Raw genomic sequence first — 57,671 nt, forward strand, 5'->3', positions numbered from 1 at the left:
ACCCTAATCACATATATCTATATAAAAGGTTAAAATAGTGTAGTTTTATTAATATTCAAAGTTATCGATAATAGCAATGATTATAGGCTGTTTGTTCGCTAACACCAAATTGGCGGTCTATATGGCAATATTAGTAAGGCAAGTAGGCTGACAGCCTGCTTGCCAATCCTTGAAAATTAAGTTTGTGTTTGTTTGTTAGTTTAGGTATATATCATCTAGGTGTCTTATGGAACATAAGTGGTGGCATGGCAAGATTGCTTATCAAATCTATCCAAAGAGCTTTTGTGATAGCAATGGTGATGGCTTTGGTGATCTTCAAGGTATTATCAGTAAGCTTGATTACTTACATGATTTAGGTGTAGAGCTTTTATGGATCAGCCCTGTATATCCTTCACCTTTTGTTGATCAGGGATATGATATTTCTGACTACTGCAATATTGATCCTGTATTCGGTGACTTGGCTACCTTTGACAGACTGCTATCAGAAGCTAAAAAGCGCAACATCGAAATTATCATGGACTTAGTTCTAAACCACTGCTCTAGTGAACACCCTTGGTTTAAGAAGGCTTGCGCTGATCTCAATAGTGAAGAGGCTGGTTATTTCTATTTTGTTAAAGGCAAAGATGGCAAAAAGCCTAACAACCTTCGTTCCTACTTTGGTGGCTCTGTTTGGGATAAAATCCCTGGTCATGAGCAAGAAGATATCTACTATAGCCACTACTTTGCCAAGGCTCAGCCTGACTTAAATTGGAACAATCCTAAGCTTAGAGAGGAAATTTTCAAGCTGGTTAACTTCTGGATTGATCGTGGTGTTCGTGGCTTTAGAATTGATGCTATCTTATCCATTGTAAAAGATCTCTCTTTCCCAGACTTACCAGCCGATAGCGCTAATGATGGAATGAGCCATGCTGCTAATATGAATGCCAAATTATTAGACCGCATTGGCCCTTACTTAAATGAGTTAAAAGAGCGCACCTTCAACCGTGCTGATTGTTTTACTGTAGGTGAAGTATTAACAGTTACTAAGGAAAGCGTCAAAGAGTTTGCAGGTGATCACGGCTATTTCTCAACTCTCTTTGATTTATCCCCACGTGAGGTAATTGAGTCTCATCCGCACTATGTAGAATTTCCTACTATGATGCCTGATGACTACGCTCGTTGTGTATTTAATACCCAAGAGCTCTATCAAAATACCGATGCTTTTGTGGCTCCTATTATGGAGAACCATGATGAGCCTCGTGGTGTTAGCTATTATCTGCCAGACTATTTACGCAATGCTACAGGTGCTAAGTGCTTAGGCACTTTCTTAATGATGCTACGTGGCATTCCATTTATTTATCAGGGCCAAGAAATTGGCATGACTAATACTGAATTTACCAGCCCTGATGATTTTGATGACCTTTATGCTAAAGAAGAAATTCGCTACTGCTTAGAGTGCGGTATGAGCATTGAAGAGAGCTTAAAAATTGTTGGTCGCCATACCCGTGATAATGCTCGCACCCCTGTACTCTGGGACGACAGCGCTAATGCAGGTTTTACTACAGGCAAGCCATGGCTAAAGGTTCACCAGGACTATCAGCATTTAAATGTTAAGTCTCAATTAAATGATCCTGATTCCGTCCTTAACCATTACAAGAAGCTCATTGCTTTACGTAAGGACGAAGCATTATCTGAGACCTTTACTTATGGTAAATTTGAGCGCTTAACATTACAAAGTGGTGTTCTTGCTTACTACCGTGTCGACGACCATCATAAGGTATTAATTATTGCCAACACCAACACTACTCCTTACAGCTATGATCTGAGCCAAGATAAATACTTTAAGGACAGTGAACACACTCAACTTAAGTTAAGTGCCAACGAGGCCAGCCTTAACCTAGAACAAAATAACCTAGTGTTAGGTGTAGGTGGTGCCGCTATCATTCAACTTAGCTAAGCGCCAGCGCAAGCCCCAAGCGCCAGCGTTTGGGCTAGCTCTTGGAGCTAGCGCTCAGCCGCCCTCGAGAGCAAGCCTTGCTCTTGTGGGCGTGCCCTGCGGCGATAAGGCCCCTTCTTGTGTTCATCTCAACGAAAAAGCTACCTAAAGTATCAAAACCTTAGGTAGCTCTTAATGAAAAAAGTTTAGCTTAAAAAGCAAACACGTAAGCGTCGCTATATTAAGCGACGCTTTTCAAATGTCCGCAAGCAATTAATAGCAGTCCATTACGGAACGAACCTCACCAAACTTTTGCTCTTTAAGGTCACTGACATCCATAATATGGTAGATAGCGCCAGCATCGCCTATGCATAATGGATAGTCTTTAATCTTCTCATCAAAGAAAGAACTTAAAGTAAACAATAAGCATTCATTGCTAGAGCCCACCAAATCTGACTGAATATATTGACCCCAACCTAAAAGCTGACTAGGCACCTCATCATATTCCTCAAAGCCATCTTGCTCTCTAAGCTGAGTATAGTAAGCCTCATAGTTGTCATGAATGTCTTTCATTTGATCTTTAGTAAGACCAAAAGGACTAAGCTCCCCTGTAAAATCTGACTCATAAAGCACATTATCGTAATCGTCAGGTACTGTCCAAGCTGCCTTGGCGCATACTCTATGGAAGGCTAAGGTTGAGCTTTCTTGTTCATGTTCCTCTTCATAAGGAGGCTCTGGTGGTCGAGCAGTCACAGCTAAAGACTCAATGTCCTCAAAGTAATAGACTCGTGAGCTATCTTCATAATCTTGGAAATTCCACATTTGACCAATAGTGAAAAACACTAATAGGCCTTTGTGAGGCAGTAAATTATCTACATCAAAAGGAGCAAGTTCGCTTAAATCAAATTGAGCACTAAAAACTAGTGGGCGATCTACCAACTCTGTTTCACCATGCTTAGCACAAGGCCACACAAAATCCTTTGGCAAATGAGGATTGCCACCAAAATGGCTTAAAGGAGACAAAAGCTTATAGCCATTTTCGCCCAGCTGTGCAGTGCGCTCTTCTAGGTAATTTTCGTTTACAAACTCGAGCATAATTGCAGCTTTTGCAAGCTTTGCTAAAGGATTGCCACAAACTAATGGTTTCAAAGCTACATCAGACATATATACACCTAACTAAATCAACCAAACGACCATCCCTACTGCCGATGCGCAAAGCTAAAGGCTAAAGGCTCAAAGACCAAAGCTCAAAGCCCAAAGCCCAAATCAAAACGCACGCTCTAACTTGGCAGCAGCGCCCTGCTCAAAAGTGCCCTCAGCTAAACTTAACTAAACTTTTTCCTTAGCTTTCGCATCTCTTGGCTGTTTTTATAATATCAGTATATTTATTGAAAGTATATATTTATTATTTTGATTGTGCTCACAATATAAATACTTTGGCCTTAAAGCCATGCTTTCATCAGCGCTTATCCTTAACCCGCTTTACTGCTCTTTAGTATTAAGCTTGCTTGCCAAGAGCCAATGACTGCTATTATTAGGCACAGTGCTATAGAGCATAGCATTCTTTGATAAGTTAGAAGTGGCCACCCTTTAATTTTTTTGCATAATTTAAGCTAATGCTAAGGGTCTGCCTTAAAAAGCTGAGGCTATATGTTTGTCTGTTTAACTAACAGTATGGCAATATAGTCGTCTGGACTTGAAAAGGGAAGGGATTAAACAAAATGGAACGTGACGGGACGGGCTGGATAGATTGTTGATATGAGCAAAATAAAGGACAGCTCAAGGAGAGCGCTATGGTGCGCCCAGCTTTGCTGTCCTTAGAAAATTTTTAAAACCAATGCCAACTATGAGGGCTTTTGTCCCTACCTTGCATTGCATTGCCTTACCTTACACGACCCTGCCATACCCTAACGTACCATAAGGGTATATTTGGGCTGGTATGAGAGCTTAGATGGCCTTGAGATAAGTGGTAGAGGCATCATGGAAAACAGCCTTAAGGCCATTGATTTCCATAGCTTTAACTACTTCCTCTACGGTACGATCATCGTTGACGTGCCATTGCTCAAGGTGCTGACCCTTATTGGCATAACCGCCTGGTTCAGTGGAGCTTTGAGCAGAAATAGCAGTAATACCGTATGGAGTGATCATGTCTCTAAATTGCTGGCTCTCACGAGTAGAAATGGTTAAATCTAACTCATTATCAAAAATACGCCAAGCAGCAATCAATTGAACTAATTGAGAGTCTGATACAGGCATATGAGGCTCATAACCACCAGCAGCTGGACGTAAACGAGGGAAGGAAACGCTCAGACGAGTCTTCCAATAGTGCTCACGCATATAAAGAATATGCAGCGCTAAAGCACAGCAATCAACACGCCAGTCATAAAGACCCAGTAAGGCACCCATACCTACTTTATCAATACCTGCCTCACCTAAGCGCTCAGGAGTTTCCATGCGATAACGCATATCCATCTTCTTACCAGCTAAATGCACAGCTTTATAAGTTGGCTGATGATAGGTTTCTTGATATACAGAAACAGAATCAAGGCCTAAAGTACGTAACTCAGCATAATCTTGAGTGTCTAAAGGTTGAACTTCCATCTGTAAATAGGCAGCATAAGGCTTTACTACAGGTAAAACCTGTCTAAAGTACTCCATGCCACCACGACGAGAGTTTTCTCCAGTAACCAGCAAAATGTTTTGGAAGCCAAGTTTAGCAATAGCCTGACACTCTTGCTCGATTTCATCTAAAGTAAGCACAGTTCGTGCAAACTTATTACCAGCAGAGAAACCACAATAGGCACATTTATTGGTACATAAGTTGGTTAAATACAGAGGAATATACATATTAATGGTACGACCAAAGCGCTTGCGGGTAAGCTGCATTGAGGCCATGACCATATCTTTTAAATAATGCTTACGAGCACTTTCACTAATTAAAGCGGCAAAATCATCTAAATTTAGGGCACTACCTTTAGCAAGAGCACGCTCTACATCTTTATCAGTACGACTTTCAACCAACTGAGCAAACTTGTCGACATCAAGTTTACTTATCTCATCAAAAAAACTCATTTTTCATCTCTTGCCCCTCATAATGTAAGGGGCCATGCCTTAAAAAGCTAATTAACGCCAACTATCCCAGAGCCAAGGCCAAAGCCAAGGCTAAGGCCTTGGCCTGTAGCCTTTGCCCTTGCTAGAGCCAGGGGTAGAGCCCTGGCCCAGTGCTCTGGCCATAGCCAGGGGCAGGACAGTAGCAGCCCCCCAAGCCAAAGACTGGGGCTTGGCTAGAGCTAGGCTTTAAAACTGTTACACGCTAAACAAAAAAACATACTTTTAAGCACTAAAACGGCTATTACCTAGCGATTTAGTCTTGTAAGTTCTTTAAGAATTGCTCCATTGGAGAGGTTGCCTTGGCAGTCTCAAATTGAGCAGCTAGGCCTGCTTCATAACCTAAACGACCTGCTATACATGCAGCCTTAAAGGCCTCTGACATAGCAATAGGATCACCAGCAGCAGCAATAGCAGTATTAACCATTACCGCAGCAGCACCTAACTCTAAGGACTTAGCAGCCTCTGATGGTGCGCCAATACCTGCATCAACAATTACAGGACAACGGCACTCTTTAATAATAAGCTTTAAGAAAGGTTCAGTTTGTAGACCCTTAGCAGAACCAATTGGGCTACCTAGCGGCATAACAGCAGCAACACCTAACTCTTCTAAGCCTTTGCATAGGCATAAGTCAGCTTGGCAATAAGCAAAGACCTTAAAGCCCTGGGCTACGAGCTCTTTACAAGCGTTATAAGTTTCAATGGTATCTGGTAGTAAGTACTTTTGGTCTGGGTGAACTTCTACCTTAATCCAATCAGTACCTAAAGCTTCACGAGCTAAGTTAGCAGCAAACACAGCTTCTTTAGCATTACGAGCACCAGAAGTGTTTGGCATTAAGGTTACACCTAAGTCACGTAATGGCTTAACAATGTCATCAGTGGCATGGGCAGTATCAACACGCTTAATAGCCATAGTAGCAATCTGAGAACCAGAGGCCTTAATGGACTTAGCCAGCTCCTCACCTGAGGAGTATTTACCAGTACCAACAATTAAACGTGAATCAAACTCTTGACCAGCTAAAATTAACTTATCCATATTAACCTCCTGCAACCAAGCTAAATACTTCAACTTTCATGTGATCTTTTAGCTCAAAACTACCAAAAGTGCTCTTTGGCACAATGGCATCATCAACAGCCACAGCGGTACCGTCAAGTGCAAAATTAAGCTGCTCTAAAAGGGCACTTAAAGTGGTGCCTGGCGCAATCTGTGTGACCTTTGTGTTAACTTCAATGGTAATCATTCTAATCCTCGACCATCTACCAAAATTTCTAGTATTTAAGCTCTTATCTCATCCGTACGCACAGCTTTTAAACTTGCCTACAGCGCTACATAAAGCACAGCTTTTAAGCGCCTGTACAGCTCGGCTCAGCTCTCAGCGCTGATAGCAGCGCTACGTACCAAGCTGGGCTAAACTTAACAAAAGCCAAGGAGCGGCCATATTTTTTCGTTGGGCAAATGCTTAGCTAAGTACTAGCTTTGGTACTAGAAATATTGGGGTAAATTTAGAAAAACCTTATTAAAAGCCTAGAGACGATAGTTACTACAATCAGGACATTGAGGATCGGCGCATAAAGTGAGCTTACTAATGGCAATGTTTTTTAAGTCCATTTTAATAAGCTTACCTACATGATCCTTATTACCTAATAAGTACTCTAAAGCTACATGAGCTGTCATAGCTGCGGCATTTTGTGCAATGGGGCCTGTAATACCAACTTTGGTATTAATAGGAAAACCATTAGTTAAACAGCGATAACAACCGTGTTTTTTAACAAAGTTAGGGTCGTGATAGGAAAAGATGGCAATAAGAGCAGTATAGGCTGAAACTGCGCCGCTTATGAGATCTAAGCTATGGTCAAGCGCAAGTTTAGAAATAGTAAGTCTACTGCTGGCATTATCGCTAACATCTACGAGCAAGTCTAAACCTTGAGTAAAACGCTCAAAATTACTTGCATCGATTTTTTCTTCAAAGGCAACCACCTTACAATCGCTATTACGCTCTTGAAGGCGCTCTTGAGCTGCCCATACCTTTGGCTGCCCAATATTGCTTTGAGTAAATAAAATCTGGCGGTGAAGATTATGCACTTCTAATTTGTCGTAATCAGCAATGCGTATCTCACCTACACCTGCTAGAGTTAAGAGTAATGAGCTTAAACCACCAGCTCCTCCCACTCCAATAAAACCAACCTTTTTGGACGCTAAAAAGTCTTGTTTGTCTTTATATAAGTCCAACATTTGTTGGCGCATGTATCTGTCTTGATTATCCAATATGTAATCCTCAACCTAGCAAAACTAGATTAGGCCCTAAATAAAGTACCTCATTTGGATCATCAAGTCATAGCTCTTGCCCTGGGGCTTGCAATCGCCCATGCTTGAGCTTGGGCAGAAGCTTGCGCCCTGCGCTGCCCTGCGCAGGGCTCTGCGCTTGCGTTTGGGCTATGGCTTGGCTGGCCTAACTAAAATTGCTTGTAATTAGGCCCGTCAGGTTAAAGCCTAGCGCTTTAATGATTAGTTAAAATAAGGTACTGGATTTAAGTCTAAGTGTTCAAAAGGAACTGGGCCGCGCTTTTCTTGCTCATCTTGGCGCTTATGCCAGTGATGAGGAGTCTTTCCAAAGAGCTCAGATGGGCCAGTACGGCAAACCTCAATCCACTTTTGAGTTTCTAAAGCGTGATTCTTAGCCTCAGTAATAGCTGTTACTACAGCAATACAATCAGCGCCTGCATCTAAGATCTCTTGAGCCTTATCAAGCTTAATACCACCGATAGCTACGGTTGGGATCTTGTCCTTGAGCATCATGGCTTGTAAGCCCATCTTAGCAATGCCTTGTGGTAAAGAAGTCATCTCCTTAGTCTTAGTAGGGAAGATATGGCCAATAGCAATGTAAGAAGGTTGTAAGGTTAAGACCTTGCATACTTCGTAAATACCGTGGGTAGATACACCTAAGCGCAATCCAGACTCTTTAATAAAATCTAAATCAGCAGTTTGTAAATCTTCCATACCTAAATGAACACCATAAGCGCCAAACTTAGCAGCTAACTTGTAGTGATCATCAATAAAGACACGAGCACGGAAGGTGCGACCTAAGAAACAAGCACGGCGAATTTGCTCTACTAATTGCTCATTGCTCTCATCATCATGAACATCGGTCTTAATGCGTAATTGAATGGTCTTAACACCTAAGGATAATAGACGCTCTACCCACTCAGCACTATCAACTACAGGATAAATACCCATATTGAAAGGACACTTAGGGAATGGGCCAGCATACTCAGGGAAGTTAGCCTCACAAATAGTTGGCATATAGTCTAAATCATAAACACAGCCAGTGTGAGCTAAAGGTGGGCGCTTGTGATCAACAGCCACGTCGGTCATGAAAATACCACGGGTAACATATACCTTGGCTAACACAGCAGCATCTTGTAGTGCATAACCACAAGCTACTAAACCTGCTAAAGCAGAGGATAGCGCACAACCGCCACCATGAGCACCTAAACCTTCTTTCTTAGAGTGCTTTAAGACAAAGCTATGATCTTTGGACTTAAAGATATCAACTGCATCTAAATTAGAAACATTATGACCGCCCTTTAATAAGACAGCATTGGCACCCATCTGTAAGAAGAAGTCACATAAGGCATAGACACCGCCACGAGCTTCAAACTCTTCTTCCTTCCAAGAGGCAAACTCTAAAGCCTCAGGCAAATTAGGAGTAAAAACAGTAACAGCTTTTAAAATACGCTGTAAATTGCCTTTTAGGTCAGCACTTTCAAGCTCACCTGCAGTAGCAGTCAACACAGGATCCCAAATTACTGGAACACCCTTTAAAGGGCCTTCTAAGAGCTCAAGAACACTTTCTAAGATTTTGGCATTAGTGATAAGACCAATCTTAACGGCGCTAATCTGCTCATTCCAATCCTCAATAGCAAGCTTAATGCTTTCCTTGAAGACATTAATATCAGTAGGCTCAATTAAAGTAACACGCTCTAAGCTTTGGCAAGTAAGAGCAGTAACTATAGGTAAACCCCATGCCCCTTGGTCATGAACAGTCATGATATCAGCAGTAACGCCAGCGCCACCACCAGAATCTAAACCTGCTATTACTAGCACAAGAGGACGAGTTTGCTTATCGTGCATGATCTTTGTTTCCATTATCACTACCTACCCAAAATCCTAATTTTTTCCCTAAGCCATATCCTAAAATAATAGCAACGATTTCATATCACTTTTTAGCCACACCAAAGTACATACTTAGCAAGCTAAGCACGGGAATATGATGAGCACAAAGATTATGTTTGCCGTTAAGGTATGTTCTTTTAGATTCAAGTTTATCACTTTAATCTAAGAGTTTGTAACTTAGTAAAACCCATTTAATTATACCGCATTTACACGTAACCTTGGATACTAGTATCGCATCATTGGCGATTTAGCCACGATTTTGAGCTTAGCCGCATTATTAATAAATAAGCACTTAAAGGCATTGATAGATATTGACCATTAACCTAACAAAACACTTTGATTTAACTACCTAATTAGGCTCTTAGCTATCACGACCATACTCTAAGAGCCTTGTATTAGGATTAAACCTTTATTTAAGGCTTACTTATAAGATTTTAGGTTATCAGCAATTAGGATTTAGATTGCACCATACTTGCTTTGTAAACGGCGATTGAGTCGCATTGGGCAGAAGCGTGGGCCACACATAGAGCAGAAAGCTGCCTCATGAGTATGACACTCATCTTCGTCCATTTGAGCACGCCATACATCGTAAGCATGTTGCTCATCAAAGCTTAGGGCAAATTGGTCAAGCCAACGGAAAGAAACACGAGCACGGCTCATGGCATGATCCATGTTATAAGCTTGCTTAATACCCTTAGCTAAATCAGCAGAGTGAGCGGCAATCTTATAAGTGATAAGACCTTGCTTAACATCCTCTGGAGTTGGTAGAGCTAAGTGCTCAGCTGGAGTTACATAGCAGAGCATAGCAGTACCATGCATACCAATAGTAGTAGCACCAATAGCAGAGGTAATATGATCAAAACCAGCACCCACGTCAGTTACTAATGGGCCTAAGGTATAGAATGGAGCGTCATGACAGAACTCCTCTTCTAACTTTTGATTTTCCTCAACACGGTTTAAAGGTACGTGACCAGGGCCTTCAATAAAGCACTGTACGCCACGCTCATAGCAACGACGTGCTAATTTACCAATATTGCGTAACTCACCATATTGAGCCTCATCACAGGCATCATAAATACCGCCTGGACGTAAACCATCACCTAAAGATAAAGCTACATCATACTTGTAGCAGATATCCATTAATTCATCAAAGTGCTCAAAAGCCATGTTCTCACAATCATGTTGCATCATGTGAGAGGCCATAATAGCGCCACCACGAGAAACAATACCCATGACACGCTTAGCAGCATGAGGTAATAAATCCTTGGTTAAACCAGCGTGAATAGTGAAGTAATCAACACCTTGTTTTGCTTGATCTTCAATTACGCCCTTAAATACTTCCCAAGATAAAGCATTAGCATCGCCACCTGCACGATCTAAGGCCTCATAAATAGGCACAGTACCAATAGGTACAGGGGAGGCTCTTAAAATAGCAGAGCGTAATTCCATGAGATTTGGTAGACCAGTAGATAAATCCATTACTGTGTCAGCACCAAAGCGTAAAGACATCTTAAGCTTGCCAATTTCCTCCTCAAAGCCAGAGGATACAGCAGAAGCACCGATATTAGCATTAACCTTGGTTAAGAAGCGCTTGCCAATAATCATAGGCTCGCTCTCAGGATGGTTATGGTTAACTGGAATTACGGCACGACCTGCGGCAATTTCATCACGAACCATCTCAGGGGTTACAGCCATGTGCTCACGCTTAAGCTTAATTACACCCTCACCGAAGACAGCCTCAGTAGAGGACGCAAACTTATTGGCAAACTCTTTAGGATCAGTAATTTGCTCTAAGAAGCATGCAGACTCACGTAAAGCTACGTACTCCATTTCAGGAGTGATAATACCTGCACGAGCATAATCTAATTGAGTCTTAGGCTCACTACCACGAGCGGCAATATATTGCTCACGAATTTTGGCGCGTTCTTGAGTAGAGTCAACATCAAAATCAACAATATAACGAGTAATGGTATCGCCATTAGTAAGCTTTAATTGAGCGTATGGAACCTTAATTTGTGATGCCCCATCTTCAAACTCAACCATAACTTTCTTAAGCTCTGGACGCTTAATTTCTTTGGCAGCTTTCTTACCCTCTACAGCATTACCAGCAAGCTTATTATGTAAGTGAGCGGCCTTAGCAGCGGCTAAATCATCAAAATGAATCTTGCTAATGTTAAGAGTTTCACCTTGAGCGGCACCTGCTGATAATTCATCTTGAGATGAAGAGAGTTTAGTAAATTGAGGAAAACGTAGCATCAAACAATCCTTTAGTTAAATTGCGGCGCTTAAAGCACGACAAAAACTTGTCTTGAACAAAGCTTGATCAGGAAAGTGTGAACTACTAAGAGATAAGGAGGGGGAACCAAAAGAATCAAGCCTTAGCTTGAATAAAAGGAAAGCAAAACTGCCATGGAGACACACACGAAAATAACTAAGAGTTTGAATGCACTCTTAAACTATTAACTGTGTTTTATTAAAGTTGCCTGTTTCCCTTCGCAAATATTATTCTTTTCAGGTTCGACGGATTTCGCCTCACTTTACATGGGCGCTCTCAGCTTTTACAGCACTCCGACAAGCACAAACATTATAAGCACTTTTCACTCTAAGATCACAACAAATTTAATCTCTTACTACGATAAAAAAGAGCACACAACAAAATTTGCGCAACAACACTCCATTTCTCATCCTCAATCACCACAAGTGATAAAGATCATACAGATCTGTTGAACTAGCATTTACAGCAATATCTACAGCGCCCTGCTATCTGCCATCACGGAACTATTTTGCATAGCCATCATGCTACGAGCGTCCTTTAGGGAACCTGTCATAAATACAGTCAGACTATCAAATAGTCTGGCAGTCAAACTGGCTAGATGGCAGGCTGACCATCAGTCAGACTGGCTAGCTATCTAACTGGCAAGAGGACTGATGAGGCTAGCTTATGTGGGGAGTAGCTTACTGGTTAAGGTTGGCTTATGGGCCTTGCATTATTGGTCCAGGCCTTGGACATAAACTTGGCTGCTAACACTATTGCCTAAGCTATCAATAATGGTTATTTGGTAAAAACCATCATGGGTAGGCTTAAAGCTTTCTAAATTATCATTCAGCTCATCATTAATAAGCACATAATATGGAGCCTTGCCACCAGAAAACTTAATTAAAACCTCAGATGAGCTACCTAAGCTTAGACGGCTATTGTCCGTTGGAAAAGCTATGGCTAAAGGCTCTATAGTGCTTTTGCTGCCAAATTTATGTACCTGATTGTCCTTAGTATCAGATGTAAGATTGGCGTTATAACTTTGATAGCCATCTTCTTTTTTGGTAACTAAGCCTAATTGTTTTACTTGTATCTTGGATAAAGCCATAGGAGGACGAGCATGTAAGAGCACATCATCTTCAATACGCTTTTTACGCATATCATTGCTAGTAAGCTTAGTAATCACTTTAAATAAAATAGGTGCAGCATGGTTAAAACCTGTTCTTTGGTAACTTGGAGAACCATCATTGCGTCCTGTCCATACACCTACAGTAATATTGTTACTTGATCCTAAAGCCCAAGCATCTCTGTTTTTATATGAGGTGCCAGTTTTATAGGAAACCTTAGGGCCTAAGGAAAAGTAATTATTACCAAAACCAAAAGGAGCTGGAGTGCCTTGCAAAATATTGTAAGTAGCACGAGCAGCAGCTGGTCTTACCATAGTTTGATAATGGATATGGTTTTCTTTAAGTGATTGGTAGCTACGCTCAGGCTTATTGCCCACAGTACGTACACTGGTCTTTTCTTTCTTATTTTCAGCATCAAAATGGTATTTGTAATTATGCTTGCGCACCATAGCTGAGCTAGGACGCTTAGCACTTAATACTCGCAAAGGAGCACTTGAGCCATCATGAGCTAAAGACGCATAGAGCTGAGTTAAATCAAACAGAGAAATACCACAGCCACCTAAAACTAAACTCAAGCTTGGTTTAGACTGCTTAGGCAAAACTAAAGAGCCATGAACATAACTATTTAACTCTTGGGAATGATCATATAAATCGATGTCATTTTTCGTATTATTGATCATATTAATGAAGTTATCAGGGCCGATAGCTCTCATCACCTCTACAGCAGGCAAGTTTAAGGAAGCTTGCAAAGCTTTAGCGGCAGTAAGTTCACCATAAAACTGTCTATCATAGTTACGTGGCTGATAACCATCATAAATCTGCCCTTTATCAAGCAAAATAGAATTAGGATGTAATAGTCCTTGATCAAAAGCTAAAGCATAAGCAAAAGGCTTAAGAGCAGAGCCAGGCGAGCGCAAAGCTAAGGCTGAGTCTACATAAGAAATATCAGTACCCAATGCACCAACATAGCCTAAGACCTCAAAAGTATCATTATCCACCACTACTATGCTTAAACTATCTTGTTTATCTTCACCTAAGAAGCTATGTCTATACTCTTCTACAGCATTAATTAACAGCTCTTGAACCTTAGGGTCAATGGTGGTGTACAACTCACGAGGTAAAGGGCCTAGAGAGTTAAGCATCTTGAGCTTGCGCTCAAACTCTGTAGAGTGTAAGTCCTGACTCTGGCCCTGGCTATTGCCATGCCCCTGTCCCAAGTTAGAGCTATCAACATTAACAAATTTATTAAGACCGTCTTGTAGCGCAGCTTTGTTAAAGGCCTCATACTGATCTGGTTTGATACTAGCACCAGATAATTGCACCTCAATAACTTGATTAATAGTCTCTTTTTGCTCTTGGTTATGCTCTACTAGCTGAGCACCTTTTGCAGAAACTGATAGATCCTGACCTAAAGTATTTCCTTTAGCACTTGCTAGCTCTTGGCTATTATTCTCAAGGGCCTCTTTGCCTAAAGTTGGGCTCTGATCTTGATTATCTTTAGCGCTGTGAGAGCTTTTAATGTCTTGCTCACTGCTGATAACTTGCTTACCAATAATATGAGCAGTTAACTCACGTAAAGCCTTGATTTCAGGGGTAATTAATTTAGAGGTAAAAATACTTTGACCTAAATAATAGGCATCTTGTGGTAGAGCATGGCGGACATTAGGAATAGGCTCTTTAGTAGCAAAAGCAAGAATATCTTGTTTAATAATCTTGTCAGTTACTGCCTTTTTAAGCACTTCATTTCTGTAATAGCGAGCACTTTTAGGATGGCGATCTGGTCTAATGACCTCTGGTGAGCGTGGCAATGCTACAAGCAAAGCCGCCTCAGCAGGAGTTAAATTCTTTGGGCTATGATTAAAGTAAATATAAGAGGCTGCATTTACACCCTCAATATTGCCACCAAAAGGAGCAAGGGTTAAATACAAAGATAAAATCTGATCTCTACCATAATAATGAGTAAGATACAGTGCGCCTAAAGCCTCTTTAGCTTTTGACCAAATACTACGCTCTTTAGGCTCAAGCATACGGCATACTTGCATGGCTATGGTAGAAGCACCTGACACAATCGAACCTGAGGTGATATTCGACCATAAAGCACGGCCTATGGAGATCACATCCACACCAGGGTGAGAGTAAAAGCGCTCATCCTCAGAGGCAATCAACATTTTGATATAAAGAGGATCTACTTGAGATTGAGTAGTAAGAATTCTGTGGTAACCATCCTTATTCATTGACGAATAAATGATATTACCTGACTTATCGTAAAGACTATGAGAGCGATCATAGAACCTACTAAGATCAGGGGCACACAAATGCATTAGGCCATAAATACTACCCAAGCCCACTAAAGCCGACAAGCTCAGGGCACCAACCACATTACGAAGCCTAAACCATTTGCGCCTACCGCCTTTAGCCTCAGCCCCAGCCCCAACTTCATCTTGAGAGCCAAGGACAGCCTGCCCCTCCTTCTTAGAAAAAGAGCCTTTCTTATCATGCTTTTTATGATTGTTACCCTGCTTTTGTACCTTATCTGTAGCACCATCAGCATTCGCAACCTCATTAGCAGGAGTACCATTTTTAGTATCAGCGCTAGAGGCAGCATAAGAGCCAGTGCCAGTGTCAGCGTCTGCGACTGTACCAGTGGCAGCTGCAGTGCTAGTAGCGCTAGCTTTAGTATCATTGCTAGCACCTGCTTTAGCCTCGGCCTCTGGTGTTGGCAGTGTGCTCCCAAATTCCTCAACTTGCGGAGCATCCTCAATGTCTATTTGAGTATCGGTCTTGGCATCAATGCTTTCTTTAGCAGATGTTATAGGTTCGGCTGTTATAGGTGCTTGGTTAGCATCTGCAATAACCTCATGATTAGGCTTATTTGAGGTTGATTGAGGCTCTAAATGAGCATCATTAGGAGAATCTTGATTGTGGTCAGCGTGGAGCTCTAACTCTGTAATGCTAGTCTTAGCATTAGTTACAGTAGCTACCTGTTCTTGAATAGCATCAATATTAGAACATAAGGATTCTGTACCATGATTATCATTAACCATTAATCTGGCTTCTGATTTAAGGCTCGGCTTGTTGGCATCCTTATTGTTCTTTGACATTAATGTATCGCTCCTAACTTAAGGATAGTAAGCTATGCTAAAGCTTAGTCTGTCAGTATTTAATAGGTTTTAAGTACTTTGTCGTAACTTTGGCTTAATACAAGCTATCTTTGATAAGTACAAGATAAGGGCTTTGACTTTAGCAAACCAGCTTTGAAAGCAAAAGTTTGCTACTTTTCTTGTCTTAGATATATTTTTTAGGATTATACAATAATTTTCCTTACCTATAGATACCTCATATCACAATTATTCATCATCTAAAGCCATTTTAAACAACAATACTTAGGAAAAGATTGGCAAGGCACTGCAACTGCCTTATTTGGCCATAGTCCTTACCAGAGCACAGCAGCACACCGCTGAGCACAGTAGCATACTGCTGCGTACTGCTGCGTACTGCTGCGCACCACTGTCTACCCTTAGCCTTCCAGAAGCTCAATCCACCCTGTGCCACTGTGCTCTCATGGCTTTGATGGCATAGCCAAGTGCTCATATTCTTAATAGATCTTTGCCCCAAAACGGCATAGCGCTAATTAGGCAAGCCTTGCTGGCTTTGTATACCCAAATAAAAGCAAAAGCCATGATGCAATCTATACAACATCATGGCTTTGTAAGGTGGTTTTAACGCATTGAGCGCTATTAATTCAAGCTTAGTCAGCTATCATTATTTACCTGAGATTTTAATTGGCTCAGGATTGATAGTAGTGCCATATTTACCTGGATTATCCAAGTATTGCACAATGGCTTGTCCTTGAGTAAAGGTACCATTGTGAGCTGCTCTTAATACTAAGAATAAGCTGTAAGTATTAGGAGTGTCATAATCAGAGAAGGTAGCTACTACCTGATCGTCACTGCTATCAATGGATGATGGCTGGTAAATAGTATCGTCCTCTTCAAATAATGAGCCAAAGGATGGATCGTTATAAGCAAGGTTACGAACAAATTCAAAACCAGCAGGCAACTTAGCACGAATTAAAGTCTTGGCATTAAGTCTAGTCTTAGCATTGACGAAAATCTCCATCAATACTTCTTCATTTTGTCTAAACTCATATGTCTTTAAATCTACAGCGCCAGAGCGTGTCCAGTAGTTAACATTTACGCCAAAGCCCTTATCAGCAATAACCTTATCTTGCTTATACTGACCTAAGAAAGAAGTAGTAGCAAAGAGCTTGTCATTGGTGCGATTGTAAACCTTAAGCTTACCAGGGCTTACCTCATAGGCTGGTCCTTGATTAGTAGCAGGAGCATCAGCACTTGGTTTTACCACAGTACTATCAGCACCAGCTTGGGCAATTGCCTGCTCTGAGGAGGTAGCCTGCTCAGCACTTTGTGCAGGAGCGGCAGCTTTATCTTTAGCGTCAGCGGTCGCTGGAGCTGCGCTTAATAAGGTTTTTAAGTCCTCTGGTGACAACATGACGCTCAAAGACTTAGTTTGGCTATCTAAAGCAGTGCTTGCTCTTAACATTGTAGCCATAGTGGTGTCAGATAAATAATCTGGACTTGCCTTAACCTCGGCTATAGAGTTAATTACATCCAATACTAAATCAGTGCGATTTAAGCGTAAAGCACTATCAATTACCGCAAAGCTAGCTTGTCTTAGTGACCAATAGCCAGATACTGCCAATTCATCAATTTGAGACAGAATACTTAAAATCTCATTAGTCTTATTGGCGCTATAAAGCTTCTCTTCTAGCTGTTGCCACTCTAATAAGCCTGCAATAGCTTTTTCCAAGGCTAAATTAGCTCTATTAGTGTCACCAATTTGATTGAGGCTATTGGCTAAATGGGCCAGCAACATTGGACGCTTAATTTTGTTTTCGTCCAACATATAGCGTACCTTAGCCTGGTTGACACTCTCGTAGCGAGAGAGGATCTCATAGGCATAAGCAGCTGTTTGGCTATAAGCAGAGCTTGCAACTTCACGTAAATAGCTAAAGGCATTATTAACGGCTGTATCGTTAACAGCAAAGCCTTGGTCTTGAGCCTTTAATAAGACATCAATAGCATAAAGGGCGGTATAACTGTTGTTTTCTGCAAAACTACCACTCTTAAGCTGACGAGCTAAGATACGAATGATGTTCTCTTGAATCTTTTCGTTGTATTGAGCCTCATTTTGATAGAGCGCAGCTAGATCTTGATACTCTTGGCTGTTAGTAGCCTCAGCTTGAGCTTGCTTTTGCTCCTGAGTTGCAATTAATTCTTTACCATAGAGTAATTGCCCCTCCAAAGAGGCCGCCAAAGAGCTTAAGCCGCCATAACCACCCTGACTTAGCTCCATAACAAAGGCTCTTGGATTTACATTTGGTAAAGTTGACCAAGAAATCAAGGAAGCATCTACATTATTAAAATTAGTAGCTACATCATAAGTTACAGATTCGTTAGGGTTTAAAAACTCTACATAGTTCTTAAGCATTGGTAGCTGAGGTGAGGTTACAGTAAGATCATAACTATCAGTCAAGTTAAAATCTTGATTCATAACAGTTAAATTAATCTTACCTACACCACTGTCTAAAGCCTTAATATCAAAGAACTGATCTTCTCTAATGCCAGGCTTTAAAGAGCTGACGGTTTGCATAGAGCACTTAAGCACGCCCGAGCAAGAAATATCGACCTTAAACTCAGGATTCTTGGCCTTTAAATTGTGTAGATTTAAACGGCCTTGAACGCTGTCACCTACATTGAGATAACGAGGTAAACCAATAGTAGCCACAGCATTGTCTCTAATTAAGACATCACTATTAGCAGCACCTACCTTATCTTGATCCCAGGCTACAGCCATTACCTTTAAGCTACCAGAGAACTGAGGAATATCAAATTCAACCTGAGCCTCACCTAAATCATTTAAAGGAACAATCTTAGAGGCTAAAGCAATAGTTTTATGAGGTACGGTTTGTAAGGAGGTCGCACCTGAGGCGTTCATCATAAAGGCATCAGCTGCCTCACCATAACCTTGTCCTTGTTGCTTAGGATCGGTCATGATTAAGCCATAAGGGTCAATCAAGGTTACATCATAACCTTGGTCTTGCATAAAGACTTTGTTTGGATCTGGGCTCTTATAGTTAGTTAAACTTAAAATACCATTATCAACCAAAGTTACCTTAGCATAAGCCTTACCGCCTACACTGACATGGCCATCAGAGGCTATAGCAGATGGAGTAGCACTTAAAGAAACATTGAGCTTACTTTGAGGCTTAATTTCACTTGGTACATTAGCTACTACCTTAAACTTATGACTATTTAAGTCTAAGTTAATATCACAAATACCGACAGCACGGATTGAACCTACTTTATTAGTATTAAGTGGCGAGAAAATAGAAAGTAAGGCGTGACCCTGCGGAGCTAAATCCTCAGTTATTTCTAATGAGACTTCATTATGACCTTTCTTAATTTCAAAGGTCTTGAACTCATCAATGCCTCTATTACCTAAAGCTAAATTAGCATAGCCATCAAATGGGCTTTCAAAGCTTAACTTAACCTTATCACCAATGTTATAGCTCTCTTTATCAGCATATAACATGACACGATCAGGAGTATTAGCATCGCTAGAGCTCATAAAGCCCTTTACAAAACTTAAAGAAGTCTTGGACTTATCAGACTCAAGCTCTAAAACATAAGAACCATCATCTAAAGGAGTGCTAATTAATGCCTGCTCTAAGTTTTGGTTATCAACCTTAACTGAGCCATTGGACACTAGATTACGGCTGACAAAAGATACATAGCGCCAGGAACCATCTTCATAAACATAGTTGTAATCAACAAACTGCTTATATAAATAGTACTTTACGCTCTGAGGATAGGTCGAGCCATCTTGTAAATAGGAGCATAAAGCAAAGTTGACATTGCTATTATCATCGCCACTTTCAAGCTTACGTACGCCAATTAATGGACGATTATAAGCTACCTTATACTCTTTATTAACTGCAACTAATTGACCATTAGTATCCACTACTTGTGAGGTTACATTGGCCTTTTGAGGGAAGTCAGCACCAGGTAACACCATGCTGGCCTGGAGCACACCCTGAACATCAGTCTTAAGATTATAAAAACCTTCACTAACAACTAACTTAGAGTAATCCTTAGCATCAGGGCCAAAATGGAATGAGTCTAAATGTTCATTCTTAAGAGCATTAGCTAAGGCTGGTACAGGCTTAGGATCTGGATAGATTGAAACAGTGAAATTACCATTTAAATTTGAAGCGGCACCGCCATAGTTAAAGTTAGTCTGAGAGCGTAATTTAACAGGGCTGTTAATAGCTAACATGTTGTCATTACCCATAATCTTAGAATTGATCTGGATAGGAACATATGAGCCAATAGTAAAAGGTGTGGAAGTTAAAGCACGATCACCTAAATACAAGGTGGCGTTATAACGTCCATTGATAGTGCCTTGAGGAATAGCAAAATCATATTCATAACCGCCCTGATAGGAGGTATTAAGTAATACTTTATGAATTTCGCTACCTTGAGAATTGGTAATTTTTAAAGTTAAAGGTAGGTTAAGGGCCTGCAAATGGCTATTACGCACTAAAGCAGTGTAGTGCATAGTTTCGCCTTGGCGATAAATACCTCTTTCAGTGTAAGCATAGGCCTGGTAATCACTAGGAGCTATGTAGCCATTATTACCCTCAATATAGAAAGGATTAGCCTTTAAATTGACTACGTAATAATCACTATCACTTTTTACAATCAGCTCTATAGGCTCCCTACTATTTTTGCCCGAAATAAACTCTCGGCCAAAACGTACCACACCATTCTCATCAGTCTTAGCACTGGATAAGACCTCACCACTGTAGGCAATCAAATCAACGCTAATATCCTTAAGAGCCTTAGCACTGGTTAAAGAGCGCACATTAGCTAAGATGACATCAGGACTTTGATAGGTGCTAACACCAAAATCGGTGATCACCATAAATTTAGAGGTAAAAGGCAAGGCACCACTAACGGTGTCATAAGAGATACCATTAGACAAATCAATGCGAGGATCGTAGGCTAAAATCATATAGAAGCCGTCTTCTGACTTGCGAACAAAGTCCTCTAAATTAACATTGATTTCAAGTTCTTTATTAAGCTTATCTTCAACTAACTGAGCACGAGAGGCCTGACTTACCTCTTGATTAAGCTTAGCATTTAACTGCTCATACTCATTATTAGCACTAGAGTCACCACTCTCAGGCTTATCTTTGTTAAGAGCAAGTTGTGCCTCCTTATTAAGATTAAAGACATCTACACTCTTATCAGAGCTTAAATCGAAAATCTTCTCGTAAACAGGAACCATGCCTTTGTTGTAGGCATCACTAAGAATCCAGTAGCTTAAATTATTATCAAGATAGTTGGACAAGCTTTGTTGTTGAAAGTATTCCTTAGGAATACGATAAATAGCTAGTTTAACACTTGGTTGATTGAGGGTTTTAATAGTAAAGGAGCTGTTTTGACCATTTTTTGGCAAAATGATGTTGTACGGCATACGAATTTGTGAGGCCGCATCTGAAATATTAAAATTATGGTCAAAACTCTCAGAAAGACGATCGCCACTGGCAAAGCGCAAGCCCTTTTTAAAGGTTAGGCTATAAGAACCGCCATTAGTAAGATTTCCTACACAAAGGGCATCATTTACTATGCTTGGAGCGCCATCTATTACCATACCCTTGCTGTCTTTAAGCTCTAAAAACTTACGCAAGTTATCAATTTCTGAGGAAATCACTTGGCGTGAGCTCATAGTAAAACACATGCTAGCAGGTACAGAATTACTATGCTCTAACTCCTTAAAAACAGAAACGTTAGGAGCAGCAATTGCACTTGGCGCTACTGCTATGGCCAAACTACCTAAAGCTAGGGAAATTCCTAAAGAAAGACTAGAGCGTCTTAATTTCTTTGCTCCCATGACACAATTCCTATTTACAAAAAATGAATTACTAAAATCCAACAGTGCTTAATTTGTCTTATTCTTACAGAGCAAAACTATCACCACCAAAACCTAGCCTCTATTGGACAAATATAAACTTTCAGCTTTTGGTGCATGTGATTATTCGCGCGTGAATATAAAAGCATGCAATGCCCTAAGCCATTATAGCAAGCTAAACCATAGCCACAACTTAGCTCGTGATAATATCTTGCATATTAATAAATTTGTGCTATTTTGTGTTTATCCTCTTAATTATCTGTGTAAAACTAACTAAGAGTTGAGTGAAATTTTAGTTAGCTTTTCTTATAATTATCAGGTTTAAAGCAAACAAACTTTTTTATTTTATTGTTTTAAAATAGTAATAATTGAGTGAAAAAACGTTAAAATAATGTGACTAATTCCTAAAAACACCTATTGATTTATCTAAATATGGTGTTCTTGTTTTTTAATTATGATACGTTAATCAACAACCTAAGTGACATTAGGCGTTTACAACGTGCAAAAACATGATATGTACAAAAAATTTTATAGATTTATAGATATAACTTATTTTGAGTGTTTAATGTCTATTTGGTTAGTGCTATCATGGCAACACATGGAGTTTAATATCGATTTTTGAAAGCCCCGTATTATCCTTGTTTTCTTAAAAACTACAGCCACGCAAAAACTTATTGCGCCAATCAAAGGGCCTACTAGCACACTCTATTCTAGACCTCTTCTTTGACCTAAAGTTTTACCACTGAGCTTTTAGATAATACATGCTATGTTTTTAACAATAACTACCTGATTTAACCAGCAAACGTTGCTAAATATTAACTACTGATATTTAAATTTACTTTATTAATACCTTGAAAGGTAATGTAGTTTTTCGTATCTTTAAGGTGGTTTAATAATAGGTCTTTTGTCAGATATGCTGGCAAGGAGCTTCATTTATTGTAGGTGCGTTCAGTCTAGTTTTGGGCTTACAGTTAGCAATCTTAAAGTGCAAAAATCTTCTATATACTTTGAACTTATCGGCTTTTTAGCTAACTAAAGAAATTGCAGAGTCAGAGTAGTAATAGCAAAAGTCATATGCCAGTGGCTAATTACAAATAGCCAAAGCTGCTGCTAAGAGTTATTGGCTTAATAATCAAAACGCAGATCTATACCCTGACTCCCAAAACAAGAGCAAGATTTATCCATTTAAAACAGTTTGATTTAACTATACTCTGTCCCAAATCATAGGCAAAATGATTGGAAGTAAATAATTACTTGAAGGGAACAAATTATAGTTTTTTGCAGAATTCCTTTAATTATCAACTATTAAAGGATAAAACGGTGTGAGCTCGCTTCTAAGGCTATATAGAGGCGAGCTTTCTTAATTTTAGGCCTACCAAAATTAAGAACCTAATCTCGTCTATATTTAACCTTATCATTCGCACTCCCAACTAAGATCAAGGAGTGTATCCTAAACTTTTGCCCTATCAGCTTCAACCTAATTACTGATATGAGAGCTATCCTTATGCCTTTAAGGGTATCTCGCCCTTAACTCTTGCTAACACCATAGGCTATAGACCGCCAGCAAGAATTGCTCTCCTTTGTTTGTTATTGATGATGGTTGATAATTCATTAAATTATATAAACTTAACGGCTCCACGATAACAAAACTTTATGAAAATTTTACCAATTCTCAAATAGTTCTGTGACATATATCCCATTTATACCTGCTTTATTTTTGCAAATAATAATTGCTACCTTTACCAAAAATAAATGATTTTTAAGCCTTTTTACCCCGCCTTACAAAGCCACTTTATCAGATTTCCCATACTAAGCCACTTTTCCCTATCATCATTTTTTACCAAAACTAAAAAACCCACCACCTATTACCATCCTTATATAGCTAATGACTGAATATTGCCCCTCACATAAACCTTAGCGCAATAATCCTCTCAACCAACCAACCGACCAACCGACCAAGCAAGCAAACAAGTGACCACTCAACCAATCAACCTTAATAGACAGCAAAAAGAGTCACAGCACCTAAAGCCACCCAAACCGCTACAACAGCTCATCCTATAGCTACTGTTAGCCATACAACAATTGGCTAGCAGCTAACTCGCTTTATTCTCAACTACACAGCCATGCAATCAACCTATTAATAAGGTGAAGACCGAGAACTTTAGCTACAGCCTCTAACTACTATTGAAAGTGCCCTGCGATCTAGCCCTACAGGTGATGGTTTAGTTTGCTTTGGGTGATTGCTTTAGCAGAACGTTGCATTTTACTTAACAGAAAAAAAGCAAAAACACTCCCTAACAAACACTTTAGTTAAAGCCTCTAACTACTATTGAAAGTGGCCTGCGGTCTAGCCATATAGGTGATGGTTTAGTTTGCTTTGGGTGATGACTTAAGCAGAACGTTGCATTTTACTTAACAGAAAAAAGAGCAAAACTACTGCCTAACGAGCGCTTTAGCTAAAGCCTAGAACTACTATTGAAAGTAGCCTGTGGTCTGGCCCTATAGGTGATGGTTTAGTTTGCTTTGGGTGATGGCTTGAGCAGAACATTGCATTTTACTTAACAAGAAAAAAGCAAAACTACTGCCTAACGAGCACTTTGGTGTAGGCCGCTAGGATAATTGAAAATGGCTGGGGAAGCCATTTTTAGGGATGCTTTTAAAAAAGTTTGCTCTCTTAACAATAAGCTAATGAAGACATTACTCTTGATAAGTATAGTTAGCACTACAAGATATTTCATTGTTTGGTGAGACTACTTCTAAAAAGCGCACAACACTTTTTTTATGGAATGTGGAAAAATTTTCCGTATTTGAGTGAAAGTGTCATGATGGGTTTGAGGTAGTAAAAATTGTTTGGTGCTAAAGAGGTGCAATTATCTATATCTATCTTGATTTTATCACTATTATGTGATAGGCGTTAAGTTTGCGATTTTAATAAGAGCACTTAAGTTATTGATAGAAGCCTAATGAGAACACATTTCACGCAAAAATTACGTAAATTTCCGATAAAAACGCAATTAAGCACAAAAGCACGCTATTTTGCGATTTTTGCCGTAAATTGCTATTTGCTTGCTAGCAATTTGTTATTTATATGCTACTAACACTCCCTATTATCAAGCTTTTGGGCATAAATAAGCTGTTCTAGAGTTCTAATGCCATATATATCGCATTTATTCGCAAACTTGTATGGTGAGATCACTTAAATTTCATCAATATTTACTGGTTTAATCTAACAAAAATACATTCATGCGTAATTTTTTACAATTATATTTTGGTTCAAAATTAATAAAACTTAGGAAAAACTTAGCATGTATTTTTAAAGCAAAAGTGTTGAGTTAATTCCTTAAATGCTCTTTTCCTAGATAAACATCATGTTGCATCTATGCATATTTTTTGGAGAAATATTTCAAATGGTGCTTGCTAACTTTTTTAAGTCATATTGTAGACTAAGCTCACTTTTTGACAGTGGCGATATTTTTTTGCAACTAGAATCTCGCATCTTTGTAGCTGTCTCTCATTTACTATCCTTGTACAGTGTTCTAGTGCTCTTATTAAAGAGCATTCACATGCTTAAAAAATTGGTTTTTTCTTATATGAAGAGCTTATCTTTCATTGCCGCCCAGCTTGTGTTCGTATTTTTTGTGATTATCGGCTCTAAAGCTTTTGCTGGCAATTATCAAGTCGTTAAAAACTTACCTTTAGATGGTGTTGAACTTGAAGTTGGCGTAGCTATTACTCCTCCTTTTGTTATTGCAGGTGAAGGCTTTAACAATTTATCTGGCATTGATATTGACCTCATCTATGAATTACAAAAGCGTACTGGCTTTACCTTTACTGAGGATCGTATTCACCTGATGAACTTTGGTGAGCTCTTAGATGTAAGCTCCAGTGGCAATCTTGATATTACTGGTGGTGCCATTACTTTAAGCGAAGATCGTGAGCATTTATACGAGTTTTCTGATGACTCTTGCGTTTCTGACTCTGTAGTAGTAGTTCACAACAGCTCTAAGATTGATGAGCTCAAAGACTTACGTGGTAAGACTGTAGCTGCTGAGGTTGGCACTGTATCAGAGGATATTCTCCCTCAGTCTATTGCCTCTACCGTTAAGATGAAACATTCTGCTACTAATTTCATGCAATTTTACGATGTCTCTCGTGGCCATGCTGATGCTATCGTAGTAGACCATGCTGTAGCAGTTGACTATATCAAGACCTGGCAGGACTCCAATTTAAAGATCGCTTTTGCTCTTCCTCAATCAGAAAATGGCATGGGCTTACTCTTTAAGAAAGACGATGCAGTAAGCAAGCATTTAACTGAGGCTTTTCACGAAATGAAGATGGATGGTACTGTTGACGCTATCGTACATAAGTATATTCCTCACTATAAGAAGCAGCCATCTGCTAAATATGCCAGCTACCGTGCTCAGCATCAAAATAACAAAAGCTCCATTTAATTAAGTTAACAACAACAATAGCAATTAAAGAGCGTGCTTTATGTAGCACGCCCTTTCATGCAAACCTTTGCTATTACTGAAAGTTTCTTTTTAAACCTTTGTCTTGGAAGCTTAGCCTGAGCTTCCCAAGATAAATGCTACCCCAAAGTAGCTTATGGTACTGTTCTAATTAGTTTTCTAAGTTGCCAACATTGTCTCTTAGGCAAACTCTGATAGGACGATACTATATTTATCAGCCTTAACAACTGATATATAACTTACTAACAACTAACAAAATATCTTTTCCTTGTCTTAAGTAGGCTCCTTTTCTTAAAGGGGCCACTTATTTAACAAAGATATCCTCGTTTACAGAATTATTTTAACAATTAGCCACAACCTTAAATCCTAACAATTACCATTGCACATGATTGCAATGAATGTTCGTCTTGCTTTTTGGCTTAGTTTGCAAGACCTAATTTAATCTTATTTGGGATACGCCCCTACGCTTGGTATGGCGTTCTCTAGTTGAGCCTGACTTTTTAGATTATCAGCTTTCCTATCAAACAATGAGAGCTAAAAAGTTTGGCAAATAAACTTTTGTTGTACGGTTTGTTTTGATGTCATTTAAACAATAGTCTCGTGCTTGCACGGGACTATTTCCTTTTTCAAAAAGATACCCCTGCCCTACTATCACCAACCTGGTTAGCAGCGCTACTGTTTTAGCCAATGAATTAAATACTAGTGCCTATGAGGCAAAAACTGCCAAACCTCTAGCCAATGAAGAGTTAGTGGTAGCTTTCTATCTAGCTCCTCCTTTTGTAATTGTTGATAATGGCTTTGAAAATGTTAAAGGCATTGACGTTGATATTGCCCGTGAATTACAAAAGCGTACTGGTTTTAAGTTAAAGAACAACCGCTTTGACATTATGAATTTTGGTGAGTTAATTGACTTAGCGACCAGAGGAGAAATTGATATTGCAGGAGGTGGCATTACTTTAAATGACGATAGAGCAAAGAAATTTAACTTATTAGGCCCAATTGTAAGCTCAAGCTCTGTAGTGGTAGTCAAAGACCATCAAATCAAATTCAATAGCATTAAAGACCTGCAAGGACATAAAGTAGCTACTGAAATGGGCACCACCTCTGCTGATATTATTCCACCTGATTCTGATATTAAGGTGAACTTAAACGCCAATGCCAGCTTATTTATGTGCTTTTATAGTGTGGCCACAGGACAGGCTGATTCATTAATTGCTGATGCTCCTATTGCTTATGACTACGTTAAAGGCTGGAAAGAAGGTAATTTGAAACTAGCTTTTGCGCTACCAGATACTATTTCCAACTTAGGCCTGCTTACTACTAAAAAGCCAAAGGTATCAGCAGCCTTGCAACAAGCTTTTAACGAAATGTGCCAAGACGGCACTGTTGAAAAGATTGTAAATTCCTATTTTTCAGACCATGGCGATAGTGATCGCAACCACTTTTCCTTAAGCGAGCAGGTACTACTCAAAAAATAAATTCCCAGACTGCTACAGTTGAATGGCCTTTGCTTTCCTAATATTTAAAGGCAAAGGCCTTTATTAAGCTACATATACCAAGGGCAACGTCTCTTACCTATCCTTGATTACTAGTGTCAAGCTTTAGTAAAGATATAAGCTTAATATATTTCTTTCTATTAATATTGTTGTCTTAGCATTAAAACAATAAGTCCATATATATCCCCTTTTCTCTCCTATATTTCTTTTTGTTCATTAAATTTCTAGCCTTGGTTAGTGCTTTAGTATGATTTTTGCTTTATAGTTTAAACGTTAGAATTATCAGCGAGCTTAAGCAAATGTAGAGGATCTATACTTTTACCAACATAGGGCCACCAAATTTACTACTTCACAGCTACAAATCGCTCCGCTGATAATGGAAAACCAAGTTCGTGTTCATCACTGTTCTAGGTTAGCGCCATCTTTATGATGGTTGGTATTTTGTCTTTTTTACAAACATGCTGTGTTGTCCTTTTCTAAGAACAACCAATTACACTTTGAGTGCATCTTTTTTATAGGAGAGATATCGTGCATAGTTGGAATATGGGTTATGACACTGACACGAACTATAATTATGGATACTTTACCCAGCTTAATCCTTATGCTCTTCGTTTCAACTTTTTATCACAAGGTTTAGCTTTCCCTGATTTAGGCCCAAATACTACTGCTTGTGAATTAGGTTTTGGTAATGGCATTAGCGTAATTATGCATGCTGCTGCTAGTCCTATTAAATGGTATGGTAATGACTTCAATCCATCCCAGGTAAATTTTGCTAAGTTGTTAGCTGAGCGTGGTGGCGTTAAAGTTGACCTTCGTGATGATGCTTTTGACCAATTCTTAAACCGTGAAGATGTTCCTATGTTTGATTACATCTGCTTACACGGTATTTGGTCATGGATCTCTGCTGAAAACCAAGATGTAATTGTTGAATTTGTAAGAAAGAAGCTCAAAGTAGGCGGCATTTTATACGTTTCTTACAATGTTGGCCCAGGCTTTAGTATTGTTGAGCCATATCGCTATCTAATCTGGACTTATGTTAATAATTTAGGCGATCCATCCTTAAATCATATTCAAAAGCTTCCACAGGCTCTTGAGTTTGTTGACAAGTTACTCAAACTTGACCCAGGATACAGCAAAGCTGCTCCATGGAGTATTGAAAACTATAAGAAGCGCATTGTTGAGGCCGATCATAACTACGTAGGTCACGAGTTCTTAAACTCAAATTGGTTTATTGAACACTTCAATGTTATTGCTGACAAGTTCGAAACTGCCAAGCTGTCTTTTGTTTGTCAGTCTCGTTTAATGGATAACTTTGACGACATTATCTTCAAAGAAGAAGAGCGTGAAGTTTTAAAGCAATACGTAAATACTCCTTTATATCAGCCAGTTCGTGACTACATTATTTCCCAAACATTCCGCTGCGATGTTTACTCTAAGGGTGTAGTTAAGCTTAGCAACAAGCAACAACTTAAATGCCTCGATGAGACCTTCTTTATTCTTACCCAATATCATAAGGGCAATGAATTTACCTTCAATTGCCGCTTAGGTGCAGTGCCTGTAGACCTTGATCGTATTAAGAACATTATGCAGTTCATGAGCGATTATAAGGTGCACTCCTTTAAGCAAATGAGAGAGGCTCTTTCTCTTGAGTGCGATGATGGTAAGAACACCTCTAAGAATGCCCTTAAGCGTATCCCAGAAGAGGAGCTATTCTCTAATCTGGTTTATGCTGTTGCTTCTGGTATGATTACTGTTGCCATTGATCCAAGCACTATCTCTCAAGAAACCATTAATACTTGTAAGGCTCTTAACCAGCACATTTTACAAGGCAACCAAGATGAGTCTATTTGTGCTTTAGCCTCTCCTGTTACAGGTGGTGGTTACTATATCGATGATATTGAAAAGATCCTCATTAATCTGGTCTTAAAGCTTAAAGGTATTACCGAAAAAGACTTGAGCAATGGTCTGCTTTCTATTCTTGATGAATCTGCAACTATTACCCTTAAGGGTAAGGTTTTATCTGATCCTAAAGAAATCCAGGAAAAGGTTAAAGTCTTTGTTCATGAGTTCTTAGTGTTTAAGATGCCTCTTTATAAGAACCTGATGATTATCTAAAACTGGCCTTTATTTGCTTAACTATTAACTAACTAGAAAATACAATGCCTTATCTATTACTTGATAAGGCCATTGTTTCATACTATCTAAGTTAGCACTTTAGATTAAATACGGTATTGTCTCATGTCTAAATGGACTCAAGAATTTAAGTACAACTTACCAAGGGCCTACGTCGAAAATAACGAGACTAGTCCTCTTTACCTTCGTTATCTTTTAACCTCCAAGGGCTTTGCTTGCCCTGACTTTTCCCAAGGAAATTGCCTTGAAATTGGCACAGGTAATGGCGTTGGTTTTAGCGTTAAAACAATGTGCTCTACCGCTCACTGGAAGGGCCTTGAATTTAACCCAACTCTAGTTAACAAAACTTTAAGAAGAGCCAAGCAATGCCATATTAAGTTGGACTTAACTTCTGATGATTTAGCTTCCTTTGTTAAACGTCCTGATTTACCAAAATTCGACTTAATTTGCGTTGATTTTGTTTGGTCATGGATCAGCAAAGAAGATCAAGAGCTCATTATTGACTTAGTTAAGAACAACCTTAATGAAGGTGGTGTTTTCTACGTCTCTTATAACTGTACTACTGGTATGACTAACTTCGAGTCCGTACGTGACTTAATGAAGCTTTATGATACCAACAAGCACAATAACTCAGTTAGCAATAAAGATAAGGTACTCAGCATTAGTAAGTTCCTCTATCCTATTATGGAGCTTAACCCATGCTACGTTATTGCTCAGCCAGACTTTGCTCAACGTATCCAGCAAGCTTGCTTTGCTCCAGATCAGTTCTTAAGTGAGAACATCAATACTTATTGGCATATGGAGCATTTTAGTGAACTTGCCAAGCGCTTAGATCGTGCTGATATGGGCTTTGTATGTTCTGCTAATGGTGCCGATCATTTAGACCATATTAATTTAACTCAAGAGCAAATTGAGTTCTTACAGCCTTTATTAGGCACTTCCTTATATGAAGAGTGCCATGATTTCATGGTTGATCAGCGCTATCGCTATGATGTCTTTATTAAAGGTGCTGTACCTCTTAATACTAATGAGTTCTTGGACGAGTTTGCCTCACAAAATATCGTTATGATTACCAATGCAGCTAACTTTGACTATAAGTTAGCAGGCAATAATGGTGAGGTTGAGCTACCACGTGAGCTTTATGAGCCATTAATTGCTCTTCTATCTGATAATCAAAGCCATAACATAGGCATGCTTATCAACACTATTCTCAGTGAGCGTAGTGATATTGAAACTAGTGATCTTATTGCAGCCATCAACACTTTAGTGTTCTCTGGTATTTGCTCAGTAGCTGCACATAATGAAGAAATTAGCCCAGAATGCTTAGAGCAGAACCTACGTATGAACTTAAACATCATTAATAGCTTTAGTGATAATGATAATATTTTCGTAGGCTCTCCTTTGCTCCAAAGTCCTGTAGCATTGCCTGCAATTGATGCCCACATGCTACGCATCTTTGTTAATACCCCAGACTGCACTGATCTCCACTTAGTTGAGGGTCTATTACAATTATGCGTCTCTGGTCAGATTTCTCTAAACAGTGATGGTCAGCTTAATGATGAGCAAATTATCAAGGCTACTACTGAATGTGTAGCAGCCTTCTTAAGCCAGTCATTACCACTTTATAGCAAGCTCTTAATTGTTTAATACACCGCTAAACACTATTAAGCTATTGCTAAAACTAGCCCACAAGGTCTAGCTAGCCCCATAGGCGGCAATCTCATGAGGTCAGATCACGCAACACTAGTGCTCTGACCTTCAAAGCAATAGCCTCTTATAGGCCTTTTATGGGCTTTTTAAAAGCTTTTAGGAGCCTTTTGGGCTAGGCTCAAAGTTTACTTTGCCCTAAAAGCCCAAACCAAGCTCCATAGCTGTCCTCTTTAGCAAATCTTCTGCGTTTTGTTAAAAGACAGCTTTTTTATTGCCAACTTATAAAAACTTCCTTGTAAACAACCATGTATGGATCAATAATATAACAGAAGATACATTATCCTTATTTATAGCAAAATTTTGCGGAAAACTTACTCTCTATAAATAAGATTTAATATTCAAACAATTGACATTGGGAGAGAATTCAATATGTATATTAAGCAAATTCTTATTTCAGGCTTTCGTAATTTTAAGAATGCTATTATCCCATTCCATGAAGGAGTTAATGTAATTATTGGACATAATAATACAGGCAAAAGCAACTTATTGCGTGCTTTAGCTATTGTTCTTGGACAGATTGATGCACGTAAATTAAATGTTAGTGACTTATTTTACGAAACAGATGAGTCTGTGCTTAAAAAGCAGTCACCTCGCATCAAAATAGAAATTACATTAGGCATAAAAGAGAATGAAGCGACTAACAAAAGCGAAATGGCTGTGTTTTTTGAATGTTTTACCGACCTTAATCTTTTAAACGAGGCAGTATTACGATATGAATTTAAATTGTCTCCAGAACAAGAAGAGCAAAATTATATAAATGATGTTAGTAAAGCAACATCACATAAAGAAATATGGAATATCATAGAGCGAGATTATATAAGATTCTATAAAGCCATTCGTTCTGGTGGTGCAAAAGAACAATCTGAAGTTAAAGTTAGTGATGTTTTAGATAAGATTGACTTGCAGTTTCTTGACGCAATACGTGATGTAAGTCGTGAACTATATGCTGGTTATAACCCACTTCTCAAGACAGTGTTAAATTACTTTATTGATTACCAATTCAATGTAGGTGATAACAACGATAAGGTAAATGAATTAAGGAATACTTTTTCCAAAACATCTAAAGATCTTATTGAAAACTTAAAGGCAAGATTAGAAGACGGCAAAAATTTATTTTTGAAGTATGCAATTGATGCAGGTGCTACATTTAACGGTGCAAAACCAGATTTTGATGGAGAGTTGACCGAAAATGATATGTTTGCAGCACTAAGAATGATTATTAAACATGATAATGGTGTAGAGATCCCTGCAACATATAATGGATTAGGTTATAACAATCTAATCTATATGTCACTCTTAATTGCAAAAATGCAGTCAGACAGTAGCCATGCTTACATGAGAAACAGCGCCAAGGTCATGTCTTTCCTTGCTATAGATGAATGTGAAGCTCACTTACATCCTGCAATGCAGTACAAGTTCCTAAAATTCTTGAAAGAAAACCATGCCAACGGCCAAGTTAATCAGATATTCATCACTACACATTCCCCTCAGCTAGTCTCAGCTGTAAATATCGATGATTTAATATGTGTAACTTCTACTAAATTGGGAGAAGTAAATGTTGGCTACCCTCGTACCATTTATAACACAAATAATAAAGCTGATTTTGATTCCAAACAATATGTCACTAGATTCCTTGATGCGACAAGGGCTGATATGTTCTTTGCAAAAAAGTTAATATTTGTTGAAGGACTAGCTGAACAGTTATTAATTCCAGTTTTTGCCAAATATTTAAATATTGACCTTACTGATAAGCATGTATTGGTAGTAAACATGGGAGGAACTTATTATCATCACTTCCTAAAAATGTTTGACACGCTCAAGCCTTTTACAATCAATAAGAAAATAGCCTGCTTGATCGATATTGATCCTTGTAAAAAAGAGAAAGGATCCAATTCAAAGTTTAAAGCTTGTTATCCTTATGAGGTTAATTTAAATAACAGCTCAACTAGCAGTTCTACTGAATTTGAGTTCACCCATCATGGCGATTATGAGTTGATCTGCTATGAAAAACACCATAACATCAGATACTTCCGACAAGATAAAAAATATGGTAAAACGCTAGAGTATGAAATCATGCGTGAAAATCCAAATTGCAAATTACTTATTACTGAATCCCTATCAAATTCCAATTTATTGTCTAAAATGATTGTTGAAGATGATTGGAGAAATATTATAAGTTTGCTTGACAATAAAAAAGGTCGTGAATTTGAAATTATAAAGTCAGCAATACAAGCATCTGACTGGTCCGATCAAGAAAAGCGTGCCGCCTTGATAGCATCTGTTTATTTGAAGTCCCTTGAAAACTCAAAGGGTAACATTGCTTTAGAGCTAAGCGTAGCACTTATGGCTAATCTAGAAAAGCCTAATGGTGATAGAGTAATTTTTCATGTACCTAAATATATTGAAGAGGCATTAAATTGGCTAAAAGAATAACATCTTCAGACAGCTTACCTATTGACGAGTCATTTAAATTAAGCGCTGGCCCAGGCGCTGGAAAGACTCATTGGTTAGTCAATCACATAAAAGATGTAGTATCAAAAAGTATCAAGCTTGATGTAGCTCGGAAAATAGCTTGTATCACTTATAGCAATGTAGCTGTAAATACCCTAAATTCACGCATTAATATTGGATCAGATATTATTGAAGTTTGTACCATCCATAGCTTCTTGTATAAGAATATTTTTAAACCTTATGTTCATCTAATAGCTGAAGAAAAAAAGATTCATCTAGATAAACTTACACTTGTTGAAGACATTTTTTCGAATAAAAAGTCAAATCTCGATAATGCACGATCTCAAGAGACTTTGAAAAAGTATAGAGAACTAGGATATATTTCATTTAATGATTTGTTGACTTTATCTACATATTTACTTGAAAAATATCCAAATTTGTATCTATTGATGAGTATCAAATATCCATATATCTTCATTGATGAGTTCCAAGATACTTCCCCTATGCTTATTCAAATCCTTACTACATTAAGTAATTATGGTGTAGTTATAGGCGTTGTTGGTGATAAAGAACAGACTATATATGAATTTACTGGCGTTCAGCCAGATCAATTTGATAAATTTTCAATACAAGGGATGAAAGAGTATGAAATTCATGAAAATAGACGTAGCACTAAGCCAATTGTAGAATTGCTTAATACTATGAGAACTGACTTTAAACAAAAGTGCCTGAATGAAGCAGAAGGTATGGTTCCAGAACTAATCATAGGTGATAAGAATCAATGCTATGAATATTGCTTAAGAAAGTGTGCAAATGAAAATGTTCAAGTGTTGGCCTTTACAAATCAAACAGTCAACTCTATGAGACCAGATGCCTCTAAACATAACAGTTCTAGAAAATTAAACTTCGATTTCGATAATGATACTTTGCGCAAGCTTTATTTAATTACTTGGATAAAGGCAATAGAATACGCCCGAATGAATGACGTAACAAACACCTTATCTCAGTTAAAAGTCTTTAAACAAGACCAAACTGACATTAAGGCCAAACTAATCATGCTATTACAAAACTATCACTGCTACAGTAAAGGAAATGTTTTGGATTTATACATGTTTCTGGTTAATTATATCGGGTTCTATATCCCTGAAATATTTGACTCATCTACTATGGGATCTTATATGAATTACTCGTATAGTGAAGCTGCTTTGGGTATAACAATAGCCGATCCTAAAAGTATATATAAGACTATCCATAAGTCAAAAGGGGAAGAGTATGACAATGTTTTACTCGTTCTTTCTAACGAGCAAGATCTTAAATTTTTAACACAAAGTCGAGTCAACTATAGATTATATTATGTAGCAGCTAGTAGAGCTAAAAAACGATTATTTATCAATGTCCCTACATTAGATGATGAGTCACTGTATAATGAACTTTGCCGTATACCAATTAATATACTCTCCTACAATTAACCACTATCTTATCATTTTGCATAAATATAGCTCTAGCCTAACAATACCGATGTAATAGCGCTCTAGCTAATTGATAGTTGCTATATTTATCCAGCTAATGGTAAGAAGAAGCCTCACTAAATTGTGTGATCTTTAGTGAGGTATACTTGTGTCTAAATTTAAATCTGTTTGCGAAGCTCTAAACAGCCCCAACCTTCATAGCCACGGTAAACCAGCTCAAGCTACCTTACCTTATACAGGAACTAGGTAGCATAGCTTCCTTATAGTGCATAGTAATAGGCATACAACAGCCCAGGGCAATGCCCTAGAGTGCAGCGCAGTGAGTTGCAGCGCATTGCTGTGCCATACATTGCTATGCAGTGCCAGGCAAGCCAGCAAGCATTGTTGGGCTGCCTAGGGCTTTAGTTGTTTGGGGCCTTTGCCAAGGCCAGGGCTGGCTTGGCTGAGCTTAAAATATGGGCTTACCTTGCAAGTTGTAAGGTAAGCCCTTTGCTAAGATGGGAAACTTAGCTTGTTAGAGAAGATTAGAGCTCAATAGTAAAGCTACCTAATTGATTTGGCTTTACTAATACACCTAAGTCAGTACGCTCAATGGTGGCATCAGAGCTGGTGGCTACGGAAACATTACGTACTAATACGCTAATATCCTTGGCCTCACCCTCGCCTACAAAAGCGATAGTATTGCCGCAACGTGCAGCCTTTAAGGTAAATACGGTCTTACCTTGTAAGTCGGTCACTACAGCTTGAGTATCAGCACCATCTTGTAGTTCGAAGAGTTCAAACTTAGTGCCTACGTTGTACTCATAATCTGGCTTGGTATCAATAGCACCACGAGCTAATAAGGTATTCTCACGAACATAAAGAGGTAGAGACATATAGTCATGCTTCTCATGGTAGTAAGAACCACCCTCTTTAACCTCATTAGTAATTAAGGAAGTCCACTTGCCCTTTGGTAAGTAAACATCAACCTCACCATCTTCGCTAAATACTGGAGCCACTAAGAGGTTGCCACCCATCATGTACTGAGTTTCTAAGTGGTCGCAAACACGATCCTCGTTAAACTCTAAGGCCATGGCGCGTAACATTGGAATACCTGTTACGTGTGAGTAAGCAGCATTTTGGTAGAGGTAAGGCATTAAGTTGCACTTGAGCTTGGTAAAGAAGCGTAATACATCGCATGCCTCATCATCATAGTTCCAAGGTACACGGTAAGACTTAGAACCGTGGAGACGGCTGTGAGAAGACAACATACCAAAGGCACACCAACGCTTGTAAATATCAGCAGGAGCAGTGTTCTCAAAGCCACCAATATCATGGCTCCAATAAGAGAAGCCAGACATGGACAAGGATAAGCCACCACGTAAGGTTTCAGCCATAGACTCGTAGTTAGCATAGCAATCACCACCCCAGTGTGCTGGGAATTGCTGACCACCAGCCACAGCAGAGCGAGCAAATAATACGCTATTGCCTACACCAACCTTCTCCTCTAAGACCTCAAATACAGCCTTGTTGTATAAGTAGGTATAGAAGTTGTGCATCTTGATAGGATCAGAGCCGTCGTGGTAAACCACATCAGTTGGGATACGCTCACCAAAGTCAGTCTTGAAGCAGTCTACGCCCATATCAACTAAGGCACGTAATTTATCTTGGTACCACTTGGTAGCCTCTGGGTTAGTAAAGTCTACTACGCCCATACCAGCTTGCCATAAATCCCACTGCCATACATCACCATTAGGCTTCTTTAATAAGTAGCCATGCTCCATACCTTCCTTGAATAGAGGTGATTTTTGACCAATATAAGGATTGATCCATACACAGATCTTTAAGCCCTTATCATTCTTTAAACGGTCAAGCATGCCTTGTGGATCAGGGAAGCAAGCCTTATCCCAAGTGAAGTTACACCACTCAAAGCCTTCCATCCAGAAGCAGTCAAAGTGGAAGACACGTAATGGAATATCACGTTGCGCCATACCATCGATAAAGGAGGTTACGGTTTGCTCATCGTAATTAGTGGTAAAGGAGGTGGTTAACCATAAACCAAATGACCATGCTGGTGGTAGAGCTGGCTTGCCAGTTAAATCAGTGTACTTAACTAATACGTCTTTTGGAGTTGGGCCATCAATTACAAAGAAATCGATAGACTCACCCTCAACAGAGAACTGAACCTTAGATACCTTTTCAGTAGCAACTTCAAAAGATACTAAGCCAGGCTCGTTAACAAAAACACCATAGCCCTTATTAGTTAAATAGAAAGGTACGTTCTTGTATGCTTGCTCAGTGCTGGTGCCGCCATCACGATTCCAAATATCAATGATTTGGCCATTTTTAACACAGCTAGTGAAGCGTTCGCCTAAGCCATATACCAGCTCATTAACGGTAATGTCTAAACGCTGGAAGGTATAACGCTTGTCATTGTAAAGGTCAGTGGCATAGCCAGCATTCTTAAAGTAATCAGAACCTGTAATGCGCTTGCCATCACGCAAGAAGTCCATAGACCAGGTTTTCTTGCTAAAATGTAAAGATAAAGAGCCAGATTTATACTCAATAAAGTCCTCATTATCAATAAACTCAACATCTACCTTAGATACCTTGAGCTCATGATGTGGACCATGATCTACCACGCCAATGAAGTGGCTCATCTTAACGCCAATTACACCTAAATGAGGTGAGGTAATTTCAATGGTAAACATTGCAGAGTCAAGGGTCTTTGCACGGTCATCTAAAGTTTCTTTAGTGGTAGCAAAAACAGTTAATTTACCATCTTCAAAACGGTATTGATAAACCTGCACAGGATTGATAACAGAAAGGTTCTTCTGGATTAACCAATTTCCATCACTGATCTTCATGGCATTCTCCTCTTTTCATAAACGTTGTATTGCAACTATAGACTTATCTCATGTCCTCACAACATGAAATACAAGCAAACACAAAGAACTTGCGCATGACAACTACAAAAGTGCGCATATATGTGCTCGAGCACATATATGAATGCACATTTTATCTTAAATCAGCTCATTAGCCTAATATATACTTTAAAACTCTGCATTAGATCGCAGTTTTTTACCCCAAAAAAGCAAGTTTTTGCAAACGATTGATAGTACATGCAAACTTACATAAAAAGTACTCTACAAATTTGATTTGCGCCCCTTGTAAATTACACTCCATTATCCTGCCCCTCAAACATACTAAGATATTGTGGCAGGTTCTCTTGAAGAGAGCTTAAATGCCACAAATTCCCCAACTCACAACATTAATAGCCCAGCATTTTTACAGCACCGCACTCAGCACCAAGCTACTTATAGCTAATTTTATATGCTCCAATGACTTGCTCTATAAACGCCCATCTTATCTTGTGCCCATACACACAAGCAAACACACCGCTCAGCCCTTAAAACTCATGCTCCGCCTCTACTTGTTAGACCAACACTCAATTGCAACAATAGCAAAACACTCCCTACTCTTTCATCTATTACTTTGATGGCATGACAAGAACTACTAACCAGCTTTAACCTCCAGTGCTATTAGCAGCCCACTATCTTGTTTGCTCTTTTAAGCAATTACATTAAGAGCCGCTCCCTCAATAAGCATCACTATCGAGCTTGATAAGCTTTGCTAAGCTATTATGTACCTGGTAGATGGCAGCAAGGATGGCATACCCACATACTGGCTGGAACTTATCTTTTTAGTACTTGTTGTGCCTTGCATTGTCTTTTCTGGGCATATTTAGCTTGCCTTTGCTTGTGCTTGTGCTTGTGCTTGGACTGGTGTTGCTGGGCTTTACCTTACTTAGGTTAGCTTTACTTTAGGTAAGGAATGGAAATGAAAACTTAAGGGCTGAGGCTACTTAAGAGTGCTGCTAATAAAGCAGGTGCAGAGGCTTAGGCTGTGGCTGTAGCTGCGCTAGCAGCGGCAGCAGCAGCGGCAGCTGGCTGCTGTGACGGCGGGGAATGGAGATAAAAAAAGGATCACCCCTTAGAGGTGATCCTCTTTTTTTGCCTATAGTCCCTACTTAGGACTAAGAGTAATTACTTTTAATTACTTAATGAAGCTCTTGGCGTAAGCTACGATGGAATCTGCGATCTCATCGGTGGTGCCCTTGTCAGCACGAACTAATAAGTCGTAGTTTTGTGGGTCGCCGAACTCTTGAGCGGTAAAGTGCTTGTAGTATTGAGCACGCTTAGCATTTTCACGATCTAAATCAGCTAAGGTCTTGCCTGAGTAGGCAGTAACACCACGCTCTTTACGGAAGTTATCAGAAGCACCGATAAATACGGTTAAAACATTACGCTCATTGTGTAATACGAAGTCAGCACAACGACCTAGAATTACGCAGCTCTCGTGCTTAGCTAAACGAGCAATAACTCCAGCCTCAGCTTCGAAAATCTGCTGATTTAAAGGCTTCTCACCACGCATACCGAAAGAGAAGAATGGAGTGAAGTTTAAACCTAAAGGTGGAACTTCTCTCTCAAGCTTTAAGAGCTCTTCTTCAGTAAGTTGATCGATCTGAAGTTGGGCAGCAGCAATGTGAACTAACTGACGATCATAGAGGTGAACGCCTAATTTCTCAGCAACCTTAGTGGCAATCTCACGACCAGCTGCGCCATATTGACGGGAAATAGCAATTACGATATTTGACATTTTTTAGACCTTATTCCTTAACAATGGAAATGCAAATCTAAGCGCAAAGAGTCTCCACCACTCTATGTCAGATGAGTTTAATCATAACTAAACTCATTGTTTGTTTAAACTTAGCTCTTATGCTCATTAACAACTAAGTTAAACCTGCTCTACTAATTGCACTATTTGCAATGATGATCGATGAATACATCATACCCTAAATTTCTTAATTTTGTAATCTATTTACATAGATACACATCGATATTAAAAACTTCATAGTTTTTATGATCCAAACTATTCTATGGTTTTTAATGGAATTTAGGGATGTAAAACTAAATAATCATGTGCCAGCAAAACCATATTTTCGTTAGAATTACTGATAAATATCGTATTTGTAGCACTGCTATAATAGTTTTATCTACAATTTTAACCTAGCTATTTGCAATTTTAACTAAAGCTTTATTTTGCTCAGCCTTGCACCTATCTTGTGCGCTGCAAAACATGCAAAATAATGCAAAAATATGCAATAAATAAATAAATAAAAATCAGAGGTATATCAAACATAAAATATTTTCCATACCCCTGATTAATTGCTAGAGGAGAACTATAGAAGAAAGATTGTAAACTACAACTACTCTTTGTCTACGTAGCTAAAGTAGTCAAAGTCTGCATTCAAGTGAGTGCCTTGCATATCAATACAGGTTACACCAACAAAGGCACCAGTAAAGAAAGCTAAACCACCATTACGCTGGATATGATCGTCAGATAGATCACCTGATCTAAACTTGTAATCAATAGCAGTGAAGTTTACGCCATCAAAGCTATAGAAGTATTGGTAGTACTCACCACGTACTTCCACCTTGAAGTGAACAGTAGTTACGTCCTCAGGGATCTTAATTAACTTACCACCTAAAGGAGCATAGTACTTCTTGATGGAACGACCAATTACATCAATGCAACGACCTAACTCTTCATCCCAAGTTACATAGGCAAAGGTGAAGTTATCACGGTTGTAAATACAGGTCAAACCAGCTAACTGTTGGAAGGTCTCTGGCTTAAACTCAACACTGGTCTGAGCATCAAAGTTTACAGAGCGCCAACGGCGAGCAACTAATGCTTGAGTGTGGTAAGAAGCTAAAGACTCGTGGCCATAGATTCTTAAGAAGCCTGGACGCTCCTTTAAAGTTACCATCTGCTCAGTTAAAGGTACACGTAAAGATTGGTAGTGAATATTGAGCTCTTCACTATCAAAGTCATCACGGCCAGGCCAAGTTGGAGCAAACTTAACTTCTGGTAAGTTTGGAGCCTCAACCTCTAAAGAGCCCTGACGACCACCAACTACACGTGGCCAACCATCAACCCACTCAATCTTTTGAATAGCAGTCTCACGACCTAATGGGCAAGTGCCATGAATACCAATATCAAAGATAGGCTTTCTGCCTAACTCTAATGGACGGCTGGTTAAGTGAGCTAAGTACCACTCGCCATTTTGAGTCTCAACTAAGGAGGCGTGACCGCACTTTTGTAAACCATTATCTGGAGTATAGAAAGCACTTAACATTGGGCTTTGAGGATCTGCCTCATATGGGCCCCAAATATCCTTAGAGCGAGCAATAGCCTCGCTGTGGTGATAGTCAGTACCACCTTCGGCGCACATTAAGTAGTAGTAGCCATTAATCTTGTATAAGTGTGGGCCTTCGGTCATACCAACTGGAGTACCCTTCCAAATTACCTTTGGCTTGCCAATAAGCTTCTTTTGCTCATGGGAGTACTCTTGCATTACGATGCCATAAGACCAGTGATGGCCGATACGGTGATCCCAAATAGGATTTACTAAGTACTTGCGACCATCATCATCATGGAATAAGGAAGGATCAAAACCTGAGCTATTTAAATAGATTGGATCTGACCATGGGCCCTTAATATCAGTTGCAGTGGTTAGATAGTTGTGACCATCACGGAAAGCCGAACTATCCTCAGTCTTCATATCAGTGTAGATAAGGTAGAACATGCCATCGCAGTAGCTTAAGCAAGGTGCCCAAATACCACCGCCATCACCATTACCCTTCATATCTAAAAGCTTAGTAGTATTTAAAGGTAAAGATACTAATTCCCAATTTACTAAGTCTTTAGAGTGATGAATACGAACACCAGGGAACCACTCAAAAGTAGAAGTGGCAATATAGTAATCATCGCCTACACGAACAATAGAAGGATCTGGATTGTATCCAGGTAAAACAGGATTTTGAATTTTCATATTAAACTCTTACCTATTACTAAAAAGCCACAATTAACTGATGTGGAATCTTAAAACAACTACAAAGCACTACCATATTAATGAATATCTAATATGAGACTGATGCCGTGCTTTTTGCTAAATAAACTAGCTTATGTACCAAACAAGTTAATACATTTAGGAAAAAACAAAGCAAATGGTGAGATGTTTATATTTTTGGGAGGAGCCCTCTTAAAAGCTTTTAAGAGGGCTTTTTGATATAGCTTTTAACTAAGCTTCTAATTATTGGGCAGCACCAAACTTAGCAGCTTCCTCAGCACGACGAACAGTTAAGTCCTTCATAACTTGAGGGTGAATCTTATCTAAGTTGCCAAGTAAGGAAATTACTAAGCCAGCAATAGATAATACTAATGGGATCAAGAAGTTGATGTTTAAGATAGCCTGTAAGGTCTCTTCTGGTTGTACTTCTAAGGTAGCGTCGTAGTTTACTAAGGATAAAGCCCAACCTACGATAGCACCGCCTAAACCTAAGCCAATCTTGAAGCCGAAGGAAGATACAGAGTAAGTAGCACCATCTAAACGACGACCAGTTACCCACTCGCCATACTCAACTACGTCAGCAATCATGGCGAACATAGCTACTAAGTGCATGCCCCAACCGAAACCCTTGATGGCTGAGCCAACTAACATGAGGTAGTAATCAAAGGAACCAATCGTCATATCAGTGCCTACTAAAAGCTGACACATGCCGTAGCCAATGATATAGAGAATGTATCCGAAAATAATAGCATTCCACTTACCCTTGCAGAGCTTCATAATGAATGGGAAGAAGAAGCAAGCTACTAATTGAGGGAAGGTACTAGCAAAGTTTAAGTGGCCAAAGAAAGTATCATCTTGGAGGATATAACGGGCTAAGTACATGCCAGAGGCACCAGTTAAACCAGCATTAGCAAAATCGATAACAAAGAAAGCAACTAAGAAGAAGAAGTACTTGTTATGGGCTAAAACGCTAAGGGACTCTCTTACAGTAACCTTATCCTCAGCAGCACGTGGCTGTGGCTTTACACGCTCCTTACATACAAAGAAGCAGAGCATTAATAAACCAAAAGCAATAGCGCCATATAAGGAGGTAATACCAAGCCAACCTAAGCTCTTAGCAGCAACTGGAGTTACATAACCTAAGATTAAGGCACCAACAGCGGTCATCACAAAGCGGTATGAGTTCATACTGGCTCGCTCTTCTACAGAGTTAGAGCAGAAGCTTTGTAAGCTACAGAAAGCTAAGTTACAGCTGGTGTAGAAAACTACAGTTAAGAAGAAATAAGTTAAGAAAGCGTAAGTTACTTTTAATGTGTAGTTAGCAAAATCAGGCACAGTAAAACTCAGTACCAAGAAGATACATAAGAGTGGAGAGCTCCATAAAATCCAAGGACGTGCCTTACCTAACTTAGAATTGGTACGGTCAAGTAAATAGCCCATAACCAAATCAGAGAAACCATCAAAAATTCTAACAGAAAGCATGATGGCAGCCACAGCTGCGGCGCTAATACCCAAGTCATCAGTATAGTAGATGGTCATAAACATACCAACTACGTTCCAAACTACGGTACAGCCTACGTCACCTGCGCCGTAACTCATTTTCTCAAAAGGTGAGAGAGGTTTTAACTGCTCCATCCTTAATCTCCTCCAGTAAAGCCTAATATATTCACCCTAAGCTAGTTGCTTAGCTTGACTATATATTGCTCAACATACTTATTTTGCTTAATCCTTCATCCTCACAATGAAATAAGCAAAACATAGAAAACTTAGAAAACACATAAACCAGATTTAACTAAAAATCGTGATTTTGCTATAAATATATGTGCACGTGCACAAATATTATTTAAAATAAAACCTGAACATTTTTCACTAACCTTAAATGGCATATAAGCAGTGTTATAGATACTAAAAAAGTTGAGTGAGTTGTGGTCAGGTTGAAAGGCAATTCACAACAGAACTTTATAAGAATATTTTCCTCTTAGCTAAGCTTATTTACCGTAATCTTAATATTGTTACTGATAAATATAACCAGCCTTAAATAGAATTTCTTATAAAGTTGCCTTTATCGGATGCCTAATAAAATACTTTTTTTTATGATAACTTTCATCAACAATTGAGCGAAATTATGATCCTTGTCAAGAATTTTTTGCAATTGTGTTCGAGCACACTGTCACAAACGGTTGTAAAACATGGCTTGCAATCAGGCTTTGCACAGTTTTCAGTAAACAAACTAGATAATTATGCCAGTTAAAGCCCCTTTCTCACTCAAACTACCCCCATGCACCACAACTACCCACGCCAACTTTTACCCCTCATGATTATTCTGCACTACCCTACACTACAATAGCTCTCTACATTAATATCCTTACTTATTAATATGAGCGCATACGCCCAGTATCACCAATCATCCTATAGCCCCAAAAGACTAACTACCTCATGAGCTCATACACCTTAAAGAAGCTTCCATCATCACTAAAGTTAAGCTCTTGCCAGGTGCGTATTCAGCAACTGCTATTGCCTCACTCCCTACCCATAAGGCCAATCTTGCTTTCTCAATCCAAGCACAAGCACAGCCAGGTACTACACTGCTATATGATATTTTCAGCGGCTCTCTCCACTTCCATACCTTAGCTTACCTTGCCATATAGCACCTGCCTTGTACTAACATGACTGACCTAACCAAATCTAAAAAGCCAGTGACTTACAAAGTCATAGCCTACACAGTATTTCCATACACAGACCTGCTCATAATGTTTGCTAGATTAAAGCTTGCGCCTAGGCTTAAGGAGCTTTTACTCACTTATTAGCAATCTTTACTTACTTTTAATAAGGTATTTACCCTGCTGATTTATGGTAATGAGGCAAATAGCTATGAGCAATTTTAGGGCATTAATAAAAGTTATCTTTTATAGTTACTACAATTATTGGGCGGTGCTTTAATTATATTTTTAGTAAAATTTGCGATTAAATGGCCATTTTTAACTAAAAACTACCACTGATGTCCTGCTTAGCAATTTATAGCCAAATTGAGTTTTTTCGCCTCAAATTAGAGCAAAAAATCGATATCTTTTATTAAGCGTCTTGGAATCTTTTAGTAAGCTCAATAGAATGCAACAAGATCATTTTTTGGTTAGCTCAATTACAAAGAGTATCAAAACAAAAGATACGCCTTATATTCCGTAGCTAGCAGCTTTACGGCTTACGGCCAAAGGCTTAAGTCCACCTAAAGCGACAACAGGCTTAGACTACCTTTCTAGTTAAGCACCTCTGTCATACAAAGTAGCTATTCTTTGCTTGGCAAGACCTTAGCTACCAAGCTTAGCTCTGTTAGATAAGCTACGCTGAGCCGAGCCAAGCCAAGCCAAGCTGCTCCGAGCCGAGCTGGCTAAGGCACGCTTTGAGTGTCATTGCTGTTAGTCTTGCGGCTCACTATGAGCTATACCTTTAAATAGGCCTTAATAAGTTTTTACCAAAAAAGCCAAACCTTATTAATCTAAATTTACCTGTGGAGAACCATATGGCTGAGAAAAAAAGTAAGCAAAAGCAAGTTCTTATTCTTGATGCGGGCATCGAAGGCCCATTTGCTAAAGGTGAATTAAACCACTCTTTTGTTAAAGTGGCCCAAGAAGTACTTGAAGCAAAGGGCATGAAAGTATCAGTTACTTTAGTAAAAGACGAGTATGACGTTGATGCTGAGGCCAAGAAAGTTGTTGCTTGCGATTACTTAATTGTCCAAACCCCAGGCTATTGGATGAGCTGCCCTTGGCAGTTAAAGAAGTACTTTGACACTGTTTTTGGTAATAAGGAAATCAGTGGCGGTGGTGATGGCCGTCATCGTGATAATCCTGACTCTAAGTATGGTACTGGTGGCTTGCTCACTGATAAGAAGTACATGCTCTCCTCTACTTGGAATGCACCTTTACAGGCCTTTACTGATGCCAATCAATTCTTTGGTGGTGTAGGCATTGACGGCGTATTATTGCCACTTCACAAGACCTTCCAATTTATTGGTATGTCTCCATTACCAAGCTTTGTAGCTAACGATATCTACAAAAATCCAAGCATTAAATTTGATTTAAATCGCTTCAAAGATCATATTGAGCAAAACTTTAACTAATAAGTTCCTGCCTACTCTTTAATGCTTTTACTATGCTAGGCGCTTATCCTTTCAGCGCTTAGCATAGCTCTACTCTCTTCTCATCTACTCTCTTATCCCCTTATTCAATCTTAACGAACTTAAGACCATCATTCATTATTAGCTCCAACCCAAACTGTGCTGGCATACATATACCAATCTAACTTTCACCTAAACAATACTTGATTTTGGAACTTTAACTAAATTATTAGCTACATAATCGATGATCTTTTTGATGATTATTTACGAATATAAATTTAAGTGAGATTTGCTCATGGTGCCACAAGCATAGCTAACCAGAATCCAGATTTTAATAAAGTGTTGGTATCACTAGTTTCTTGTGAACTCTAAAGCCATTTTGACCGTGCTTTATCTTTGACTAAGAGCAAGGTAAGGCTGGCTCATGATGTTTATGTAATGAACTTAAAACCAACGCAGGCTTTAAACAAGGTTAGCTATTAGTCAAATCTGTGCAAGGTATAGCAAAAGAGCTTAGCGGCTTAATTGAACATTGTGATATTAGCATGTTTGATGCTGCAACTTGGTACAAAATAGAATAGTGGTTTAAGCAGAGCAGGCAAATAGAACAAGTAATGTATGAGCTTGCCATTGATTTTATGGATGTATGATTTTCACCTACTCAGCTCTTATATATGGCTCAAAAGCTAAGCTTAAAAGCTTTAAGTGAGTTAGGTAAGGTCTTGCTAGTTAGATAGGTCAGAGTGGATTAATCTCAAAAAATAGCAAAGTAGGTTAAAGAGGATAAAGCCCTTTTTTGCATTAAAACATATAGATCGATTTCAATCTTGTCCAAAATTGCATCTTAAAATAATTTGATATAAATCAGGAGTTGACAAGCAAATTTTAATTTTATATACTTGACACGTGGGCTTGATATTATTGCATCTACAGCAAGGTTTTCTTGCATAAATAAGCCGTTTTGATAGATTGGTGCTATCAAGCTATATTACAAAATATAAGTTCCAATTAATAGTTTTACTAAAAGCTCCTTTGCTTTACAGCAGGGAGCTTTTTGCGTTTATAAGCAATGCAAATTTTCAAATGCCTAGAACGAGGTTGAGGAACCATCCAAAAACAAGAACGACGAAGCGGTCGCTTATGATAATCCCCTTAGTGATAAGGAACTAGTTGCCTTGTTAAATGAAAGCGACTTAAACCCTAACGACTACTTGATTGAGAATGAACGAACTGCATTAGCTGCACTGAAAAAAATAAGAGTGAAATGGGCGATCGCAAGCGCTCTTTAAGAAAGTTTTTAGGCAATGCCATTATCTCTGCACATATTAGTAGATAGCTAAAAAATCCTTCTGACAGCCAATTTGCTGTTGTACTGACACCAATCTATATATGGAACCTCTAAGCTCGCACTTATGAGCTAACTGCTAACTGTAGGTTTAGGCACTTTCATAATCAATACCAAGCGCAGGATAGAGCTACGATGCAAGCAGCCTATTAGGTTAGAGGAGTATTAGTGGTTAAATTGAAAGACCATTACATACTATCTAACCAAATTGGCATCTTAATTTGCTAATTGTTTTGTGCTTTTCCACAATTTTACTGGCTGATTAGTTTAGAGGCATTTGTTCAATGATTTTTCAATTTAACCACTAGGCGTACATTTCCACGCTACTAAAACTTACCCCACATTGATTTAAAGAGGCTTGCATATTAGTGCAGGCCTTTTTTGTTATTTGAGGCTAAAAAAATGATACCTAATAAATTGCCACCATATCTCTTCTTTAAATTAACTAACTACTCTTGTAGCGAAGACTTGAGCCATCTATTCACTGAGCCTTTAAAAGTTTTAGGCCCTAATGAGCTTGTAACTGCTTTGCAGTTCACCGCACAAAAGGCAGCCGAAGACTTTAGGGACACAGCGCACAACAGCAGCACTTGCAAAGGCAGTGCACGCAGGGCTAACGGCGACAATGGAAGCACAGCACAGCCATTAGTTAAAACTGGAGCCATGCTTAACTCTATCGTATGGAATCTAAGGAGATAAATAATATGGCTAAGCCAACAAAAACTACCAAGCAGCAAATAGACTTTGCAATAGGCGTGGTTTTTGGTCATATTCTTTATGAGGCTATGAACGACTTAGCTCTCATGATAATTTCTGACTCATTGCGCTGGATTACAATTCACCCTAACGGTAAACAGCATAAAGGCCGAGCATGCAAAATTGACTCAGAAACAGGCCAGATTAAAGGCGGAAACCTTCCGCATAATTTCTACAATAAGCCACTAAAGCAGGCTTTTGAACAAGCTGACAATAGTGAAGATAATCATTATTTTGCCTTACAAAGCACTGACTTGCCTAAAACTCAAAAAGGCAATGCACGCCCCTCAATAAAACCGCAAAAACTATCCCTAACAGAGTTAAAGGCTGCTAACATTCAAGGCGAACAAAGTCTAAAAGCCAATCCACTACCAAGTCGATTTAAAGACAAGTATGAGGGCATAAATTACCTTAAAAAACTTATGCCTAATACAAGGTATATCATTGATGATTTGCCTGTTAATGTTATTTACAGCCTTGCAAAAGGTTTATATTATTTTGGGCATTATTTTCCTTTTATTCTTGTGCGTGGTGTTGATGAGATTAACGAGTATAAGCTAAAGGTAGCTTTATATGAATCTCAGGCCAAGCAGCGCAAGCAAGTGATAAGCGCATTTAATTCAAACAAAGAGCTTATCAACAGAATAAAAATCCAATCTGAACAGTCAATAAGTTGGTTAAACAACTCTATAAAAGGACTTTCAGAAAATGAACTTCCTAATGTGCTCGATACTCTCGATTTTATTTATCCAATAGCTGATACCGACAGAAAGCCAGATGGCTCCTTAAAAGATGATGTTTATAAAAATCTTTTAAAGTTTTCTTTTCAACACAAATGTAACAAAACTAAAGATAAAGCACTTCTTGAAAAAGGCCTTATCATAAGCAAACCTCTAAGTCTTGGCAATAATGTAGCAGCGTGTTTTTATAAAGACTCTATCACTTTAAATGGCCTGTATTATGGTTATGATTCAGACATGAAACTTAGAAGATATTACTCCACCAAAGTACAAGAAGGCTGGACTTTTGAGCTTTCATCTGACTTTAACCCTCATATTGCTATTTTTATCCACGAACTCGCTCATGCAATAGATTATCAACTTGAAATCAGTCACTCTAAAGCTGTAATTGTTGACTATAATAATTATGTAACAGAAATGCGGCGCAAAAAAGTGACAAGCTATGCTTATCTTAATATCGAAGAGTATGTAGCTCAGATTATTTCAGAGGCAATAACAGCTAAAAGCAAGACTAGAAAGGCTCAAAAATTATTGCTTCATTCAATGGATCTTTGTCATAGAAAATCACAAAAGGATTAATTATGGATTTTGATGTTCATATTGCGGACAGTGTGTCAGAGGATCTCTTAGATATCATTCGCTGCAAGTATTGGTTTATTGATTTGTCTTTGTACCTGCTCCATGTCAACAATGGAGACGGCAAAGAGCTAGTAAAGGCTGTCAAGTCGTATGCTTTTTTCAGGGAAAAAACCGAGGAGGCTGATTACTGTAGATCTTTAATTGAATTTTCTGCTGACAATTTAAGAAATGGGCCAACATTCTATTCTTGCACACCTGAATACATGGACTATCTTAAAAGCGGTGGTAAGGCTAGCATGACTTATGAAGCCGCATTACAAAGGCTAGAGTTTGAACGAAAGTGCAATTGTCCTTTTAACCATGACAATTACGAAGTTCGACTTAAGTTTATCAATGAGCTAAAAAAATTTCGTAGTACGGTATATGAGTATTTAATTGACAAGGAAAAACCTGAGGGAGAATTACTTTCTCCTAAACAAGTACTCCATGTCATTGCTAAATTTTTTGCTTATGAAGTCGTGTTTTGTGAACCGTTATTTTAAAGTAAATTAATGGCCCCTATTACGGGGCTTTTTTATTGCCTATTAACTGAGGTTGTTTATGACTAAAACCACTGAAAGCAAGCGACGGCGTGATATGGCTATTGGTATAGCTATCGGTCATCTTATTGGGGACACGATAACCGCACTTAATAGCAATATCGCTAATGATGAAGCTCGTTGGATTACCGCTAAAAGCAAGGATAGGCGGCAGCAGTAAAAGATTCTTAATTGTCTCTGGAGCTGGGTTATCTTTTCTAAAAGGGCGGCCCTACGTAAAAAATGCAAGGCATGCTACTAAATCTTATGAAGCTTTGCGTGTAAAGAGCAGCACAAGCAGCATTATAAATAAACGCAAAAGAGCTAAGGTCTTTGCAAAAGGCAGTTAAGAACTTGCTCTAAAGCATAAGCATTAAGCGCAGAAAAAGGCAGCCATATAAGCAAAGGCTAAAGCTCCAGTTACTGCTACTGCTCAAAATGGTGTTAAGAATAAACAAGCTAACTCTCAAAAGACTGATAGAGCAACGCACCATGGGTTTTATCTGCTCACCCCAGGCAAATATTTGTTCATTTTTTTTCAAAGCTAACTGAATCAACGGCGCAGCATTGGACTAAAGCTCAATGGCACAAAGAAACTAAAGTCGCAGCTCTGGCATCAGGCTAAATAAGCCTTAGAGCAAGGCAAGTGTAAATAAATAAGCATGATGATTTAGAGAGCTATCAGGCATGCTAATTTGCGCTTGCTATGCATAGAGTCATAGCTGGTGACTAGAATGTTGAGGCTACAATGTTGTTCTTGAGCCAGACCTTCACGATAGAAGCAAGCTTGCTCCTCACTATCTCTTTTTGTTTGCTTAATGTGCTAAGGATTTTTTAGCTGTGCTTTTGCGGATGTAAATGGGCACGCTCATTTTTTTGAAAGATTTATAGGCTAATTGTTGAGTGAACTTTTAGCCATACATGTGAACTTTGGGTTTGCAAACTATGCATTAGGCCTTTGTAAATTATCAAAAGCTAAGCAAGGCAACAAATAGCCTGTTTTTCGTAGTTGTGGACTAGCTTAAAAATAATTTTCTTAGAAAGTTGGAGCTAGGGAAACAAATCTTGTTGCAGTATTACTGCAAAAATTCCTAAAATTTTACCAATAACAACACTTTAACCCCCTAAATATTTGAGCTGGCTCACTAATTTAACTTTTTATTGTGTCCGTGCACACTTTTTTATTTTTTGATGATTAAACTATTAGCCTAAAGTGACACAACTTATCAAAAGTGTGCTCACTTTAATAGGAGAACAACTATGTCTACGTATTAATTGCGTAGGTTTAAGTTTACGTGTGCAGTTAAAACTAAAAGACTTATTTTAGTTTGTGAGGAGTTTTACTTATGGCAGGAATTATCGAGCAAAAGGACGGCAAGTTATATCGCTACTTTGAGGGTCAAACTACCTGTATTGAGCCATGGGGTGCCAATGCTTTACGTGTACGCTCTGTAATGATGGGCTACGATATGGCTGCTGATGATTTTGCTTTAACCCAAGAGGTTGACAGTCAATATCGTGCTGGCAATGCCAATAGTGAAATCAAAATCTGGGCTGAGCGTCAGACTGTAGTATCAAACTTCCCAGGTGAGAGCTATATTGATGTACCTTGCGGCTCTATTACCAATGGCGATATTCGTGCTGAGATCACCGCTGGTGGTAAGATTAATTTCTACCAAGTAAAAACCAACAAATTACTCTTGGAGGAGTTTGCTCGTAACCGTCTAGATGGTCACTCTAAGGACTTAAGCGCACTTGAAATCTTAGGCCGTGAGTTTATGCCACATCGTGGTGGTGACTTCCAGTTAACTGCCCGCTTTGAGCCAAATGCTGATGAGCGTATTTATGGCATGGGCCAATACCAACAGCCATATTTAAACTTAAAGGGCTGCACTCTTGAGCTTGCTCAACGTAACTCCCAAGCTTCTGTACCTTTCATGATTTCCACTCAAGGCTATGGTTTCTTATGGAATAACCCAGCTGTGGGTAAAGTAACCTTTGCTAAGAACTTAACTGAGTGGGTAGCTTACTCTACAAAGAAATTAGATTACTGGATTTGTGCTGGTGATACCCCTGCTCAAATTGAAGAGCAATATGCCTCTGTAACTGGCACTGTTCCTATGATGCCTGATTATGCTATGGGCTTTTGGCAATGCAAGTTAAGATATGCCACCCAAGAGCAATTACTTGAGGTTGCTCGTGAGTACAAGAGAAGAGGCCTACCAATTGACGTTATTGTGTGCGACTTCTTCCACTGGGAGCACCAAGGCGACTGGGCTTTTGATAAGACCTACTGGCCAGATCCTGATGCCATGATCAAAGAACTCAATGACATGGGTATCGAGTTAATGGTTTCTATTTGGCCTACAGTTGAAACCAAGTCTGTTAACTTTAAAGAGCTCAATGAGCGTGGCTATTTAATCCGTACCGAGCGTGGCCTTCAATATGGTATGGACTTTATGGCACCAACTATTCACTTTGATGCTACTAATCCAGGTGCTCGTGAATTTGTTTGGGACGTTGCTAAGAAGAACTACTACGATAAGGGCGTAAAGTGCTTCTGGTTAGATGAGGCTGAGCCAGAGTATAAGATCTACGACTTTGATCATTTCCGCTACTATGCAGGTTCTAATGCTCAAATTGGTAACCAATTCCCTGTAATGTATGCTAAGACTTTCTTTGATGGCTTAAAGAAAGAAGGTCATGAAAAGATTATTAACCTCCTACGTTGTGCCTGGGCTGGCTCTCAAAAGTATGGCGCTTTAGTATGGTCTGGTGATATCGGTACTAGCTTTGCCGCTATGCGCAACCAGATTGCTGCTGGCTTAAATATGGGTCTTGCTGGTATTACCTGGTGGACTACTGATATCGGTGGCTTCCATGGTGGTAATCCAAATGATGAGGCTTATCGTGAGGTCTTTGCTCGTTGGTTCGAGTGGGGCACTTTCTGCCCTGTAATGCGTGTTCACGGTGATCGTGAGCCACGCCAAGACCCAGTAGGAACCACTGGTGGCGCAATGTGCTGCTCAGGCGGCCCTAACGAGGTTTACTCCTATGGCGATCGTGTTTACGAGATTTGTAAGAAGTACATGGATTACCGTGTTAAGCTCAAGCCATACATTAAAGAGCTTATGGAAGCTGCTCACAAGAAGGGTACTCCAGTAATTCGCCCTATGTTCTATGACTTCCCAGAGGACAAGGCTACTTACGATTACGAAGATCAACACATGTTCGGCCCAAGCCTCTTAATTGCCCCAATTTATGAGGCAGGTTTAGAGCAAAAGCAGGTTTACCTCCCTAAGGGTGCTTCATGGCGCAATATCCACACCAACGAAGTATTCGAGGGTGGTCAAGTAGTAACTGTTGCTACCCCACTTGAGATCACTCCTGTATTTGCTCGAGATGGCTTTGATCTTATCTAACTTTTTACTAGCTGTAACGCTACAGCCTAAACCAATCAAACATCTAGAGTAATTCTATATTTACTCACCAAAGCGGCCACAAGCCTATGGCCGCTTTTTTTAGAACTATTTCAGTTTACTGCTTAGCACTTTTTAAGGTTAATTAGAGTTCTAAGCAGTAAGCTCAAATCATAATAATCTATCAGTATCTAATGAGTACTTACTAAGCTACTATGCTTTTTAGTGTTTAATTTAATGGTTAGCTCTTTACCTTGTGACTTTCAAGGCTTTTCTTGCAACCCATCCTTGCAAGTTAAACTTAATTTCTAGCTAAAAGCCCCCTAAACTTTTAGCTAAGCCCAAGCCTCAGGTAATGTCATACTGTTAATAAAAACACTTATATAAGCCATTTTTTGTGAGGAAAGAGGATTTTATAATGGCTATTTATCACGTTAATCAGAAGTTAGGTTGTGATTGCAATTGCGGCTGTGCTGACAAGCCTTTTGCTACTATTAATCAAGCTGCCCAAGTTGCCCTTGCTGGTGATGAGATTATCATTCATGAGGGTGTTTACCGTGAGCGTGTTGCTCCTCGTTGGGGTGGTAAGTCCAATACTAATCGTATTACCTACCAAGCAGCCGCTGGCGAGCATGTTGTAATTAAGGGCTCTGAGGTTATCAGCGCTTGGGAAGATGCAAAGCTTGAAGGCGCTAAAGTTCCAGTATTTAAGGCTGTAATTTCTAATGATATCTTTGGTGATTACAACCCATACGACACCAAGCTCTATGGCGACTGGTTAATGGATCCATTCCCATGCCCATTACACACTGGTGATGTTTATTTCGATGGTAAATCTCTTTATGAGGCCGTAACTTTAGACGAGTTAAAAGATCCTAAAGTTCGCAAAACTGGCCCTTGCTCACCATGGTGCGGCACTGAGGAAGTCATTCCAAATTGTGAAAACACTGTTTTCTTATGGCACGCTGTAGTTGATCATAAGGCTAACACCACCACTATTTACGCTCACTTTGGCAACTTCACTAAAGAGCAATTAGCCGACCACCTAATCGAAATTAACGTTCGTGAGACCTTATTTGCTCCAAGCCAAGTTAATACCAACTACTTAACTGTTCGTGGTATTGAGTTTGCTCATGGCGCTACCCAATGGGCTCCACCTACTGGCGTTCAAAGAGGTATGCTTGACACTTACTGGTCAAAGGGCTGGATCATTGAGCACTGCCATTTCCATGATGCAAAGACCTCTGCTGTTTCCATTGGTAAAGAGATTTCTACTGGTGATAATGAGTCTACTCGCTTCAAGCGCAAGCCAGGCTACCAGCACCAACTTGAGGATGTCTTTAAGGCTGTAAACCGTGGCTGGAGCTTCGATATTATTGGTAGCCATATTATCCGCTACAACGTAATGCACGATTGCGGACAAAACGGTATTGTTGGTCACTTAGGCTGCATTGGCTCTGACATTCACCACAACAAGATCTACAACATTGCTATGAAGCATGAGTTCTTCGGCCATGAAATTGCTGGCATTAAGCTCCATGCTGCTCTCGATGTTCGTATCCACCACAATGAGTTCTACAACTGTACTTTAGGTACTTGGCTTGATTGGGAAGCTCAGGGCACTCAAGTTTGCAACAATGTATACTACGACAACTATCGTGACATTATGATTGAAGTAACTCATGGCCCATGCTTAGTTGCTAACAACATTTTTGCCTCTGAGTACAACTTTGATAACGTAGCCCAAGGCTCTGCTTTAGTAAACAACATCTTTGCAGGCTTTACTCGTCATATTGATACTCGTGATCGTGCTACCCCTTATCATGCCGCTCACTCCACTGCAGTAACTGGCTTTGCTGTTGTTTACTCAGGTGATGACCGTGTTTACGGCAACTACTTTATTGGCGGCAACTCCAACCATCCAGAGGCTAAATACGGTACTGCTCACTACAATGGCCATCCATCAACCTTTGAGGAGTACAACAAGTTAACCTTTGGTACTTGCCAGCATGACCACGATAAGTTCCACCTTATCAATGATCCTGTTTACATTGACCACAATGTTTACCTCAAGTATGCTCCTGTTTATGAGTCAGAGCAGCACTTTGTAAAGACCTCTCATGATCCTAAGCTTAAGGTTTATCGCAATGAGCAAGGCTTAATGGTTGACTTTGATGCTACTGCTGAGATGTTAGGTTTAACCTTTGAAGCTATTACTACCAAGGCTCTTGGTGAGACCAGATTAAGCGAGTGTGCTTTTGAGAATCACGATGGCTCTCCATTAACCATCGACACAGATCTTGTTGATAGCGCCCGCCCAGTAGATAAGGTATGCGTTGGCCCATTACAGAACTTAAAGGTTGGTGCCAACACCATCAAGATCTGGGACTAATGCTCTGTCCTATCTAACTTTGTAGTTTCATCCATTTATTTGCCCCATAGCGGTCTATCTCCACCCTAGACCGCTATTTTTTAGCTTTTGGCTTTTTGCTAAAACATGTTAAGCCGTTTAAAAATAAAATCAGGCAGCATTTTGGTAGCAAGCATAATATAGCGCCACAGCCACATGGTATAAACCACAGCCTTGGGCTTATAGTAGCTGTTAACAATATCGTAAGCTACTGTCTCTACACTGGCACTAATATAAGGAGGCAATTTCTTATGTGCGACCATGCGAGTTTTTACATAGCCAGGCTTAATGTTAATTACATGAACTCCGCACCTATATAGCCTTACCCTAAGTCCCGACAAATAGGCACTCATTGCCGCCTTTGATGCTCCATAGTAATAATTAGAACATCGTCCCCTATCCCCAGCCACTGAGCTTATAACCATAATATGACCCTGCTTGCGTATTAAGCGGTACACACCAGTTTTTGAAACTTATCCGTGTCGCATAAATGATAATTTACCGACACTTGGCCATTCATTAGCAAATCATTAAGCTGTTTTTTTAGATTTTGCAAAACAAGATTTTCCTCTTGAACAGATAAAATTTTCTTAAACATAGGATCAACCAAAGAGTGAAAATGTTCAATTTCACTAATATCAGGAATTTTAACTTCTAGTTCAGCAAATTGAGACTTGCTTAGATTAGGCATAACACTACCAGAAGATCCAGCTGACAATATATTCAGCGCTAGTGATTTCATAGTAAAGTATATAAAATATGGGGAAATACCTTTCTTAGGTACGATTGAGTTAATTTGTTGATTCGTTTGGCTTGTTTTAGATACTAAACAAACAAGACCAGCAGTACCAATGCAACTTACACAAACACTATTTTGTTGCAATGTTTTGTTATCCTGAGACTGCTTACCTAAAATAGACAAAGATCTTGCAGTTGATACTACATAAGTATTGTTATACATATCAGGTATTGTAATGAAAGGAATTTCTTCTCCATAAAATGCTTGATTTTTTGTGGATGGTGTTTTACCACAAATAATTTGCTCAGCAATATCAGATACTGTTCCTTTCTCGAAAGATTTTTGATTTATGACAGAATGTTTATTCTCTGTACATATAAATTCATAAATCTGGCGAGCCATGGCCTCTAAATTATCATTTAATTGACAAAACTATATGCGCAATTCATAATTAAAATTTTGCTTCTTGCTAAGGATAATTATGTTTAAGAACTTTTGCGATGATGTTGTTATGTCCATGCTTCCACATCTAAATAGCTTTCAACTCAATACGCTAAAAAGCACTCTAGAAATCTTATGTAGTAAGCATATGACTGAAGCTAATAAATTAGATGATAATAATAGCGAAAATGAAGGAAAAATCGTTCTTTCTAAATTTATCCAAGCAAAGAAGCTTGAAGGATGTTCATCCAAAACACTAACCTATTACGAAAATACCATTACTAAAATGCTTTCTACATTAGAAAAACCACCTAAACACATAGATACTTCCGATCTAAGACAGTATTTAAAT

General features: G+C 39.1%; 29 protein-coding genes and 1 riboswitch (1 of these 30 running past the window's edge). Of the genes, 15 read left to right on the forward strand and 14 right to left on the reverse strand.

All coding sequences use genetic code 11. The annotated features are described in order from the left end of the window. Window positions 1–226: 226 nt before the first annotated feature. Complete coding sequence (locus MXE38_RS03375) at window positions 227–1,936, forward strand: alpha-glucosidase (RefSeq protein ID WP_246911395.1); 1,710 nt, start codon at window positions 227–229, stop codon at window positions 1,934–1,936. 252 nt (window positions 1,937–2,188) lie between these two features. On the opposite strand, the gene MXE38_RS03380 is transcribed toward MXE38_RS03375, so the two are convergent. The 9 genes from MXE38_RS03380 to MXE38_RS03420 form a co-directional block, all read right to left on the reverse strand. After that, window positions 2,189–3,079: a DUF1963 domain-containing protein gene (locus tag MXE38_RS03380; protein WP_246911397.1), complete on the reverse strand. Its 891-nt coding sequence runs from the start codon at window positions 3,077–3,079 to the stop codon at window positions 2,189–2,191. A 783-nt stretch (window positions 3,080–3,862) separates the two neighbouring features. After that, a complete protein-coding gene (gene thiH, locus MXE38_RS03385; RefSeq protein ID WP_246911402.1) occupies window positions 3,863–4,987 on the reverse strand; it encodes a 2-iminoacetate synthase ThiH in 1,125 nt (374 codons plus the stop codon). 292 nt (window positions 4,988–5,279) lie between these two features. Continuing rightward, entirely contained in the window at window positions 5,280–6,059 is a 780-nt protein-coding gene (locus MXE38_RS03390; RefSeq protein ID WP_246911405.1) for a thiazole synthase, read from the reverse strand. 1 nt (window position 6,060) lies between these two features. Then, entirely contained in the window at window positions 6,061–6,264 is a 204-nt protein-coding gene (gene thiS / locus MXE38_RS03395; RefSeq protein WP_246911407.1) for a sulfur carrier protein ThiS, read from the reverse strand. A 284-nt stretch (window positions 6,265–6,548) separates the two neighbouring features. Continuing rightward, window positions 6,549–7,289 (reverse strand): ThiF family adenylyltransferase, encoded by a 741-nt coding sequence (locus MXE38_RS03400; protein ID WP_246911422.1) that lies wholly within the window; start codon window positions 7,287–7,289, stop codon window positions 6,549–6,551. Window positions 7,290–7,529: 240 nt separating this feature from the next. Further along, window positions 7,530–9,170: a thiamine phosphate synthase gene (gene thiE / locus MXE38_RS03405; protein ID WP_246911424.1), complete on the reverse strand. Its 1,641-nt coding sequence runs from the start codon at window positions 9,168–9,170 to the stop codon at window positions 7,530–7,532. Between the two features lie 483 nt (window positions 9,171–9,653). Then, window positions 9,654–11,453 carry a phosphomethylpyrimidine synthase ThiC gene (gene thiC / locus MXE38_RS03410; RefSeq protein ID WP_246911426.1) on the reverse strand — a complete coding sequence of 600 codons (1,800 nt, stop codon included), beginning with the start codon at window positions 11,451–11,453 and terminating at the stop codon, window positions 9,654–9,656. A 214-nt stretch (window positions 11,454–11,667) separates the two neighbouring features. Then, window positions 11,668–11,778: riboswitch (TPP riboswitch) on the reverse strand. Between the two features lie 406 nt (window positions 11,779–12,184). After that, window positions 12,185–15,682, reverse strand: a complete 3,498-nt coding sequence (locus tag MXE38_RS03415; protein ID WP_246911429.1) for a transglycosylase domain-containing protein — start codon at window positions 15,680–15,682, stop codon at window positions 12,185–12,187. Window positions 15,683–16,343: 661 nt separating this feature from the next. Beyond that, window positions 16,344–21,560, reverse strand: coding sequence for an MG2 domain-containing protein (locus MXE38_RS03420; RefSeq protein ID WP_246911432.1), 5,217 nt, complete (start codon window positions 21,558–21,560; stop codon window positions 16,344–16,346). Between the two features lie 3,608 nt (window positions 21,561–25,168). On the opposite strand from MXE38_RS03420, the gene MXE38_RS03425 reads away from it, so the two are divergent. The 6 genes from MXE38_RS03425 (at window position 25,169) to MXE38_RS03450 (ending at window position 35,306) form a co-directional block, all read left to right on the forward strand. Then, window positions 25,169–26,029, forward strand: coding sequence for a transporter substrate-binding domain-containing protein (locus tag MXE38_RS03425; RefSeq protein ID WP_246911435.1), 861 nt, complete (start codon window positions 25,169–25,171; stop codon window positions 26,027–26,029). Window positions 26,030–26,796: 767 nt separating this feature from the next. Continuing rightward, window positions 26,797–27,525: a transporter substrate-binding domain-containing protein gene (locus MXE38_RS03430; protein WP_246911438.1), complete on the forward strand. Its 729-nt coding sequence runs from the start codon at window positions 26,797–26,799 to the stop codon at window positions 27,523–27,525. Window positions 27,526–28,071: 546 nt separating this feature from the next. Continuing rightward, window positions 28,072–29,658, forward strand: a complete 1,587-nt coding sequence (locus MXE38_RS03435) for a class I SAM-dependent methyltransferase (protein ID WP_246911441.1) — start codon at window positions 28,072–28,074, stop codon at window positions 29,656–29,658. Between the two features lie 123 nt (window positions 29,659–29,781). Next, a complete protein-coding gene (locus MXE38_RS03440) occupies window positions 29,782–31,323 on the forward strand; it encodes a class I SAM-dependent methyltransferase (RefSeq protein ID WP_246911446.1) in 1,542 nt (513 codons plus the stop codon). Window positions 31,324–31,755: 432 nt separating this feature from the next. Beyond that, window positions 31,756–33,819, forward strand: coding sequence for an AAA family ATPase (locus MXE38_RS03445; RefSeq protein WP_246911449.1), 2,064 nt, complete (start codon window positions 31,756–31,758; stop codon window positions 33,817–33,819). Next, window positions 33,804–35,306 carry an ATP-dependent helicase gene (locus tag MXE38_RS03450; protein ID WP_246911452.1) on the forward strand — a complete coding sequence of 501 codons (1,503 nt, stop codon included), beginning with the start codon at window positions 33,804–33,806 and terminating at the stop codon, window positions 35,304–35,306. Before MXE38_RS03445 ends, MXE38_RS03450 begins: the two co-directional genes overlap by 16 nt. Window positions 35,307–35,830: 524 nt before the next feature. Here the strand turns inward: MXE38_RS03450 and yicI are convergent. From yicI to MXE38_RS03470, 4 genes are all read right to left on the reverse strand, one after another. Further along, on the reverse strand, window positions 35,831–38,152 hold the full coding sequence (gene yicI, locus MXE38_RS03455; RefSeq protein ID WP_246911455.1) for an alpha-xylosidase: 2,322 nt from the start codon (window positions 38,150–38,152) through the stop codon (window positions 35,831–35,833). Between the two features lie 1,189 nt (window positions 38,153–39,341). Beyond that, the gene (locus MXE38_RS03460) at window positions 39,342–39,944 is read right to left on the reverse strand and encodes a cytidylate kinase-like family protein (RefSeq protein ID WP_246911465.1); all 603 of its coding nucleotides are present in this window, start codon (window positions 39,942–39,944) and stop codon (window positions 39,342–39,344) included. Between the two features lie 610 nt (window positions 39,945–40,554). After that, window positions 40,555–42,180 carry a glycoside hydrolase family 43 protein gene (locus MXE38_RS03465; protein WP_246911468.1) on the reverse strand — a complete coding sequence of 542 codons (1,626 nt, stop codon included), beginning with the start codon at window positions 42,178–42,180 and terminating at the stop codon, window positions 40,555–40,557. 261 nt (window positions 42,181–42,441) lie between these two features. Next, entirely contained in the window at window positions 42,442–43,833 is a 1,392-nt protein-coding gene (locus MXE38_RS03470; protein WP_246911470.1) for a glycoside-pentoside-hexuronide (GPH):cation symporter, read from the reverse strand. Window positions 43,834–45,715: 1,882 nt separating this feature from the next. Between MXE38_RS03470 and MXE38_RS03475 the strand changes: the two genes are divergently transcribed. From MXE38_RS03475 to MXE38_RS03505, 7 genes are all read left to right on the forward strand, one after another. Then, window positions 45,716–46,315, forward strand: a complete 600-nt coding sequence (locus MXE38_RS03475) for an NAD(P)H-dependent oxidoreductase (RefSeq protein WP_246911473.1) — start codon at window positions 45,716–45,718, stop codon at window positions 46,313–46,315. 1,744 nt (window positions 46,316–48,059) lie between these two features. Then, window positions 48,060–48,356 carry a hypothetical protein gene (locus tag MXE38_RS03480; RefSeq protein ID WP_246911476.1) on the forward strand — a complete coding sequence of 99 codons (297 nt, stop codon included), beginning with the start codon at window positions 48,060–48,062 and terminating at the stop codon, window positions 48,354–48,356. A 5-nt stretch (window positions 48,357–48,361) separates the two neighbouring features. After that, entirely contained in the window at window positions 48,362–49,732 is a 1,371-nt protein-coding gene (locus tag MXE38_RS03485; RefSeq protein ID WP_246911478.1) for a hypothetical protein, read from the forward strand. A gap of 2 nt (window positions 49,733–49,734) precedes the next feature. Beyond that, window positions 49,735–50,274 carry a hypothetical protein gene (locus tag MXE38_RS03490; RefSeq protein ID WP_246911480.1) on the forward strand — a complete coding sequence of 180 codons (540 nt, stop codon included), beginning with the start codon at window positions 49,735–49,737 and terminating at the stop codon, window positions 50,272–50,274. A gap of 58 nt (window positions 50,275–50,332) precedes the next feature. Further along, window positions 50,333–50,491 carry a hypothetical protein gene (locus MXE38_RS03495; protein ID WP_246911482.1) on the forward strand — a complete coding sequence of 53 codons (159 nt, stop codon included), beginning with the start codon at window positions 50,333–50,335 and terminating at the stop codon, window positions 50,489–50,491. Between the two features lie 1,165 nt (window positions 50,492–51,656). Further along, the gene (locus tag MXE38_RS03500) at window positions 51,657–53,732 is read left to right on the forward strand and encodes a glycoside hydrolase family 31 protein (protein ID WP_246911484.1); all 2,076 of its coding nucleotides are present in this window, start codon (window positions 51,657–51,659) and stop codon (window positions 53,730–53,732) included. A gap of 415 nt (window positions 53,733–54,147) precedes the next feature. Continuing rightward, a complete protein-coding gene (locus MXE38_RS03505) occupies window positions 54,148–56,121 on the forward strand; it encodes a right-handed parallel beta-helix repeat-containing protein (protein ID WP_246911487.1) in 1,974 nt (657 codons plus the stop codon). A gap of 463 nt (window positions 56,122–56,584) precedes the next feature. Here the strand turns inward: MXE38_RS03505 and MXE38_RS03510 are convergent, their stop codons facing one another. After that, on the reverse strand, window positions 56,585–57,280 hold the full coding sequence (locus MXE38_RS03510) for a restriction endonuclease subunit S (protein WP_246911489.1): 696 nt from the start codon (window positions 57,278–57,280) through the stop codon (window positions 56,585–56,587). A 79-nt stretch (window positions 57,281–57,359) separates the two neighbouring features. On the opposite strand from MXE38_RS03510, the gene xerA reads away from it, so the two are divergent. Further along, window positions 57,360–57,671: the 5' portion of a site-specific tyrosine recombinase/integron integrase gene (xerA, locus tag MXE38_RS03515; RefSeq protein ID WP_246911491.1), read on the forward strand. The gene runs 681 nt beyond the window's last position; only the first 312 of its 993 coding nucleotides appear in the window; it begins with the start codon at window positions 57,360–57,362; its stop codon lies beyond the right edge, outside the window.

The organism is Anaerobiospirillum sp. NML120448, assembly GCF_023050945.1.
In the GTDB taxonomy this organism is placed as follows: Bacteria; Pseudomonadota; Gammaproteobacteria; order Enterobacterales; family Succinivibrionaceae; genus Anaerobiospirillum.

Coding starts and splice junctions, on each gene's coding strand:
- thiE (WP_246911424.1), bottom strand. CDS start 9,170: ATGGAAACAAAGATCATGCACGATAAGCAAACTCGTCCTCTTGTGCTA.
- MXE38_RS03460 (WP_246911465.1), bottom strand. CDS start 39,944: ATGTCAAATATCGTAATTGCTATTTCCCGTCAATATGGCGCAGCTGGT.
- MXE38_RS03510 (WP_246911489.1), bottom strand. CDS start 57,280: ATGGCTCGCCAGATTTATGAATTTATATGTACAGAGAATAAACATTCT.
- thiS (WP_246911407.1), bottom strand. CDS start 6,264: ATGATTACCATTGAAGTTAACACAAAGGTCACACAGATTGCGCCAGGC.
- MXE38_RS03390 (WP_246911405.1), bottom strand. CDS start 6,059: ATGGATAAGTTAATTTTAGCTGGTCAAGAGTTTGATTCACGTTTAATT.
- MXE38_RS03485 (WP_246911478.1), top strand. CDS start 48,362: ATGGCTAAGCCAACAAAAACTACCAAGCAGCAAATAGACTTTGCAATA.
- MXE38_RS03505 (WP_246911487.1), top strand. CDS start 54,148: ATGGCTATTTATCACGTTAATCAGAAGTTAGGTTGTGATTGCAATTGC.
- MXE38_RS03380 (WP_246911397.1), bottom strand. CDS start 3,079: ATGTCTGATGTAGCTTTGAAACCATTAGTTTGTGGCAATCCTTTAGCA.
- yicI (WP_246911455.1), bottom strand. CDS start 38,152: ATGAAGATCAGTGATGGAAATTGGTTAATCCAGAAGAACCTTTCTGTT.
- MXE38_RS03480 (WP_246911476.1), top strand. CDS start 48,060: ATGATACCTAATAAATTGCCACCATATCTCTTCTTTAAATTAACTAAC.
- MXE38_RS03425 (WP_246911435.1), top strand. CDS start 25,169: ATGAAGAGCTTATCTTTCATTGCCGCCCAGCTTGTGTTCGTATTTTTT.
- MXE38_RS03465 (WP_246911468.1), bottom strand. CDS start 42,180: ATGAAAATTCAAAATCCTGTTTTACCTGGATACAATCCAGATCCTTCT.
- MXE38_RS03420 (WP_246911432.1), bottom strand. CDS start 21,560: ATGGGAGCAAAGAAATTAAGACGCTCTAGTCTTTCTTTAGGAATTTCC.
- thiC (WP_246911426.1), bottom strand. CDS start 11,453: ATGCTACGTTTTCCTCAATTTACTAAACTCTCTTCATCTCAAGATGAA.
- MXE38_RS03375 (WP_246911395.1), top strand. CDS start 227: ATGGAACATAAGTGGTGGCATGGCAAGATTGCTTATCAAATCTATCCA.
- MXE38_RS03500 (WP_246911484.1), top strand. CDS start 51,657: ATGGCAGGAATTATCGAGCAAAAGGACGGCAAGTTATATCGCTACTTT.
- MXE38_RS03495 (WP_246911482.1), top strand. CDS start 50,333: ATGACTAAAACCACTGAAAGCAAGCGACGGCGTGATATGGCTATTGGT.
- thiH (WP_246911402.1), bottom strand. CDS start 4,987: ATGAGTTTTTTTGATGAGATAAGTAAACTTGATGTCGACAAGTTTGCT.
- MXE38_RS03445 (WP_246911449.1), top strand. CDS start 31,756: ATGTATATTAAGCAAATTCTTATTTCAGGCTTTCGTAATTTTAAGAAT.
- MXE38_RS03440 (WP_246911446.1), top strand. CDS start 29,782: ATGTCTAAATGGACTCAAGAATTTAAGTACAACTTACCAAGGGCCTAC.
- MXE38_RS03470 (WP_246911470.1), bottom strand. CDS start 43,833: ATGGAGCAGTTAAAACCTCTCTCACCTTTTGAGAAAATGAGTTACGGC.
- MXE38_RS03415 (WP_246911429.1), bottom strand. CDS start 15,682: ATGTCAAAGAACAATAAGGATGCCAACAAGCCGAGCCTTAAATCAGAA.
- MXE38_RS03475 (WP_246911473.1), top strand. CDS start 45,716: ATGGCTGAGAAAAAAAGTAAGCAAAAGCAAGTTCTTATTCTTGATGCG.
- MXE38_RS03490 (WP_246911480.1), top strand. CDS start 49,735: ATGGATTTTGATGTTCATATTGCGGACAGTGTGTCAGAGGATCTCTTA.